The following is a 57,671-nucleotide window of genomic DNA, read 5'->3' as shown; positions in this document are numbered from 1 at the left end:
CGCTACACTCCGACCATCAACACCACCTATGCCGAGATGGCCGCGCACTACCAGACAGCGGTGCTACCGGCGCGCCGAGAAAGCCCAAGGACAAAGCGAAGGCCGAGGTCGCGGTGCAGATCGTCGAGCGCTGGATACTGGCTCGTCTACGCCACCACACCTTCTTCTCCCTGCCCGAACTAAACCGGGCCATTGCCGATCTGCTGCCTGCGCTCAACGATCGCCCCTTCCAGGGCCGGACCGTCAGTCGGCGGGATCTTTACGAGCAACTGGATGCCCCGGCCCTCAAGCCGCTGCCCGACGCCCCCTACGCGTATGCCGAGTGGTCCAGGGCCAAACCCGGCATCGACTACCACATCAGCGTCCACAAGCGGTTTTACAGCGTACCCCACGCCCTCGTGGGACAGACGCTGGACGTTCGCCTGACCGCCGAGACAGTGGAGGTCCTGCACAAGGGCAAGCGGGTTGCGGTGCATGCCCGCTACGGACCGTTACGCCACAGCACGCTGGTCGAACACATGCCCCGGTCCCACCGGGCTCACCGGGAGTGGTCACCGGGGCGCTTCCTGCACTGGGCCCAGGACATCGGGCCCTGCACGCGGCAGGTGGTGCAGGAGCAGCTGGAGAACCGGCCGCACCCCGAGCATGGTTACCGGGCCTGCCTGGGATTGCTCAATCTTGCCCGGCGCTACAGCAAGGCGCGATTGGAAAAAGCCTGTGAGCGTGCGCTGGCCATCCGCTCTCTGAGCTACCAGAGCATCGCCTCCATCCTCAAACAGGGGCTGGACCAGCAAGTGCTGGAAGGTGATGTCCACCTACAAAGTGACCTGCCGTTACACGACAACGTCCGCGGCGCCGACTACTACCACTGAATGCGAGGAGATAACCATGTTGATGCAACAGACCCGAGAACACCTGACTACATTACGACTCACCGGCATGCTCCAGGCGCTGGAGGAGCAGCTGGGCCAGCCCGCAATGGCGGAGCTGAGTTTTGAGGAGCGCCTGGGTATCCTGGTGGATCGCGAGATCCTGTATCGGGAGAACCGGCGCCTTGGGCGACTGCTCAGTGGCGCCAAGCTGCGGGTAAGCGCCTGTGTGGAGGACATCGATTACCGCCATGCCCGGGGGCTGGAGAAATCCCGCATGGCCTCACTGATCTCGCTGGACTGGATACGGCAGTCCCTGAACCTCTGCCTCACCGGTCCCACCGGCTGCGGCAAGACCTGGCTGGCCTGTGCGATGGGCAACGAGGCTTGCCGGCGAGGCTTCTCCGTCCGCTACCTGCGCCTGCCGAGGCTGTTTGAGATGCTGCGTATTGCCCACGGCGACGGCTCTTACTCGAAGCTGATGAACCAGTTGTTGAAGACTGACCTGCTCATCCTTGATGACTGGGGCATCCAGAAGATCAGCGCTGCCCAGCGCAACGACTTGATGGAGGTGATCGAGGACCGTCACGGTCGACGCTCAACCCTGATCGCCAGCCAGCTGCCGATCGAGCACTGGCACGAATACATCGGCGAGGCGACGATCGCCGACGCGGTACTGGACCGCCTGCTGCACGGTGCTCACCGGCTGAGCCTGACCGGCGACTCGATGCGCAGGAGCCAGGCATAATTGACGGAACGTGACCGCTCAGTGTAAAAGTACTCCCGCCAGCGAGCATTGGTGTGCAAGTCGGTCACGATGCCCGGAACGGGCGGTCACGTTCGCCGGAATACGCAGCTGACTCACCCCGGTCATTCATGCAAAATGTTTCGCGGCCATTTGATGATTCACGGCTCCGCACACGGCATCCCGCTCAGGGTTTAACGTGACACAGTTGGTCCGATCCCAGTTGCGCGTGTCCCGGCCACGCCAGCGGTTGGGATGGCGTGCCTTGGCCAGCTGGTAAACAGCGTGCCGAGCAGCCAGCACTGCAATGTCCTTGCCTGTGTGCCGCTCGTTCGGCGTGACGTAGCTGATCCCGCTATGGCGGTGTTCGTGGTTGTACCAACGCACAAAGTCGGCGGCCCATTGGCGCGCCTCACCGAGGTCATTGAACCCGCGTCTTGGGAATTCGGGCCGGTACTTCACCGTTTTGAACGCGGCTTCGGCAAAGGCGTTGTCGTCACTAACACGAGGGCGCAAATAGGACGGGTTGATACCAAGCCAGTTGAGCATGGCCAGCACCGTTGTCGCCTTCAGGGTGGAGCCGTTGTCGCCATGCAGCACCAGTTTGTTGCGCTGCCTGGCCACGCCTTCGGTCAACGCAGCGCGCTTCACAACGCGTGCTGCATGGTCGGCGTCGTCGGNACCGTTGTCGCCTTCAGGGTGGAGCCGTTGTCGCCATGCAGCACCAGTTTGTTGCGCTGCCTGGCCACGCCTTCGGTCAACGCAGCGCGCTTCACAACGCGTGCTGCATGGTCGGCGTCGTCGGTGTCGTGCACTTCCCAGCCAACGATCTTGCGGCTGAACACGTCGAGGATCAGGTACAGGTAGAACCACTGGCCGATAACACGTGTTGGCAGGAACGTCATATCCCAGCACCAGAGCTCGTTCGGCGCCGTTGCCACATGCGTTGTAGGAGGCCGCAGCTTTGCCGGCTCCTTGGCGCGGCCGCGATGCTTAAGCTGGTCGGCGTCGCGCAGAACACGGTAAAAACTCGATTCGCTGGCGATATATTCGCCGCGATCGGCCAACATGGGAACGATACGCGTCGGCGGCACGTCCGCGTACTCCGGCTGATTCGCGATCTCGAGGATAGCGGCTCGTTCGCCATCGCTCAGCCGCGACGCCGGTATAGGACGCTGGGCTGTCGGTCTGGCATCACCACGCGTCAGTGCTTCCGGGCCAGACCAACGCTGCAACGTCCGCCGATCCACACCGATTACCTCGCAGATGGCCGACAGACGAGCACCTTGCTCGCGCGCCTCTTCAGCCGCGCTCAGAATTACTTTGCGATCTTCCAGGGATGTCATTCGTCCCCGCTCTCGTGGAAGATCGCTTCGAGCTTTTTTGACAGCACCAGCAGCGCCGCTGTCTCGGCCAGCGCTTTGTTCTTGCGATCGAGATCTCGCTGCAGCTTGCGGATATCTTGCCGGGCCTTGCGATCCGCACGGCCTGTGCTCTGTGCACCTGTGATATCCGACAGCGATTCGCTGGCCTGCGCTCGCCACTGCTCGAGCTCTGCGGGATATATGCCGTTCTCACGGCACCAGGTGCTGCGGCCCGCCTCATCCAGGCTGGCAGTATGAATAACGGCCTCCAGGCGCGCTGGACCGGTCCACAGGCGATCATGTGAATCACTCAGCGCCTCAGCACCCCATCGGGATAGCGTATCTGCACGCACACCGATTGCACGGGACACAACGTCTAGCGGTGCACTCTCAGGCGGCAGCAAACGTGCCACCGCTTTGGCCTTGAAGGCCGATGAATATCTTGCCATTGGTCAACTCCTCGCCCTCCATATTGTACCTATGGGTGGGGCAACAATGTTGACACAGAGGGGTGACCTGGCAGCGCACGATCTTCTACCTCAGCAGGACGACGGGAGATCATGACGTCTTCGCTGACGTGCGCCCATGCTTTGGCCTGCGCCCTGGCTCTCGGTACACGCAATGCCCGCCCAGTTCGCAGGCAGCTCACCAGTTCTCGCTTGAGAGCACCGCGCCCCTGAATGTAGAGAGACTGATATATGCTTTCGTGAGAGATGCGCATGGATTCGTCATCCGGGAAGTCAATCTGCAGCCGATGGGAAATCTGTTTAGGCGACCAGCCATTGACCCATTTACGGTCACCGCGATGAGGTTTATTTCGACCCTTGAACGGTGCCTGTCGAGGTCCATCAATCTCACGGCCATCAGCGTCCTGAACCTTACCCTCCAAACGCGCTTGTACGTAATGACGCAGTCGCGGGTTTGTCACCAGTTTCGCAGGCGTGGGTCTCTTGGCAACCAGTTCGGCCTTCCACTGCGCTACTGAAGCGCGATATTCGAGCCGGCCGCCACGAGTTGCTGCGTTACGGGTTAGCTCCCGTGAAATTGTCGATGGACTTCGTCCAAGACGGCGAGCAATCTCACGCACGCTAGCACTTTGCGCCCGGAGTAGCCCGATCTCTTCTCGCTCAGAGAACGACAAGTACCTTCCGGAAATAGGGTTAGACATAAACAATGGCATTCCGCCGCGATGACGAAACCAGCGTGTGCCTACCGCTGACGATACGCCAACATTCTCTGCTGTCTTTTCGCTTGTAAGCCCGGTTGCGATCTATTCCCAAAACAGCCGTTCGGTCTCACAGCGAAGTGACGGCGCACCTGGCGAGCGCATCGTCCCTCGTCCCGTCAACTTCTGCATCCACCGTGCAGGTCGTCCTATAAACAACTCCTTGATCAAAGGTGTTGCGACGACCGGTTGAATCCACGCAGTTTCGCAGCGGCGATTACCAGCGCTTCCTGAAGCTGAACGCTTTGATTTGCTCCATGAGCGCCGTCGGTCACTGCGGCGACAATGCCGCCTGTGAAGGCTTCTTCGGTGTACTCAAGTGTGAGCGTGTAAACCGGAGCAAGTACCGGACAAGGGATATCGCCAAATCGGATTTGTTCGATTACATTGGGCGCTTTCATAATCCGCGGAAGCGACGGAGAGTGGCCAAGCGTGATCTTGAGTATTCAGCCGTTTTAGAACCGTCCGTGGAAGTGGGGTAGAACCCAGGCCATACCCCAGTGGTAGGATGTCACCTTGACCTAGACGGCGGTGATGATCCGTGCCAGATCGCGTATCACCACCCCAGGGGAAGCAGACTCCCCAGCCTGCGCACAATGATTTGGCTCTGGCCTGCCGCCACTTCCAGGCGTATCTTATCCGGAGGATTCGAGCGAGTTGGCGACACGGTGGCATCGCCCCCACAGGGCCTGGTAGTCGCAGGAACGTAGTACTGGCGTTTTCCTGACGCGCACTCGCCACTTGTGAACCAAATAGGCGTTGATAACCGGCCCGGATACCTCCATTCGTCTGACAAGGTGATTCTCTCTGGCCGCGCAAGCCCAATCTTATTGGATACAGGAAACCAATTTGTCTTTGGCAGGAGCTTTCGATTACAGATGACGGATTTATATAAACGAATTGAAATGCATCTTGGGACTCTGGTTGAAATTTCAATCAGAACTGAATCCAGGGCGATCGCACATTTAATCATGGAAGAAGCATTTACAGAAATTGCCACAATACATCGTCTTATGAGTTTTCATCTATCATCCAGTGACGTCTCACGACTCAATCGTTCAGCGGCTCTGTATCCCCTGCGAGTAGATCCAAGAACTATAGAAGTCATACGCAGATCTTGTGAAATGTCTCAAGCATCGGATGGACGCTTTGATATCACGGTTGCACCGATGTTGGTAAATTCTGGCTGCTTACCCGCGCCAGTTGCGGCTTGTGTACCCCACGCAGACGCCAATTGGGAAGATATCGAGTTTGTAGCTGAAGATCAGATCTACTTTCGAAAACCACTTTGGGTTGATCTCGGGGGTATAGGGAAGGGGTATGCCGTCGATGCAGCCTTTGAAAAATGCGAGCGCAACAAGGTCACAGAATGTTCTATAAATGCTGGAGGTGATGTAAGGCTGAACGGTGTAAAGGATACCTCTATTGTATTGAACGTCCCAGGGCATGACCCGACAATGGTTCCGGTATTGGAATTGGCCCGTGGGAGTGTTGCCAGCAGTTGCGGATGGTCTGCTGCGGTCTTGAATGAAGCGTTTGATTCAGGGCCTCATTTTGACGGGGTGAGCCGGTTAAGCATTGACCCCAGACGTTTTACGGCGGTCCTTGCTGAGAGTTGTTTAATGGCAGATGCTTTGACGAAAGTAGTTCTTGCGCTGGGGGAGGACGCTCGGCCGTTATTGTCGCGGTGCAATGCAACGGCACTTTTCTATGACCCTGAAACAGGCTGGAAACAAATCGCCGGTTCCCGTGATGAGAGCCCGGGGCTGTAAACTAAAGAGGATGTCTCTGATCAGCAGGCTTCCGAAGTTCCCGTGCAGCAGATGGCCCGCGACGGCAAGGTCACTTACATTGGCAGGCGTCGTCGCCATGCCGTGGGTCAGGGCAAGAATTTTCAGCAAACGCCGATATATTTTGCTAGCTTACTGGGAGCCTGGTCTGTATGCAATCTCAAAATCGTATGCGGTCGCCGCTGTCACAGTGCCATGCGTAGCGCATCCGTCACCAGCCCGACCCTTATCCGCAAATGAGTGCTCCAACCCACCACCTGCCGGCTAAATTGATCGATAAACACCGCCAGGCACGGCCAGTTTTCCGGATAGATGTATCTGCAACCAACAAAGGCAACCAAATAAGCTTGACGCCCCACGGTGAATTGTATACAACTAGTGCCGTGGGTGAGTGTCGAGGTTGGGATCAGCTGCTTTTGGTCGAAATGCACTCCGGTAGGCCGACACAGCGAAATGTGTTCGATCGCGATACGTGAATATTCAAATAAGTAAAACCATGGGGGAAATTTATGAAGACAGTGCAAAGTCTATCCAAGTCCAAGTTTGCTTTAACGTTATTAGCTTTGGCTCTTTTGCCGGGCCATCTTGTGGCGCAAACGTCCAAGAACAGCGAGCCGGGAGCTTTCGTCCTTGAAGAAACTATAGTAACGGCACGCCGGCGTGATGAGGGTTTGCTTGAGGTGCCGGTTACTATTTCTGCAATGGGCGCAGCTGATATCGAGGCACGGTCTATCAAAACGTTGGATGATTTAGCTTTCGCCACACCAAGTATGTATGCGACCAGTCACGTAGGGGGCGGTTCTGGCCGTAACTCACGAGCTGGTCGTTCAGTTGTATTCCGTGGGTTGTCAGTCGCGCAAGGTCAGGTGTTTATCGATGGTGCGCCGTTGACATCATCTGCGTCACCACTTCTGGGTGATATTGAGCGTATAGAAGTGTTGCGCGGTCCGCAGAGTGTTTACTTCGGCCGCGCAACTTTTTCCGGTGCTATTAACTATGTGAGCAAAGATCCTTCGACTGAAGGTTTCGAGGGCCGTATCAGCGCCGAGGCCTCGCAGTATGACTCCAGCGATTTGATGCTGTCGGTCGAGGGCCCGCTCTGGGATGACATGTTGTCTGGCAGGCTGTCACTCCGCCAATTCAATGAAGGGGGACACTACACAAGCTTTGCAAATACTGGCTCCACGATGGGCGACCGAGGTACGAATGCAGTTTCGGCGCAGGTATTGTTTCGCCCGTCGGGCAGCTTGACAGTGAAGGCATACCTCACTTACTCGGAGGATGATGATGGACCTGGGGCACACGCCGCCATAAAGTACCCAGAGATGAATTGTAATCTGGGGGGTGTCGGGAAAGGGTTTTGGTACTGCGGAGAAGTTCCGAAGGCAAACCAGCTACCCCGACATACGATTTCAGGTAATCACCACATGGGGCTCCAAGAGCGTGAGTCAATTAACGAAAACCGCCCCGGCTTTGTCCAGTTAAACGATCCAACAATGAGGGACTCGTTTGGCTTTTCGCGTGAAGCGTATCAGGGCACGTTGAGAGCGGACTACTCTTTTGATAACGGGTATGAGCTGTCCTATATTGGTGCGGCTTACGATGAAAAAAACATGTCGATTCTCGATCTTACCTTCAGGGGAGTTGATCAGAACGGGAGCCCCTTGCCCAATCCGTTTTTCGGTGTGATTCCGGGTGCTCCAGAAACAGTAATATGGGCTCTGGGTAGTGCGGGGGCTGAGGAGAATTATTTTCACGAGTTACGTGTAACTTCCCCCCAGGATAAGGATTTAAGGTGGGCCGCCGGCATCAGTTATCTCGATTTTGAGCGTAGCGGCGGTGCGGTTGCGGGCTGGACTATGTTTGGTGACCTCAACGTTTCGACCGTTACGAACTCTTCTGCTGAAACTCCGGCTCTATTTGGGGGGATTTACTACAATCTTACGAACGATGTCACGCTCACTGTCGAAGGTCGCTACCAGAGGGATACAATAATCCAGCAACCACTTTCTGACGCAAACGGACGACCGGTAACGGTGCCCGAGTTAAAGGAAACGTGGGAGACGTTTTCTCCGCGACTGTCAGTTGATTGGAGTTTTGGCGAAAATTCCATGGTATACGTGCTCTGGTCTCGAGCATACACACCGGGCGGATTTAACACGGGTTTGCTAAACGTCGATGCGGAGCAACTAAAGCAGTTCGAGGGCGCGAAAATTGCCTACGACGAAGAGCAGCTTGACAATTATGAACTTGGCTTGAAGTCGCGCTTCTTTGGCGGGAGGGCCCAAACCATCATTACTCTGTATAAAATGGATTGGAGTGATGGCAAGGTGACCAATACCCTACCTTTCACGACACCGGAGGGGACACTAAATCTGACTAGCGCGGTACAGAACCTGGGTCAGGTGGATCTGCAGGGGATAGAGTTCGAGGGGCAGTACGCGTTTTCGCCCAACCTGACACTGTCCGCTATGTTTGCCTACAACGATACGGAAATTAATGACTACATTTGTACTGATTGTCGACGTATCAATGGGTCAACAGACGCCAGCGGGAATACGCTCAAGCACGCGCCAAAAGTCAACTATTCACTCTCCGCCGACTACCACCGTGAGCTTGCAAGCGGTAAAGCCCTATTTGGACGCATAGACTACGGGTATCGGGATAGTTACTACGTTACTGACGGTAACGTTGCAGAAATTGGAGACACCCATATTATTAACGGGAAGATCGGTCTTGACCTCAATGACAATTTGACAATCGAAGTATTCGCAAAAAACCTTTTGAATGATCGAACGTTGTCAAGTGCGTCTATGGGAAGTGATGCATTCTTCGGTATCGCTGTGGACTCGGAAATGCGCATAGCTTTGCCGAAGCAAAGGGTCTTTGGTGTTAAAGCAAACTACCAGTTCTAATTTTGGACTGAGGTTACGCAAGGGCCCTGTCGATTTTTGGGGCCCAATTAATAAGAACTGCGGCCAGAGCAAGTGTTGTTTTTAATTGATTGTGTGGAATTTTCGTATAGTTCCCCGGTTTATAAGGCGACGCCTTCGCGACACATGGCCATGCGCACAAGTCGTAAAGGAGATGGGTATAATGAAGATAGCAATTACCAAACGTGATTTGCTTCGAGCGAGTAGCGGTGCTGCATTGCTTGCAGCTACAGGTAAGTCGCTCGCGCGCCGGCCAGGTCAGCGCACGGAAGGCTGGGATCTTATTGTGGTTGGCGGAGGCAACGCCGGCATGCCCGCGGCAATTTTTGCAGCAGAACGTGGTGCGAAAGTATTGGTAATAGAGGCCGCTAGCGCTCTCGGGGGGACTTTGTACCTGTCATCCGGACAGATGAGTGCTGCAGGAACAAAGCTCCAGCAAGCGAAAGGGATCGAAGATAGTCCCGAGCTTCATTACGCAGACATAATGCGCATAAGTAAAAGTACAGCAAATCCAGCCCTGGCAAGATTGGCTACCGATAACGCCGGGAGAACGTTTGACTGGCTGATGGAAAATGGTTTTGAAGTTCATCCACAGCATCCTGTGGAGGGTACAACTCACGAGCCCTATAGCGTCGCCCGCTATGCATGGGGTAAAGAGGGCGGTCGTTCGATTCTTAAAGTGCTTAACCAGGAGCTCGCACCGCATTTGGAGTCGGGGCTAGTTACTACACTATTGGAAACTCGAGCGACTGATTTGATCACGGACGACAAGGACAACGTGCTTGGAGTTAAAACAAGTAGCGCAGATGGTAGTCAGGATCATTATGGCGACAACGTTGTCCTGACCGCTGGGGGCTATGCATCAAACGATCGATTGTTTGAGGAACTCGAGGGCACGTCTCGAGCTTGTGTTTGTTCATATCCCAATAGTCAGGGAGCGGGCATTGGCCTGGGGCTTAGCGTAGGGGGGTACTTGAGGGGTGCAGAAAACCATTTGCCATTGTTTGGTGGCGTTTTTGCCAGTGACGATTATCCAAGCCCCCTAATAGGGACGCATAGACCGCTGCCACCGCATACAATGCCTTGGGGTATCTATGTTAACGCCCAGGGTCGTCGTTTTATGGCCGAAGATGTACCCAGCCATGATGCCCACGAGGTTGCCTTGGGCGAGCAATCGAATGAGCGGTGCTGGTTGGTCTTTGATGATGAGATGATCAACAAGATGGAGTCGTTCATAGGGCGCTGGACTCGAGAAGACGCCATGAAGGCGTTCGACTCCGGCCAAGCGTTTTTCTTCAAGGCGGAATCACCTGCTGAACTGGCCAGGAAGGCAAACATTAACATTGATGGGCTTAGCGAGACAATCGAGGAATACAACGCTGGGCGGGAGCACGGAAATGACAGGTATGGGAGAAAGCACATGCCGCTGCCCTTGCAGAAAGCACCTTTCTACGCAATTCAATTGCAGGGATGGTTGCTCACCTCGTTTGCGGGACTTGCAGTGAACGAGGATCTTCAAGTTATTCGCAAGGATGGATCGGGAATCCCTAACCTCTATGCCGCTGGCGAACTGCTTGGCACCGGAAACCTGTCCGGAAAGGCCTATTGCGGTGGAATGCTGGTCACTCCCGCGCTAACGTTTGGACGGCTGTTGGGTCAGAAAATATTAAAGTTCGCCTGACAAATTATTGGTGAATATGGTGCCTATGAAAATCGAGGGTATGCAAGAAACTCCTAGCAAAAAATGTTGCTTTTTCTAACATCGTGATTGAGCTTCGACGACTCAAACACTTTCTTGCTGTAGCGGAGCACGGGCAGGTTCGAAGAGCCTCCAAAGCTTTATTTATGAGTCAGTCCGCATTGACCAGGAGCTTACAAAGTCTCGAAGATGATCTGGGAGCGAAGGTTATCGTTCGCTCACCAACCGGCGTTACACTTACACCACTAGGATGCATGCTCCAAAAGCATGCCAAACAGGTGTTGAGAGCAGCTGTTGTCGCAGAATCGGATCTGCGCAGCTTCGCGGGAATTGGCGATGCTAGCGAAGTAAAGTTGGGTGTCAGCAGCCACTTTGTTGGAAACATTGTTCCCATGGCGCTTGCAGATGCAGTGCACCATAGCTCTGATTTTAGGGCGTATGTATACGAAGCATTTTACTACGATCTTGTCCCTCGGCTGCGAATGGGGGAACTTGATTTACTGATTAGTGTGATCCCGGATGACGCCGATCTTTCCGGGCTGACTACCGAAGTATTGATGCAGGATAAAACCTCTTTGTCTGTGTACATGCGGACGGAACATCAATTGTCCAAAAACGATCGGCCTTTAGGATCTTGGCTGATGAAAGCAGACTGGATTGGTATGGAAAATCCAATGTACTCAACATTCACTAATCAGTATTTTTTGGATCGTGGTCTGACGTCTCCACAGCATAAAATAAAGACTGATTCACAGACACTAGTTCTTGAGCTGCTCTTGAGCAACGATTTTGTTGCCATTCTAACGGACTCCATTGCGGCGCCGCTGGTAAAGGCGGGGCGGCTTAGGCGGGTTTTTGCGTCAACGGCGAATGTTTTCTCCTCCGCAGGGCTTGTAGCTCTCGAGCATGGCGTGGAATCTACGCAGATTTTATTGCTGAAAGAGAAGTGTCGAATGGTTAGCCAGATATTCTACAAAGACTATCCTGCAGGAGGGGTAGATATCGGAGCTAAGCATGAGCGCGATTTGGACGAGCGCTAGACTACCTGGGATTCGCAGTTGGTTCATGTTCGACTGCTAAGCTCGCTCCAAATTCATTTCCCGAAAGGATTTACGCCAGGTCATGCAGTTTAACGTTACGCCCACGAAGCGCGGTCAACTTAAAGATGTCCAAAAATGGTCGGTATACGTCATTTCAACCGGTTTATGGTTGTCCGGCGTAGTTTGGCTTTTCTTTCACTATTTTGTGCGAGTTGTAGATCAGTTTGGATTCGAAACTCCCCATCCACAACAAAGCATCTACATGCTGGTACACGCCTTCTTTGCCCTGCCATCCATTTGGGTGTTTGGATTCCTTTGGCACATACATGTGAAGCCGGGCTGGAGACGAAAAGTAAGGCGTGTAACAGGCGGTATTGTTTTTAGTATATATATATGGTTAGCGGTTACCGGCTATGTACTCTACTACATCGGGAATGCAGCTTTGCGCGACTGGATCTCCCTCGCACATTGGACGGTCGGAGTCATGTCAATATCGTTATTTCTGCTTCATTCGCATTATAAAAGAAGAGCATAAGTGAAATTATGCTCGCAACTTTCGCGGGATGTCCAAAGGGTGCACGTAATGACGGAAATGCTTCGGAGTGTGCAGATTCTGGAGTTTACCCACATGCCAGTCGGGCTGGTATTCCCTTATGAAATCATCAAGATCAGACGGGATATATGCGCTTGAGTATGAAATGTTGAGCAACTTCAAGCACGAGCTACCTCAAAACGGTTGCGGAGGTTCTCTAGATGCACGCCCGAATTGGCGCGATTTATGCCTCGTATTGCAAGCTGTCGTTAAACGGAGAATTTAATGTCGTCCAAAGCTTTAGCGGGTGTTCGTATTCTTGATCTCACCCACATGCTTTCCGGTCCCTACGCCGGCATGATCCTGGCCGACCTCGGTGCGGAGACCATCAAGGTGGAGCCGCTCGCAGGGGAGGGTACTCGCAAGCTACTAGCCAATGATCCCAAAAACTCCTTGGGCGGGATGGGCGCTTACTTCATCACCCTCAACCGGAACAAGAAAAGCGTCGCAATCGATCTCAAGAGCGAGACGGGCCTGCAGCTGTTTTATGAATTGGTGGCGCAGTCCGACGTCGTCCTCAGTAACTTTGGCGCCGGTGTTCCCGAGCGTCTGAAAATCGACTATAACACCCTGAGTGCGATCAATCCGCGCATCATCACCTGCACCGTATCCGGTTTCGGCTCCGACGGCCCAAACTACCAGCGCCCGGCTTTCGACCAGGTTGCCCAAGCCACCGGAGGTGGCATGTCGATCACCGGCCCCGACCGCGAGCACCCGGTGCGGGCAGGCATTCCCATCGGCGATCTTGGCGGTGGCATGTTCGGGGTGATTGGGCTGCTGGCGGCCCTCTACGAACGCGAGCGCAGCGGTCGCGGCCAGCACGTCGATATTTCCATGCTGGACTGCCAGGTATCCATGCTCAATTACATGGCCACCATGTATTTTCTATCGGGGGAAGATCCCTACCCGATCGGTAATTCTCACTTCGTGCACGTGCCCTACGACACATTCACCTGTTCCGATGGCTTTATCGTTATCGCCGTGATTACCGACAATTTCTGGCATAACCTGAAAACCGTGGTCGACATCCCGGAGTTCAGCGATCCGAAATATGACGGTCAGCCGGGCAGGTTTGCTGACCGCGAATTCATCAATGCCCGACTGAACTCGGTATTGGCAACCAACTGCTGCGAGTATTGGATTGCGCAGTTAGAGGCAAAGCGCATACCCTGTGCCCCGGTAAACAGTTTCAGCGCAGCCCTGTCTGACCCGCAGGTATTGCACCGCAAGATGGTGGTGGAGCTCAGGCACCCCGATGGCAGCAGCACCCGCGGTCCCGGCAATCCGGTCAAGCTGTCCCGCACCGGCGAGGAGTCCTACGCCGCGGCTCCGTTATTGGGGCAGCACACCAGTGAGGTGCTCTCCGGGCTGCTGGGAATGGCTGCTAGCGAAATCGAGAGCATGCGCGCACAGGGAGTCATTGCCTGATGGCCGAGATAGTCATTGTCAACGATGTGGGCCCGCGTGATGGTCTGCAGAACCAGCCGCAAGCGCTGGACCCGCAGCAGCGCCTGCAATTGATCACGGCCATCCGCGCCTCGGGGCTGGATCATATCGAGGTCGGCAGCTTCGTGTCGCCGAAAGCCGTGCCGGTGATGGCCGGCGCTGACGCTGTGGTAGCGGGCCTGCAGGGTCTCGCCAGCGGCAACTACAGCGCTCTCATCCCCAACCTGCGCGGCTACGAGCTGGCCCGTGACGCGGGGGTGAAGACCGTGGTAATGGTGCTCTACGGCAGCGACGGCATGGCGCGGAAGAACGTCAACATGAGCCGCGAGGAAGCGGACGCGGTGGCTGCGAGGATTATCGAGCAAGCCACTGCGGACGGCGTTGCGGTCATCGCCACCATCGGCGTGGCCTTCGAGTGCCCCTTCGACGGCCCGGTCGATCCGGGGCTGGTGGCGGATGTGGGGGCCCGGTTCCTGCAGTTGGGGGTGGATCGCTTTGTCCTGGCGGATACGATTGGCGCGGCCAATCCGCAACAGGTGCGCGACCTCACCCGCACCCTGGTGGATCGCCACGGTGCGCAACGCCTGGGCTGCCACTTCCATGACACTCGCGCCCTGGGGCTGGCCAACGTCTACGCCGCGGTTGAGTCGGGAATCCGCTATTTCGATGCTTCCATTGCCGGCCTCGGCGGCTGTCCATTTGCCCCCGGCGCCGGCGGCAACGTCGCCACCGAAGATGTCGTGATGTTGCTGCAGCAGCTGGGTTTCGCCACCGGCATTGATCTCCAGCAACTGCTGGCGGCTTCCGACCTGGCGCAAACCCTGACCGGCACTGCCCCCGGCGGGCGCGCCAAGGCCTGGCTCAAACCCTGGCTAGCCAAACAACACCAATAACCTATTAGGAGAACTCCATGAGTTATCGTCTGGGCGTGGATGTCGGTGGCACCTTCACCGACCTGCTGCTGATCAACGAGGACACGGGCGCAACCCATACCGCCAAAGTGCCCTCGACGCCGGAGGATTCCTCCATTGGGGTGCTGAACGGTATTGCCCGTATCTGCGAGGAGAGCGGCATCGACCCGACCGCGATTCACCGGGTGATGCACGGCACCACTGTGGCCACCAATGCGGTACTCACCGGGCGCGGTGCCACGGTCGGCCTGGTGACGACCGCCGGTTACGAGGATACCCTGCAGGTGGCTCGCTCCTACTGCCCCGGCGGCCTTGGCGGCTGGGTCAGCTATATCAAGACGCCGCTGCTGGCGCCGCTGGAGCTGACCATTGGCGCCCACGAGCGGATTGGCGCCGATGGCAGTATTGTCACGGGTCTGGACGAGGAGCGGCTGCGCGAGGATCTCAAGGCCCTGCACGCCCGCGGCGGCATCCAGGCCCTGACCATCTGTTTTATCAACGCCTACATCAACGGCGAGCACGAGCGCAGGGCCCGGGATATAGCCAGCGAGATTTTCGGCAGCACGCCGGTGTCGATCTCCAGCGAGGTAGTGCCCGAAATGCAGGAGTACGAGCGTACCGAGACCACCGTGGTGAACTCCTATGTGCGCCCGGAAGTGGCCACCTATGTACGCAACCTGCAGGCCGCCCTGGAGGAGCGCATGGGTGGCAACACCCAGCTCGCGATCCTGCGCTCGGACGGCGGCCTGGCCTCGGCGCGGGCCGCCGAGGAATCACCGGTGAATCTGCTGATGTCCGGCCCCGCCGGCGGCGTTGCCGGCGCGATCTACTTCTGCAGCCGCGCCGGCTTCGACAACATCCTCACCTTCGACATGGGTGGCACCTCCACCGACGTCGCCCTGATCCAGAATTCGAAAGCGCGGGTGCGTCGCGAAACCTATGTCGGCGATGTGCGGGTACGAGCGCCCTCGGTGGACGTGCGTACGGTCGGCGCCGGCGGTGGCTCCATCGCCTTTGTGCCGGAGCTGACCAAGGCCCTTCGGGTGGGGCCGGAATCTGCCGGCGCGGTGCCGGGCCCGGCCTGTTACATGAAGGGCGGCACGGAACCGACCGTCTGCGATGCCAACGTGGTTCTCGGTTACCTGCCCTCGGACGTGCAGTTGGGTGGAAAAATGCAGATCAACCGCGAGGCCTCCGAGGCGGCGGTGCAGAAGGTGGCGGATGCCATGGGCATTCCGCTGATGGAGGCGGCGGAAGGGATCGTGCGCATCGTCAACGAATCCATGTTCGGGGCCCTGCGACTGGTGTCGGTGGAGCAGGGCTACGATCCGCGCGACTTCGCTCTGGTGGGTTTTGGCGGTGCCGGCCCGCTACACGCCAATGCCCTGGGCATGCTCACCAACGCCTGGCCGGTGATCATCCCGCCGGGCCCGGGGGTGCTCTGCGCTTACGGTGATGCCACTACCCAGGTGCAAGACGAGGCCGCCCGCACCTACTTGATGATGGCGGGCGACCTCACCAACGAAAAGCTGCTGGCGGATCTGAAGGAACTGCAGGCGCGGGCGGGGGAGTCCCTGGTCGCCGACGGCATTGCCGCGGAAACTCACGAAGTCACTTTCCAGGCGGACCTGCGCTACATGGGCCAGGCCTTCCAGATCACGATAGACTTTACCGAGGCGGAACTGCGGGAGAAGGGCGTGGCCCTGCTGACCGACGCCTTCGACGCCGAACACGAGCAGTTGTTTACCTTCAAGCTCGGCGACGGCCACGAAGTGCTGATGATTCGCGCCGTTGCCAAGGCCCGCTCAGCGGCGATTGCCGAGTTGCAGACTCGCGCTGCCGGCACCACCCTGGAGCAGTGCCGGATCCACGAAACCCGTTTCTTCCACGACGGCGGCTGGCACGACTGCAGCATCTATGATCGCGGGAAATTGCATGAGGGCCTGGTGGTGCCAGGCCCTGCTATTGTCAGCGAGATGGATTCCACCACCGTGATCCTGCCCGGTTACGATGCCCGGGTCGATGCAGTGGGCAACCTGTTGATCAATCCGCTAGCCTGAGGGGGAACGAACATGAGTGCGAGAATTATCCAGAGCAACGACCAGCCCCTGCAGACTATGGAAGTGGATGGCGTCACGGTCGACATTATTGAGAACGCCCTGCGCAACGCTCGCGAAGAGATGGATGCGGTGCTGTTCCGCACCGCCATGTCGCCGGGCATCCGCGAGCAGGGTGACTGCTTCCCGATGATTGCCAACCGCGAAGGCAAAATGGTGGTGGGCCAGTTCGGTTCCTTTATCGGGCCGTTCCTGCAGGCGTACGACGCGGATATCGAGGAAGGGGACATCATCCTCACCAACGACCCGTACATGTGCAACGCCGCAGTGTCGCACCTGCCGGACTGGGTGGTGCTGGTGCCAGTGTTCAAGGACGGCCGCCATATCGCCTGGTCCGCCATGTTCGGGCATATGTCCGACAACGGCGGCATGGTGCCGGGCTCCATACCCATCGAGGCGACCTCCATCTTCCAGGAAGGCATCCGCATTCCGCCGATCAAGCTGTACAAGAAGGGCGTGCTGCAGGAGGATATCCTCGAGTTGATCCTGCACAACGTGCGCACCCCGCAGTGGAACCGCTTTGACCTCAACGCCCTGGTGGCGGCCTGCAATACCGCGGCCCGCCGCTGCGTGGAGCTGGCCCAGCGCTTTGGTGACGATGTGCTGTTTTCCACCATGGATGTGATGCTGCAGCGCAACCATGCCGCGATGAAGCACATCATCGAAATGTTTATCCCGGAAGAGCCGCGGGAATTCGAGGACTACCTCTGCGACGACGGCATGGGCATGGGTCCCTACCGGATCAAGTGCCGCATGTGGCGCGAAGGCTCGACGGCGATATTCGATTTCGAGGGCACCGACCCGCAGGCCCAGAGCTCGGTGAACTTTTTTCTCAACGAGGACATGTTCAAGATGTTCTTCGGCTCCTTCACCATCAACGTGGTGGACCCGCAGATCGTGTTCAACGACGGCTTCTACGATCTGGTGGACGTGCGCATTCCTGCCGGCACCCTGCTGAAGCCGAAGTTCCCCGCGGCCCTGTCCGGCCGCACCCACGCCCTGGGGCGGATCTTCGACCTGCTCGGGGCGCTGCTGGGCATGGGTGCGCCGGAGCAGATGCTCAACGCCGCCGGTTTCTCCGACTCACCGCATCTGTTCTATTCCGGCTACAAGGACGACGGCGAGTGGTTCCAGCTGTTCCAGATCGGCTTCGGTGGTATTCCCGGGCGGCCCGTGGGCGACGGCCCGGACGGGCACTCCCTGTGGCCGGGCTTCACCAACGTGCCCAATGAATTTATCGAGAGCTATTTCCCGCTGCGCATTGAGCAGTATGCCACCATCCCCGACTCCGGCGGTGCCGGCCTGCACCGGGGGGGTAACGGTCTCAGCGTGGCCTACCGCTTCCTGGCCGACGGAGAGGTCGGTATCCACGACGATCGTTGGCTGACCTACCCCTGGGGTGTGCTGGGGGGCGAGACCGGCATGCGCTCCACCAAGCGCATCGTCCGTGTCGATGGCAGCGAGGAGTGGCTCCCGGCCAAGAAAGAGGGTGTGAAGGTCAAGAAGGGTGATCTGCTGTACTTCAACACCTGGGGTGGTGGCGGTTGGGGTGACCCCTACAAGCGTGACCCGGAGCTGGTGCGTCGGGATGTCCAGCGCCGGTTGGTGACCGCGGAGGGTGCGAAGCGCTACGGCGTCGTTTTTGCGGTCGATGGCAGTATCGATACTGCGGCCACGGAGGCCCTGCGCGCGCAGCGCGTCGCCGCCCGCGGCGCCGACATACCCCTGTTCAACCGCGGCGGCAGCATTGAGGAGCTGCGCGCCCGCTGCGAGCAGGAAACAAACCTGCCGGCACCGGTGGCGCCGACCTTCTCCGCCGCACGCTAGCAGATTTCAGCTTACCCTGTGCGGGTATTGTCCCCACAGGGGTGGTCTGCGTCTTCCTGCTGCTGGCGCCCGTCCTGTCGGCCCAGCCCGCTGACCGACTGCTGCACAACGCCCGCATCTACACCCTCAATCCGGAGCAGCCCTGGGCGGACACCATCGCCATTGCTGGCGACACTATCGTCTACGTCGGCGATTACGCCGGTGCCCGGCCCCATCTCGCCGCCGCTACCCGACAGACCGATCTCGATGGCGGGGACTACCTCCTGCGGCAGCACAAACCAGCGCAGATGTTCGTGGGCGGGTGACAGCTTCAGGTTGGCGGCCATTGCCGTGCGATCCTGCCGCATTAATTCCTGCTCCGCCAGTTCAAGCTGTGCCAGCAGTGACAGCGGCGCCTGACTTGTCGCCACCGCTGCCGGACGCTGCAGCCAGCTCTGATCCGCGAGAGGATCCGGACGCGCCGTCGCCTGGCCCTGAAAACGCCAGACACCGTGCGCGGTATCCACCTGATAGCAGGACAGCAATCGCCAACCGTGTTCCGCCACCAGTTCCAGCGCCCGCAGCAGGTATTCGAACTCCTCCTCATCGATGAAGTAATTGAAGTTCAGCCGCACCCAGCCCGGCCGCAGCAGGCTGGCGCCGGAACTGATAGCGGCTTCCAGCTGCTTGCTGTAGGCCATGTCGAGACCGAGCAGGGCGTGGGCGTAGGGCCCTGCGCAGGAACAGCCACCGCGGGCTTGAATGCCAAACAGGTCATTCAGCAGCGCCACCACGAAGCCGTAGTGCAGGTCGCGTTCCCCGTGGCGGAAGCGCAGGGAGAAAATGGGCAGGCGCGGAGCTTCATGACTGCCCAGCACCTCGATATTGGGGCAGGCCCGCAGCCGTTCCATGGCGCGCTCGGCCAGCGCCGACTCGCGGGCCTGGATGGTGTCGGTGCCCACTGCCTGTTGCAGGGAAAATACCAGGCCGGCGCGAATGGATTCCACGATGGCCGGCGTACCCCCTTCCTCGCGTCGCTCAATGTCACGGCTGTAGACGTGGTCTTCCGGCGTCACATAAATCACCGTGCCGCCTCCCACCATGGCCGGCACCCGATTGCCCAACAGCGCGCTCTTCGCCACCAGAATGCCGGGGGTGCCCGGACCACCGACAAATTTGTGCGGGGACAGGAACACGGCGTCCAGCGGATATTCGCCGTTCATGTCGATGGCCACATAGGGGCCCGCCGCGGCGTAGTCCCAGAACGCGAGGGCGCCGTGCGCCCGCAGCAGACGGGTTACGGCCGCCACATCGCTTTTGATCCCGGTGACATTGGAGGCGGCGGAGAAGCTGCCGATCAGCAGGGAGCGGTGCGCGTGCCGCTGCAGGGCGGATGCCAGCGCTTCGAGGTCTATGCAGCCCTGCGCGTCGAGGGGGATAACCTCCAGCTCGGCGATGCTCTCCCGCCAGGGCAGTTCGTTGGAGTGGTGTTCATAGGGGCCGATAAAGACCACCGGCCGTTCCTCTGCAGGCAGATGCGCCGACAGCTGGCAGCGGGCATCCAGCTCCGCCGGCAGGCGCAGGTTCATCGCATCGATCAGCTTGTTGATGGCAGCGGTGGCCCCGGAGCCGCAAAAGATCACCTTGTCCTCGCTGCCGCCATTGACCGCCCTGCGAACCTGGGCACGGGCCGCTTCCCGCAGGTTCGAAGTGTGGGCGCCGGTAAAGGAAGTCTCTGTATGCGTGTTGGCGTAGTAGGGCAGCACCTGCGCGCGGATGTAGTCCTCGACGAAGTCCAGGCTGCGGCCGGAAGCGGTGTAATCCGCATACACCAGCGGCTTGTCACCGAAAGGCGTGGCGATGGGCCGGCGTTGGCCAATGACGGCCTTGCGGATCCGCTCAAGCAATGGGCTCATGGGCAGTGCTCCTGAATTGATTTTCTGGTGAACCATGCAGTGAAGTCTAGCGCGAGGCAGATGAAACATTGTGCCTATTTGTGTTTTAATCGCGAACATTAACGGATTGATATTTCATTTTAATCTTGAATACCGGAACGTCGTCCCTTTGTCTGGCGCTGGAGGCATCCATGCTCGATTCAACCGACAAACATCTTCTGCGCCTGCTGCAGGTGGATGCCGCACTTTCGGTGGCGGATCTCGCGGAGCGGGTGAGCATCTCCAAATCCGCCTGCTGGCGCCGCCTGCAGAAGCTGGAACAGGGCGGGATCATCCGCCAGCGGGTCACTCTGCTCGATGCCGCCAGGATCGGGCTTGGGCTAACAGTGTTCATCACCCTTCGCACCAACCAGCACAACGAGGCCTGGGCCCAGCGTTTCCGCGAGGTGGTGCAGGGCGTGGAGGGCGTGCTCGAGGTATATCGTCTGGGCGGGCAGTTGGACTATCTGCTGAAGGCGGTCGTCGCCGACATGCCGGACTACGACCGGCTCTACCAGCAACTGATCGGCGCCGATCTGTTCGACGTGTCCGCCAGCTTTGTGATGGAAGAGATCAAGGCAACGACGGTGTTGCCGCTGCAGGATTGAACGGGAGGACCGGCGCGGCGGTAACCCGCGCCGGCCGCGGGGGTCAGGCGAAGTTCTGGTTCACGAACTCCCAGTTCACCAGCGCCCAGAACGCCTCCAGGTATTTGGGGCGGGCATTGCGGTAGTCGATGTAGTAGGCGTGCTCCCACACGTCCACGGTCAGCAGCGGTGTCACCGCGCTGTCGGTCAGCGGAGTCTCCGCATTGCTGGTGTTGACGATGGCGACGCTGCCGTCGCCTTTCTTGACCAGCCAGGTCCAGCCGGAGCCAAAGTTGCCGACGGCGGATTCGCTGAATTCCTTTTTGAAGTCGGCAAAAGAGCCGAAGGCCTTGTCAATCGCAGCGGCTACGGCACCGGTGGCTTCACCGCCGCCGTTGGGGCTCAGGCATTCCCAGTAGAAACTGTGGTTCCAGACCTGGGCGGCATTGTTGAACACGCCGCCGGAGGAGGTCTTGATGATGTCCTCCAGCGATTTGCCTTCGAATTCGGTGCCGGGAACCATGCCATTCAGTTTCTCGACGTAGGTGTTGTGGTGCTTGCCGTAGTGATAGTCGATGGTTTCTTCGGAGATATGCGGCGCCAAAGCATCGCGGGGGTAGGGAAGGGCGGGGAGTTCAAAAGTCATTGTAGGCCTCCAGCAATTTCAGGATGGTTGTGTGGGGTATCGTCCAGACTAATGTTTTGCGACAGGGGCCGATTGTTGCGGCGTCCTGCGCTGTTATTAGAGGAGGTCCAGCGAGGACCTGCAGTATAACTCATTGTGCGCGATCACAGTAATGGACTAAGGTTGTGGCTACGGATTGAAACAAGGGCGCGCCACTGCGGCGGCGCCCACAGCGAGGTAAATCTGTCATGTTGGGTTCCATTCTACTCTTTCTGGTCCTGGTAATCGTTGTGCTTTGGTACCGCCCATCGTTGGTGGCCGGCTCTGTAATCGTGGGGGTAGGCACGCTGTTGCTGACCGAGCTGCACGGGGGAATGTGGCTGGTGCTTTTATTGGTGCTGGGGGTGATTGCCGTGCTCAACGTGGAGGAGTGGCGCCGCCGCTACCTGGTTGCGCCGGTCTACGCCATGCTGCGCGAGGCCATGCCACCGATGAGCAGCACCGAGCGCGAAGCGCTGGAAGCGGGCACTACCTGGTGGGAAAAGGATCTGTTCAGCGGTAAGCCGGACTGGCATCGTTTCGCGGCCATTCAGCCGCCGAAGCTGTCAGAGAAGGAGCAGGCGTTCATCGACAACGAGACCAATGAACTGTGCAGCATGATCGACGAATGGGATGTACACCAGCGCCAGGATCTGTCGCCGGAGGTGTGGGATTTCCTGCGCCAGAAGGGGTTCTTCGGCCTGATTATCCCCGAGTCCTTTGGCGGACGGGATTTCAGCCCCTACGCCCAGAGCCGCATCATGAGCAAGCTCGCCAGCCGCTCCATTACTGCGGCAGTCACCGCAATGGTGCCCAACTCGTTGGGCCCCGGTGAACTGTTGGTCAAGTACGGCACCGAGGAGCAGAAGCAGCACTGGCTACCGGGCCTGGCGGACGGCTCGGAACTGCCCTGTTTCGGCCTGACCGGTCCCGAGGTGGGTTCGGATGCGGGGGCTATCCCGGATATCGGGCTGGTGTGCAAGGGCGAATTCGAAGGCGAGGAAGTGGTCGGTCTGCGGCTCAATTTCCACAAGCGCTGGATTACCCTGGCCCCGGTGGCCACGGTCGTGGGGCTGGCATTCCAGTTGCGCGATCCCGAGGGTTTGCTGGGGGACCCGGAGAAGGTGGAATACGGTATCACCTGTGCCCTGCTGCCAGCCGACCACCCCGGGGTGGAAATCGGGCGCCGCCACAACCCCGGCGCGCCGTTCATGAACGGGCCGATCATGGGCGACGACGTGTTTATCCCGGTGAGCTGGATCATCGGCGGGCCGGAGATGGCGGGCAAGGGTTGGCGCATGCTGATTGAATGCCTGGGTGCCGGCCGCGGCGTGTCCCTGCCGGCGCTGTCCACCGCCAGCGGCGAAATGTGCTACCTGATGGTGGGTGCCTACGCGCGCATCCGTCGCCAGTTCAACATGGAAGTGGGCAAATTCGAGGGCGTGCAGGAAGCGACCGCCGAAATCGCCGCGGGCGCCTACACGCTGGAGGCCATGCGCCAGATGGTCACTCGTGGTCTCGAGGATGGTACGCCCTCGGTGATGACCGCCATGGCCAAGTATCACGCCACCGAGATGATGCGGACACTGGTGAACCACGGCATGGACGTGGTCGGCGGCCGCGGCATCCAGCTCGGCCCGCGCAATTTTCTCGGCGCGGCTTATCACGCGGTGCCAGTGGCAATCACCGTCGAGGGCGCCAATATCCTCACTCGTTCGCTGATGATCTTTGGCCAGGGCGCCATGCGCTGCCACCCCTATCTGTTCGACGAGATGCAGACCCTGGAGGCGGAGGAGACCCACCAGGGGGAGCGCGAGTTCGAGCCGCTGTTCATGCAGCACCTCGGCCATATCAGCAGTAACCTGGCACGGCTGGTAGTGTTGGGGATCAGCGGCGCCTACTTCAGCCCGGTACCCTCGGGTGCGGATGACTTCAGCCGCCGCTGGTATCAGCGCATCAATCACCTGAGCGCGGCGTTGGCTACCTGTGCCGATGTCGCCCTGGGCATCCTCGGCGGCGATCTCAAGCGTCGCGAGTTGCTGTCGGCGCGCCTGGGGGATGTCCACAGCCAGCTGTTCATCTCCAGCAGCATCTTGAAATTCCACGCCACCCAGCCCCGCAGCGAGGAGGGAGATGCCCACGCAGCCTACGCCCTGCAGCATTCGCTGCACGCAGCCCAGGAAGCACTGATTGCCTACTGCGCCAATTTCCAGCCGCGCCCCCTGGGGCTGCTCATGCGGGCCCTGTGCCTGCCCCTGGGGCGGGTTTTCCGGGCACCGGATGACCACCAGATCCGCGAACTGGGAGCACTCGTCATGGAGCCCAACGCTGTGCGCGCAATGCTGGCACAGCATGTCTACGTTAGTCAGGATCCGGAGGATGCGGTTGGCCGGGTGGAGACCACGTACCAGATGCTGTTGCAAGTGGATAAACCCTTCCAGGCCCTGCAGCGGGCCTGGAGCAAGGATGAGCTCGGCGCCGAGACCCTGGACGAGGCGCTGCAGGCGGCCGTGGACAAGCAGATCATTCGTGCCGAGGATGTGGAGCCTCTGCGTGAGTACGATGCCCGCCGCCTGGACTGCGTGCTGACCGACCACTTCGAGACCCTGCTGTGACCGAGGTGCGGGTCTGGGCGTGACCGGCAAACATCCCCAGACGATCACGATCGGCGGCGCCTCGGGCTACTGGGGCGACGCCGCCCTGGCGACACCGCAGCTGCTGGCGGTGGAGGGCCTGGACTATCTCGTCTACGACTATCTGGCTGAGGTCACCATGTCCATCCTGGCCCGCGCCAGGGTGGCGGACCCCGACCAGGGCTACGCCACCGACTTTGTCAGCGCCGCCATGGAGCCCCATTTGCAGCGGATCGCGGAGCGCGGGTGATTGCCAACGCCGGCGGGGTCAACCCCCAGGCCTGCGCGGAGGCGCTGCGCAAACTGATTGCCGCCGAGGGCCTGGATCTGGTGGTGGCGACGGTGCTGGGGGATGACCTGACGCCGTGTACGCAGGAATTTGCCGCACGCAACGGTGAGCGCGCGATCCGGGAAATGTTTTCCGGCGAACCCTTTCCGGAGCCTGCCCGGGTGGCGAGCGCCAATGCCTATCTCGGCGCCTTTCCCATCGCCGAGGCGCTCGACCGCGGCGCCGATATCGTTATCACCGGCCGCTGCGTCGACAGTGCTGTCACCCTCGGCGCCTGTATCCACGCCTTTGCGTGGCAGCCGGATGACTTCGACTGCCTGGCCCAGGGCAGCCTGGCCGGACACATCCTGGAGTGCGGCACCCAGGCCACCGGTGGCAATTTCACCGATTGGGAAACGCTGGCAGAAACGCTCGCCAGTGCCGGCTACCCGCTGGCAAGCATCGCCGCCGACGGCACCTTTGAGGTGAGCAAGCCCGCCGCTACCGGTGGCGCGGTGACCGTCGGCACTGTGGCGGAGCAGATGCTGTATGAGATCGGGGATCCCCAGGCTTATCTGTTGCCGGATGTCAGCTGCGACTTTTCGGGGGTGACCCTGGAGCAGGTAGCGGTAGATCGGGTGCGCGTCACGGGCGCGCGCGGGCACGGCGCGCCGGAGAGCTACAAGGTCTGCGTCACCTGGGCCGACGGCTTTCGCGCCGGCCACATCTGGACCATGGTCAGGCGCGATGCCCGGCGCAAGGCGGAGCTGTTTGCCGAGGGCGTGTTCGCCCGCACCCGTGAGCTGCTGCGCGAGCAGGGGCTGCCGGATCTCTCCGAGACCAGCGTCGAGATCAGCGGTACAGAATCGCATTTTGGCGCGGCCGCCGCGGTCAGCGATGCGCGGGAAGTGGATATCAAGATTGCAGTGAAGCACCCCAGTGCCCGCGGCGTCGCTTTGTTCCTCAAGGAAATGACAGGTATTGCCCTGGCAGCGCCGCCGGGGCTGTGCAGTTTTGCCGGCACGCGGGCCAGGCCCTCGCCCGTGGTGCGCCTGTTCTCTTTCCTGTTGCCGAAAGCCGAATTGGCGCTGACGGTGGCAGTGGACGGGGCGTCGGCAACTTTCACTGAAGCGCAGGTCCGCCCACCCGAGCCTCTGGTGCCGCCGCAGTTACCGGCTGCGTCGCAGGATGATGCTGCGCTGGTGGAGGTGCCGCTGGAGCAGCTGGCCTTCGGACGCAGTGGCGACAAGGGGAACCAGGCCAATATCGGCATTATCGCGCGTCGGCCAGAGTATCTGCCCTGGCTTGCCGCGGCGCTGACCGAGACGCGGGTAGCAGATTTTTTTGCCCATTTCCTGCGGCCCGGGCAGCGGCGGCCGGTAGAGCGTTTTTATCTGCCCGGCAGCCACGCCCTGAATTTTCTGCTGCACGATGTGCTGGCTGGTGGTGGTGTCGCCAGCCTGCGCACGGACCCGCAGGGCAAGGGCTATGCACAGCTGCTGCTGACTGTGTTGGTGCCGGTGCCGGCAGTTCTGCTGTAGACCGCACCGTGCGCACATAACACACAAGGGACCATTTTATTCATGACTGATGCTGTGCCCGTTTTTGAATCCAAGATTGTGCCTGGCAGTGAACGCTACGAAAACAATCAGCGCCAGCAGAGTGAACTGATCGAGCGCATGCGCGCCGCACTGGCGCGCACTGCGGAGCGGTCCAACGCGTCCCAACCCCGCTTCGACAAGCGCGGGCAAATACTGCCCAGGGAGCGGCTGGCGCGCCTGCTGGATCCCGGTAGCCCATTTCTGGAGATCGGCAATATGGCCGGTTTCCTGGTAGACAACGACGATCCTGAGCAGTCGGTGCCCGGCGCCGCGTATATCTGCGGCATCGGCTACATCAATGGCACCCGCTGCATGGTCACAGTCGACGACTCCGGTATCAATGCGGGCGCCATGACCACAACCTCCACTCGCAAGGCAACCCGGGTCATGGACATCGCCCTGCAGCAGAAGCTGCCCTTCGTGCACCTGGTGGAAAGCGCCGGCGCCAACCTGCTGGAATACCGGGTGGAGATGTGGATGGAGGGCGGCGGGGTATTCGCCCGGCTGGCGCGGCTCAGCGCCGCGGGTCTGCCGGTGGTGACGGTGCTGCACGGCGCGTCCGCCGCCGGCGGGGCCTACATGCCCGGCCTTAGCGATTACGTGATTGGCGTCAAGGGCAACGGCAAGGCCTACCTGGCGGGTCCGGCGCTGCTGAAGGCGGCCACCGGCGAAGTGGCAGAGGACGAGCCCCTGGGTGGTGCCGGCATGCACGCCACGGTGTCAGGCCTGGTGGAATATTTGGCCGAGGATGATGCCCACGGTCTCGCACTATGCCGCCAGGTGATCGCCAGCCTGGGCTGGAACCGGCACTGCCCGCAGCCGCCTCCCCGGGACTTTGCGGAACCGCTGTACAGTACGGAGGATCTGCCCGGTATCGTGCCCGTGGATTATCGCCAGCCCTACGACGCGCGCGAAGTGGTGGCGCGGCTGGTGGATGGGTCTGCATTTTTGCAGTTCAAGCCCGACTATGGCCCGGCAACGCTCTGCCTGCAGGCGGCTGTTTACGGCATGCCGGTTGGCATTATCGCCAACAACGGTCCTATTGATCCCAACGCTGCCACCAAGGTGGCCCAGTTCATCCAGCTCTGCGACCAGTCCGACACGTCGCTGCTGTTCCTGCAGAACATCACCGGCTACATGGTGGGCACAGACTACGAACAGGCCGGCATGATCAAGCATGGCAGCAAAATGATCCAGGCGGTTACCAACGCGCGGGTGCCGCGCATCACCCTGATGATCGGCGCCAGTTTTGGCGCCGGCAATTACGGCATGTGCGGCCAGGGTTACGACCCCGATTTCCTGTTCAGCTGGCCCAATACCCAGATCGGGGTAATGGGTGGCGAACAGGCGGCCAGAACCATGACCGAGGTGTTTCGGGCCGGCGCCGCGCGCAAGGGCGTGGCCGTGGATGAGGCGCGAATCGCCGCCCAGGAGGCCAGGGTGATTGCCCATTACGATCGCCAGTCCAGTGCCTTCTATACCTCGGGCCGCATGCTGGACGATGGCCTGATTGATCCTCGCGACAGTCGCAAGGTACTGGGCATGGCCCTGCAGACCTGCTGGGAGGCGCGCCAGCGCCGGGTGTTCCCCAATACCTTCGGCGTGGGGGAGGATGTAGCGATGGATACTTCCAGCGTGCTCTATTGGGCACAAGTGCGCAGCTGCAGCGAGGCAGGGGAGTAAGCGCAATGGCACAGTTTGATAGCGTTCTGGTGGCCAACCGGGGCGAGATTGCGGTGCGGGTTATTCGCTCCGCACAGGCCCAAGGTTACCGTACCATCGCCGTGTACTCCGCCGCCGACGCGGGCGCTCCCCATGTGTTGCTGGCGGATGCAGCGGTGCTGATCGGTCCGGCGCCGGCCAAGCAGTCCTACCTCGACCCCGAACGCATTCTGCAGGCTGCTATGGCCACCAGGGCAGGGGCGATTCATCCCGGATATGGCTTCCTCTCCGAGAACGCGGCCTTTGCCCGCGCCTGTGAGGATACCGGCATGGTCTTTATCGGCCCTTCCGCCGGCGCTATTGAACTCATGGGCAACAAGGCCGCGGCCAAGCGCCTGATGCTGGCGGCCGGTGTGCCCTGTATTCCCGGTTACCAGGGTCAGGACCAGTCCGATGAAACGCTGCTTGCCGCGGCCCAGGAGATTGGGGCGCCGTTGATGGTGAAAGCGGCTGCCGGAGGTGGCGGTCGCGGCATGCGCCTGGTGGCAGACCTGGCCAATCTGCCCGCGGCCCTCGCGGCCGCCCGCTCGGAAGCAGAAAATGCCTTTGGCTCTGGCGAGCTGATTCTGGAGTGGGCGCTGCTGCGGCCCAGGCACGTCGAAATTCAGGTTTTCAGCGACAGTCTGGGCAACCATGTTCATCTGGGTGAGCGCGACTGCTCGGTCCAGCGTCGGCACCAGAAAGTGCTGGAGGAATCGCCCTGTCCGGTACTGACCCCCGAACTACGCGGTGCCATGGGTGACGCGGCGGTCAATGCGGCGCGCAGTATCGACTATTGCGGCGCGGGTACCGTGGAGTTTCTGCTGGACAGCGCAGGCGAATTCTATTTTCTGGAGATGAACACCCGCCTGCAGGTGGAGCATCCGGTTACCGAGATGGTCACCGGGCTGGATCTGGTCGCCCTGCAATTGCAGATTGCCCAGGGCTACCCGCTGCCTGTTGCGCAGGCGGACGTCACCCTGACCGGCCATGCCATCGAGGCGCGCCTGTACGCGGAAGATACGGTCAATGACTTCCTGCCCGCAGCGGGCACAATTCAACGCTGGCAGCCTCCGGTGGGAGACGGCATCCGCGTGGATCACGGCCTCGCCGCGGGGCAGGAAGTGTCGCCGTTCTATGACCCCATGCTGGCCAAGATCATCGCCTGGGGGGAGGATCGCGCCGCCGCCTGCCGGCGCCTGCACCGCGCCCTGCAGACTACGGTGCTGTTCGGTCCCGCCAGTAACCGGCAGTTCCTGCTGGATGTCGTTGCCAACCCCCGGTTCCAGGCTGGCGCCGCCACTACTGCCTTTATTGCTGAAGAGTTTGCGCAGGGGGTGCAGGCGCCGGCCCCCGAGTTGGCGCAGCTCTGCTGCGCCGCGGTGTTGCAGTATCGCGATGGGGTGGCCGCATCGGAGAGAGCGCGCGTTTTTCCCGAGATATCGCTGCGCGGTTGGTCCGGCCTGCGCCACATCAGCGTGCATTACCGCTACCAGATTGCAGAGGAAGAGGATGTTGACGTCTACGTGCAGCAGGTCGGTACCGCTGACTATGTCTGCACTGTAGCGGCGAGCGAACACCCGTTGCGCTGGCTGAATGACGACTGCAGGGGCACTGCAAAGGTGTTGATCGACGGCGTGACCCACCGCCTTTGTTACACCTTGACCGGCCGCGGCGTGGTAAGCCTGCAACTCGGTGGCGCCGCCTGTGAACTTGTGAACCAGCTCGCCTTTACCCGCGGCGACGAGGCGGCGGTCGGCAGCGGCATTGTCAAGGCGCCGATGCATGGCAATGTGCTCCAGGTGCTGGTTGCTCCCGGCGACCGCGTCGTCAAGGGGCAGGAACTGCTGGTGATCGAGGCCATGAAAATGGAGCACCGCCTGCTGGCCCAGGTCAGCGGCGAGGTCAGCGCGGTGCATGTGCAGGCGGGGGTACAGGCAGCAGCGGGGGCGACGGTTCTGGAGATCAGCGAATCCTGAGCTGAACCTTGTACTCGTCATCTTCAGCGGCAACAATAACCCCATGTTCGATCTCATCTCACAGCGCCTGTTCGCAATGCCGCCCCGGGAGACCTTGTATCACTACACGACCCTGAGTGGCCTGCTGGGTATCGTCGACAGTGCCGAGCTGCGCTGTAGCGACATCCGCTACATGAACGACTCAACCGAGCTGCGCCATACCCTGGATCTTCTGGGCGAGCAGGTAACCCAGCGCATCGTCGCCGGGGTGGACAACCCGGCCTTGCTCACCACTTTCCTCGACTGGCTCACCTACCGTGTGGTGAGCGGCCCCATGCTGTTCTGCGCCTCTTTCCGCGGCAATGGCAATCTGCTCAGCCAGTGGCGCGGCTACAGCGTTCACGGCAAGGGCGTGAGCCTCGGCTTCGCACCGGAACACATCCTCGATTGCGCCCGGCGCCAGCATTTTGAAGTGGGGCACTGCGTTTACGCGCCCTCGCAGCAGGAAAAGATGATCAATGAAATCATCGATGCGGTGGAAGCACTGGCCGAAGAGAGTGATGAAACCGATGAGACCGCAAGCCAGAACCGGCAGTGGGTGCGTCGCTTTCAGACAATCGAGGGTGACCTGCTGCGTATTGCCGCTGTGCTCAAGCACCCGGCTTTCGAGGAGGAGCAGGAGTGGCGCATTGTGTCACCGATGATCGGTGATACAGCTTCCGGCAAGGTGCAATTTCGTGAGGGTAACTCCATGCTGATTCCCTGGTTCCCTCTCGATCTGCGGGATGAGCAGGGCCGGTTGGCGATTGAGCACGCCTTCCTCGGCCCTACCGGCAATATCGACCTGTCAATGAACTCACTGGCCCTGTACCTGCAGGGCCGCGGCGCGTCGCCCCGCCGCGACATCACTTACTGCGATATCCCCTATCGCAAACGCTGAGTCTCCCCGGATGATGGAGGCGACTATTCAGCGGGACGTTCCCGATACCACTGGCTCATGTCGTCGTACAGTTCGCCTTTGAGCAGATACAGCGGTGCCGGGTGGTAGATCCTGATGTCGTGAATGGGATCGGTAATGATCTTGGTGGCCCACACCAGGCCCGATTGCACCCCCTTCAGGAAAAACAGATGCACGGTGCGAAACACTACCGCGCCGACCCCGGTGAAGAACCAGAGAATCGCGGTGTTATGCAGGAAACCCTTGCTCACCTGGTGGTCTGTGAGCAGGCCCAGAAGACTCGGGCTGATCCAGAGCAGGGCGGGCAGGGCGACCCAGATCGACAGTAGTACCACTTTGCGCTGCAGGTTGTAGCCCACCTTGACGCTCTCCTTGTACTCGTGGCTGGCCTGGTTGATCTCGTCCCAGGTCTTGGGTTCGAAGAAGAAGTGGCCGACCTGGCGCAACACCATGGCCAGCAGCCAGCCAATCATCACCGCCACCACGGGGTCGACCAGAAGCAGCAGATAGCTGGCGATAAAACAGCAGGCACTGAGCAGATGCAGCGACTGGTTGACCCGGTTGTGGTGGTAGTAGCGGTGGTCGTCCCAGCGCTGCTGGTGGAGTTCTTCAGCAAAGGTCATGACAATATCTCCGGTGGTGACGCAGTGTCTTGGGTGGATTGGGAGTGTTCCCCGGCAGTATCCCGTTGCAGCAGGGCCTGCCCCATCTGGACCCGGCTGCCGGTCTCGGTGTCGGGGCAAAACAGGTGGTTGCCGGTGGCAAACAGGATGATGGTGGAGCCATGCTGGAAATAACCCAGTTCATCGCCCTTGCGCACGCTTGCCTTACAGTTGATTCGCTGCGGTCCGCGGTAATGCAAGTCCAGTGCTGTGTCCAGGCAGTGCAGTTTGATGCTCGCGACGAGAATGGCAGCTACGGGTACCAGACAGACAGCGCTGTCCGGGCGCTCTGTCTGCAGCGGCAGTACCGCCCGCTCATTTTTGCAGTAGAGCCTTGCAACGCGTTTCAATGCGATCGGGTTCACATTCCAGGTATCCCCGGCAATGTAGGTGACCTGTTCCAGCGTGCAGTTCACCGGTGCATGGAAGCGGTGATACATGCTGGATTTGAGCCTCAGGGTAACGAAAACCCCGTCCCGATATTGTTCCTGCAGTTCACGGTCCGGGATGAGATCCGCCAGTTCGTAGGGAAAGCCCTTGGCCTGGAACAGGGTCGTGCCCATGATCCTGCCGCGGGCGCCGACAATGGCATCGCAGGGGCTGGTGACAATATCCGGGTGCGTATCCACAGTGCGCGCACCGGGTTTTAGCTCGCGAGTGAAGCAGGCCTGCAGACTGGTGAAGCGCCGCGTCTTCGCCTCTTCGAGGTTGAGGTCATCCGCAAACAGGCGCCACAGGGCTATTGCCACGCGTGTCAGCAGCGGGCTTTCGATACGGCTGAACCAGCCCATGAACTGTGTCGCCAGCCGCCGTGGGATGCGGTTGGTGAGGAGAAAGTTGAGCTGCTCTTGCTGGCTCAGTTGGCGGATCAGCTGGTTCACTGCTCAGGCCACCGAACGCTGCTTGATGGAGCCCGCGCGCAACGGCAGGTCAAGATTGCGCAGGTACTCATCCATGATTGCACCACCTTCGTATTCCGCGGCACGAGCCCTGGCGCCGGTACGCATTGCCGCGTGCCGGTCCGGTTGCTGGAAGTGAGCCACGATACGGGCGGCAAACTCGATCTCGTCCGCAGCCAGGTATCCGCTAACCCCCGGCTGGATAATGTCTGCAGGGCCCTTGGTGGCATAGGCCACCGCGGGCATACCGTGGGCAAACGCCTCCAGCAGCACGTTGCCGAAAGTGTCAAAACGCGAAGGGAACACGAACAGGTCCAGACCCTGGTACAGTTGGGCGAGTCGAGTTTGATCGGTCCAGCCCAGAAACACGGCGTCCGGCAACTGCTGTCGCAGTGCTTCTTCCTCCGGGCCGGAGCCCGCTATTACCAGTCGCAGATCCGGCAGTGCCTGCCGCGCCCTGGCGAGAATCTGCGGCAGATCCCCCAGGCCCTTTTCCTGGCTGAGACGGCAGGCAATAAACAGTACCGGAGTTTCTGCGGTGGCGTCGGGGAACAACTTTCGCTTCTCCACCGGCAGGATGTCCGTAGCGGCCTCGGGCGCCTGATGCGCAGTGAGAAATACCCGTGTCGGCTCCAGTTCCATCTCATGACCTGTCAGCCAGCGTTTGTGCTCTGTGTTCAGCACAAAAACGCCGTCGAACTGCTGGTAGAGCAGTCGCAGCAGGCGCCGTATGCGATCGCGCTCGTGAGGCGTGGCGTCAGTCGTCGCCTTGATGTACTCAAGCCAGTCGGTGTGCATGAAAAAGTAGCAGCGTACATTGAACATGTACTTGAGAAACAACGCGACCAGGACCATGGGGCCTTCGGTAGAGCAGACGACGCGATCATAGCCACCTTCGTAGAACGCACGGCCAATCTGCAGCAGGTCGGGAATTCTTAGCTGCTGGCCACCGGTGTCGGGCAGGGTGTAACTCGCCAGCGGCTTGAACACCAGCAGGTGAGGCTCCGGCGCCCGCTCGGGGTCGCAGACCAGCAGGTCGATCGGCAGGTCTCTCTGCTGAATCTGCCGTAGCTTGCCGGTCAGGGAGCTGGACACGCCATTCCTGTCAAACAGGGTATCGGTGAGGTGCAGGGCCCGACAATTATGGCTGTTGCTGCCAAGGTGCTGGGCAAAATTGTTGAGAAACTGTCGATTCTGGTAGAGCAAACGCGTACTGGCCACGGTAGCGCCCGCCAGAACCGCCGAGATCATCAGCGGAAATGAAATGCTGTCCAGCAGTTCCGTGACCTTGCGCCCGCTGGTATGGCGATGTGGATTGTCGCCACCGAATACCAGAGCGCTCAGTTGAGCTGGAATCTCGAAATTGCGGGTCAGCTCTTCGGTGGAAAAACGCAGGGCCTTGTTGTCGGACGTCACCAGCCCGGACTTCTCAACTTTCGCTATCAGCAGACGATTCAGATCGGTAAAAAGTTCGCCGATAGACTGGTTTACTGTCGCCACGAACTGTTCAGGCGTTCCCTGCTTGCTGGCGGCGATCCGCTGCAGATGGGTGAGGCAGAAGCGGTATTTTTTGGCGACCTTCCACTTCAGCATGCGGTTGGGCTTCTTGCCCTGGAGGGCGTCGTGAACAAACTCGAAAAACTTGCGGGCGTGCTTCTTTTTCTGCAGTTCCAGCATAGTATTGCTGATTGCCAGACAGGCAAGCTTGTCGCGGGTTTCACCGCGGTGTAGAAGAATCCGCAGCAAGCCGGGATCCTGAATGCGTGTGGCTACCTGGGAAAAGTAATCCAGCAGCGCGATATTGAGTTTCTGGTTTTCGCCGACGTGGCCATATGGCGCAATGCGCCCTTTGCGAATGGCTTCCAGCGCCAGCGCAGACGGCTTCTCCCGGAGCAGGCGGTATTGCAGGTCAGGTACTTCCAGAAAGGAGCCACACTGTCCGGCAAAAATTCCCATGTGGTCATCCGATCCACCGGTCAGCACCTTTGGGCGTTGCGGATCCACACCGAAATCGTCGGGGTTCAGCCGGTGCTTGCGGCCCCACGCCTGCATTTTCTCCGGGGTGATGCCACGGGCCCAGTTGAGTGTCAGCGTCGACTGCCAGAGGTCGCGCTGCCCGTTCAGGACCTCGACCCGCTGGAACAGGAGCGCCAGCAGTTCGAACACGGCGGGATCGACCTTTCCGGTGTGGGCATACAAAAACAGTGGGTGCGGCAGAATCACCGGCAGATCATGCTCCGCAGCGTAGCGCAGAAACTGATAGATATCGCGTCGGTGGCGATTGAGAATTTCTTCCTGTGCTGGGCTGAAGCCATAGGTCAGTACATGCACAAACAGGTCACGATCGGGAAAGTGACAGGTGAATTCGGCACCCACCAGCACATCCTCTCCCTTTTCCAGTAGCTGCCAGCAGGATCGCGCATTGTTGTGATTGGTTACGGTAACAACATCACTGCCGTGCTGGCGCAGGCATTGCACCAGCTTTTTGCTCTCCAGCCAGGTCTCGGGCAATCGCAGTATCCGTCCCCAGAGCTCATCCGGTTGGTCGCTGTTGAGGTCGTGGCAGTGCAGGTCGATGCGGAGCCGATTTTCCTCAGCAAAACGTGTCTCCTCCTGCTCCAGAAAGCTGTTGAATCCGCTTGCGAGTGATGGCCGGAAATCAGCCTGGCGGGCGCGATCAAAATGGGTGACAGTCATGGCGTTCTCCCGGTGATGGCGTCGATACTGTCGGTCGCTGCGGATGAGCGACCGGCCGCTGGCTGCAGACCGAATCTGGCGCGCAGCATTTCCATTGCCAACTGGCGCTGGATTGTGTGATGGGTGAGTTGCTCTGTCTGCCACCACCAGCCGTCCATGGCCATTTGCCGGGCCGCGTCAAGAAATCGTTGCATGACCGCCGCAAAGTCGTCGTCTGAATAGTTGAGACTCATGATCAGGCGGCCACTGCCGACCCAGGAAAGCTCCAGGCCCTGATCGCGCAGGTAGAACTGAAACATCCAGTTGTAACGGGAGGGGATTGTATAGAGCACAGTCCAGATGCTATGCATGTTGACTAACCGAACAGGGAGCTGGGCGGCGGCGAGCTGGTCATTCAGCTGCTTTGCTCTCTCGTTCCACAGTGCATCCGCGTCCCGGTAAAGGGACTGGTAATACGACTCATCCAGACGCTGCAGGAAAACGTTCATGGCGGCCATGACATAGGGATGAGAGTTGAAGGTGCCGCGGGCAAAGGCAATATTCGCCGGCTGCTCTTGCTTGAAACGTTTCATCAGCTGCTGGCTGCCGCACAGTACACCCACGGGCAGGCCACCACCCAGGGTCTTGCCGTAGGTCACCATGTCGGCCTGGATGCCGAAGTATTCCTGCGCGCCGCGGTGGGCAAGTCGGAAGCCGGTGAAGACTTCATCGAAGATCAGCACGATCCCACGCCGCGTGCACACCTCGCGCACTTGCTCCAGCCAGCGGGTGTAGCTGGTGCGGTCAAAATGTGCGCTGCGGCTGCTGCTAACCAGGGTGGCATCACCGGCTGCATCCGCGTTGGGATGCAGGGCCTGCAGCGGGTTGATCAGGACGCAGGCGATGTCCCGGCGGGTTTCCAGCACGCTGAGAGTGCGCGCGCTGAGGTCGCGCAATGTGTAGACGTCGCCGGTCTTGCGCTGGTTGCCCACACCCGGTTGCACGCCGTCCCACCAGCCGTGGTAGGCGCCACACAGGCGGACCAGGTGTGAACGTCCGGTGTGATAGCGGGCAAGACGCACCGCCTGCATCACCGCCTCGGTGCCGGACATGTGGAAGGATACTTCATCCAGGCCGGAAATGGTCTGCAGCCGTTTCACGTTGTCCTTGATTACCGGGTGGTAGGGGCCGAGTACCGGTCCCAGCGGCCCGGCAATACGCATGGCCTCTGCAAGGCATTCCTTGTAGAAATCGTAGCCGAAAACGTTTACGCCGTAGGATCCCGACAGGTCGTAGCGCCAGTTGCCGTCGATATCGCGCAGGCGAACCCCGTCGCTGCCGTCGACAATGGAGCCCTGGCGCAGGGCTTTGGCCAGACCATCCCGGTAGGGGAAGGGCACGCGGTAGGCGCTGGTGAAGTCTACATCGGAAATACCGGTGTCCAGCGTTGCACCGAACTCGAGGCTTTTGGGGCAGCGGGTGTGCAGATGTCGCAATAGCCTGGCGAATCCCGTCCGTCGCTGGTCAGCAACATCGTGTGGCGCGCCATCACTGCTGAAGTAGTGCTCCGGTCCAAAACTGTAATAGGGTACCAGGCGGGCTATCCGGCGCGACCATTTGGCGTGGCCGCGCAGGGAGGGATGTTTGGCCAGCGACAGACGCAGCCTGCTCCAGAGCAGGTAGCTGAAAACCAGTGCCGCTGGTACAAGCAGGAGATAGGTTTCGATACTGTTGGGCATGAGCTTCCCGCGCCATGGCAACTGCGCATGACGCAGTTACCGTTGGTTTGGTCCACAATGCGCTGCTTTGATTGCAGTGGTCTTACAGTTTCGGGAAGCTTTTGTTGCAGTGGAAGAGGCCTGCGCAAGGCGCAGGCCCTGGCGATCAGTTCTTGCTGGCAGCCAGCGCCTGTTCAATATCGGCGATGATGTCGTCGATGTGCTCGATGCCCACCGAGATGCGCACCATGTCTTCACTGACACCCGCCGCGGCGAGTTCCTCGGGGTTCAGCTGGCGATGGGTGGTGCTGGCTGGATGGCAGGCCAGGGACTTGGCGTCGCCGATATTGACCAGGCGCAATATCAGTTGCAGCGCATCGATAAAGCGCCCGCCTGCCGCATGACCACCGTCAATACCAAAGCTGAGAATGCCCGAGGCCTTGCCACCGCAAATCTTCTTGCAGGCCTCCCGGAAGGGGCTGTCCTCGAGGCCGGCGTAGTTTACCCAGCGCACCTGCGGGTGTTGCTGCAGGTACTGCGCAACTTTTTCCGCGTTGCTGCAGTGGCGCTCCATGCGCAGGTCCAGGGTTTCCAGGCCTTGCATCAGCAGGAAGGCGCTGTGCGGCGACAGTGCAGCACCGGTGTTGCGCAGGGGTACCACCCGGCAACGGCCGATAAAGGCAGCGGGACCCATGGCTTCGGTATAGACCACGCCGTGGTAGGAGGGGTCCGGTGTGTTCATGATGGCAAAGCGCTCAGGCTGGGCGGCCCAGTCAAACTTGCCGGAGTCAACTATGGCGCCGCCGATGGTGGTGCCGTGACCACCTATGTATTTGGTCAGAGAGTGCACTACGATATCGGCGCCGTGGTCAAACGCCCGGCACAGCAGCGGGGTGGCGACGGTGTTGTCGACAATCAGGGGTACACCGGCGGCATGGGCAATTTCTGCCCAGCGCTCGATATCCACGACGTTACCGGCCGGGTTGCCAATGGATTCACAGAACAGGGCACGGGTGTTCTCGTCTATCAGTGACGCGACGCGCTCGAAGTCGTCCGCCCTGGCGAAGCGGGTCTCGATGCCCTGACGCGGGAAAGTATGGGCGAAGAGGTTATAAGTGCCGCCATACAATTGCGAGGTGCTGACGATGTTGGTGCCCACCTCGGCGATGGCCTCGATGGCATAGCGGATCGCCGCCATGCCCGAGGCTACGGCCAGGGCGCCGATCCCGCCTTCCAGTGCGGTCAGCCGCGCTTCCAGCACCGCATTGGTCGGGTTCATGATGCGGCTGTAGATATTCCCCGGCACCTTGAGGTCGAACAGGTCAGCGCCATGCTGGGTGTCATTGAAGGTATAGGAGGTGGTCTGGTAGATCGGCGTCGTCGCGGCGTTGGTCGCCGGATCGCCATCGTAGCCGGCGTGCAGGGCAAGAGTTGCTGGTTTCATGGTGTTGGTCCATTCTGGTTGTAGTCGTTCAGCGCGGGAGCGTACCAGACCCCGCGGGGATGGCAAGGTGGGGCCGCCAGGGTCGGGTCGGGCGGGGCCGCCCAGGCCGCGTAGGTGGGACGGGCCGCGCGGGTGAGGCCGCCCAGGCCGCGGCCCTGCCACCCACGGTGCGAACGTGTAAACTACAAACGGGTTTTCTAGCCACCAGCTTCCGGGGGACATCGGGTTGGCAACGGACGACAGCGGGCAAGGTGCGCCGCCAGAGCAGCCAGGAAAGATGCGGCCGCAGGCCGGCGGCCGCGGGCTGAGCTCGGAGGAAGCGCGGGAGCGTCTGCAGGCCTGCGGCCGCAACCAGTTGCCGGAGCCCCCGCTGCCCGGCTTGCATGTCATTTTTCTGCGTCAGTTCCGCAGCCCTTTCATCTATATTCTGCTGGTGGCGGCCCTCGTCTCCTGGGCGCTCAGCCAGATGGCCAATGCGGTATTTATCATGGCCGTGCTGCTGTTGAATGCGGTGATCGGCACCGTGCAGGAGTTTTCCGCCCAGCGCTCGGCGGCGGCGTTGCGCAATATGGTGCGCGGTGTCGCCCACGTTATCCGCGACGGCGTTGCGGGACGGATTGATGTCGAGGAACTGGTGCCGGGGGATCTGGTTTTGCTGTCTTCCGGTGACAAGGTGCCCGCGGATGTCCTCCTTGACAGCAGTGACAGCCTGAGCGTGGACGAGTCCATGTTGACCGGAGAATCCCTGGCAACCACGAAGAATGCCCACGCGCAGGTGGCCGACGATGCATCGCTGGCGGAACGTTTCAACCAGTGTTTTGCCGGCAGTACCGTCACCCACGGTCGCGCCCAGGGCGTGGTTACCGCAACCGGGCTGGAGACGGAGCTCGGTCATATTGCGGACCATGTCCTGGGTCGTGAGTCCGCCGATCCGCCGCTGCTGATCCGCATCCGGCTGTTCACTTATCAGATGGCCGGGGCGATCGGCATCGCTATCCTGTTGCTGGTGACGCTGATGCTGTTGCGGGGCGGCTATGGCGCCGAGGGCATTATCCTGATGGCCATTGGCCTGGCGGTGTCGGCGATTCCCGAGGGCTTGCCGGCGGCGCTGACCGTGGCGCTGGCCATCGGCATGCGCCGCATGGCGGCCAACAAAGTGATCATTCGCAAGCTGGTGGCGGTCGAGGCCCTCGGCTCCTGCACCTTCATCTGCTCCGACAAGACCGGCACCCTGACGGTGAACGAGCTGACCGTGCGCCAGGCCGTGCTGCCGGATGGAGCCACTTTTGAGGTTACCGGGGAGGGCGTTGCCCCGGGTGGCGCGGTGTTGGGCGATGATCCAGAGCTGCTGCGAGATCTGTGCATTACCGGCCTGTTGGCCAACGAGAGCCACCTCGATTATTCCGGCGGCGAGTGGGTGTCCAATGGCGATATTGTCGACGTCGCCTTTCTGATCCTGGCTAAGAAGTTGGGTTTTTCGCTGAGCGAGATTCGCTCCGAGCGTGCCCAGCTGGAGTTGATTCCCTATGAGTCCGAACGCGCTCTTAGCGGCAGCCTCAACGTAGGCGACGAGCATCCGCTGGTCCTGCACGTCAAGGGTAGCCCGGAAAAACTCCTTGGCCTCTGCACCCGTATGCGCACCCGCGACGGGGATGTGCCGGTGGACAGGGCCCGGATTGAGGGCCAGATTGAGCAGCTTGCGGGGAAAGGGTACCGCCTGATAGCTCTGGCGCGGCGCCGGGCGGAGGAGCGTGACGCGCTTGATCAGCTGGGGGAAATGACCTTCCTGGGCCTGGTGGCGATGATTGATCCGGTGCGTCCCGAGGCGCGGGAAGCCATTCGCCGCTGCCGCAGGGGCGGGATCGAAGTGGCCATGGTGACCGGCGATCATCCCGCGACCGCCGGGGCGATCGCGCGGGAACTGGAACTGGAGGGCGGCAGCGATGGGGTAGTGACCGGCAGCATGATCAAACAGGCCACGGCTCAGGGAGAGGCCGAACTGGATGCGCTGATCCTGCCCGCAAGGGTGTTTGCGCGGATAGAGCCCACGCAGAAGGAGCAGATCGTCGACAGCCTGATGCGCAATGGCCATTTCGTGGCAGTGACCGGAGATGGTGTCAACGACGCACCCGCCATGCGTCGGGCCAATGCCGGCGTGGCCATGGGTAAACGCGGCACCGACGTTGCCCGGGAAACTGCGGACCTGATCATCGCCGACGACAATTTTGCCTCCATCGTTGCCGGCATCGAGCAGGGGCGTATCGTCTACAACAATATCCGCAAGGTTATTGCCCTGTTGACCGCCACCGGGTTTTCGGCCCTGCTGCTGTTTTTCCTGACCGTCTTTGCCGGCCTGCCCATGCCGCTGATTGCGGTACAGTTGCTGTGGCTCAACCTGGTGGCCAATGGCCTGCAGGATGTCGCCCTGGCTTTTGAGCCGGCAGAGGGGCATGAACTGGAACAGCCACCGCGCAGCCCGCGGGAGCCGGTATTCGAGAAACACATTATCCAGCATGTGCTGGTGAGTGGCACCACGATGGGTGTCCTCGCTTTTGCGACGTTTGCCTGGCTGATGCACGGTGGTAGCGACGTCGCCGACGCCCGCAACGCCACCCTGATGCTGATGGTGCTGTTCGGCAACATCCATGCACTCAGCAGTCGCTCGGAAACGCAGTCATTGTTCAGGATGCGCCTGCTGAGTAACCCCTTCCTGATCCTGGCTGTGCCCTTTGCCCAGGGCGTGCACATTGCCGCCATGTACCTGCCGGGCATCAGCGACGTGCTCGCTCTGAGCCCGGTAACGCTGGGGCAATGGCTGGTGCTGCTGGGGATTGCCCTGGTGTTGCTGTTGGTCGAGGAGGCGCACAAGTGGTATCTGCGGCGGCGCAGGGCTGCTGTCCACGCCACCGCTGGCCGCGCCAGTGCAGGCCGCGCCAGTGCAGGCCGTGCCAGTTGACTTGCTGTCTACGCTGGAGTCTATAGAGTTACAGGTATGAAATTGAGGGGATGCAAGCATGAAGCTGACAATCAACGGCAAGCTGAGGGAACTTGACGCGGAGCCGGATATGCCACTGCTGTGGGCGCTGCGGGATCTGCTGGGTCTTCGGGGCACCAAGTACGGCTGCGGCAAAGGGCTCTGCGGCGCCTGTACCGTGCATCTGGATGGTCAACCGCGGCGCAGCTGCCAGCTCACGGTAGCGGATGTGGCGAGCGGCAAGGTGACAACGATAGAAGGCCTGTCCGCGGATGGCTCCCATCCCCTGCAACAGGCCTGGCGTGAATTCAACGTGCCCCAGTGTGGTTACTGCCAGTCCGGCCAGTTGATGAGCGCCAGCGCCCTGCTGGCGAGCAACTCCAATCCATCGGACGAGGAAATCAGCAGCGCGATGGCGGGTAACCTGTGTCGCTGCGGCACCTATCCCCGGATTCGCAGCGCAATCAAGAGTACATTTACCGATGCTGCCGCCAGCGCGACAGGCGGAACCGGGGAGGGCGCGGCATGAGCACGTTCAGCGTAGTTTCCCGCCGCCGCTTCCTGCAGTTGACCGGTCTCACGGCCAGCGGCCTGGTGCTGGGCGCCGTTGCACCCCGCAATCTGGCTCTGGCCGGCATTCTCGATGAGGCCCAGGGTTCACAACTCAACGTGTTTGTCAGTGTGGCCACTGACGGCACTGTGGAGATAATCGCCCATCGCTCCGAGATGGGCACCGGCATTCGCACCGGCCTGCCGCAGGTGGTTGCTGATGAAATGGAGGCGGACTGGCAGCAGGTGAAGGTCATTCAGGCCCATGCGGATTCACGCTACGGCAGCCAGAACACCGACGGTTCCCGTTCGGTACGCGACTTCTACCACATCATGCGCCAGATGGGTGCCGCAGCCCGCACCCTGCTGGAACAGGCCGCCGCCGCCACCTGGCAGGTGCCGGTGGAAGAATGCACTGCGCGCAATCACGCGGTTCACCACAGCAGCGGCAGGAGTCTCGGCTTCGGCGCGCTGGCGGCAAAGGCCGCGGAGCTGCCGCTGCCGGCGCTGGAGAGCCTGCGCCTCAAGGACACCGCGAATTTCCGCTACATCGGCAAGGATGTGCCGATCGTCGATCTGCGGGATATGACCACCGGCAAAGCCACCTACGGGATCGACGTGCACGTGCCGGAGATGCTCTACGCCAGCATCGAAAGGACGCCCTGGTTGCAGGGTCGCATTGTGTCCTATGACTCCGCGGCGGCGTTGGAGGTGAAGGGCGTGCTGGATGTGGTCGAGCTGAAGGCCGTGGATGGCGCGCCGGGCTTCAACCCCATCGAAGGCGTTGCGGTACTGGCGACCAACAACCACAGTGCGCTCAAGGGGCGTGCGGCCCTCAAGGTGCGCTGGCGCGAGAGCGACCACAGCAGCCACAACGCCGAGGCCTATCTGGATGAGCTGGTAGCACGGGTCGAAGGTGGCGCGGGTGAGGTGGCGCGCCAGCGCGGCGATGTGGATGCCGCATTGGCGAGCGCAGCTTCGGTGGTTGAGGCGACTTACCGGACTCCCTACCTTGCCCACGCCTCCATGGAGCCGCCAGTGGCGACTGCGCGGGTAACCGATGAGCGCTGTGAAATCTGGGCCTGCACCCAGACGCCTCAGGCCACGCAACAGGCTGTTGCGAAAACACTGGAGCTGGATGTCTCCGCCGTTACCGTTCACGTGACTTTGCTGGGCGGCGGCTTCGGGCGCAAAGCCAAGCCCGACTTTTCGGTAGAGGCGGCCAGGCTGGCCGCCCACGTTGGCAAGCCGGTACAGGTGGTCTGGAGCCGCGAGGACGATATCCGTCACGATTATTTCCATGCCTGCAGCGCCCAGCACTTCAAGGGGGCGCTGGATGAAGACGGCAATGTCACTGCCTGGCTGGGACGGCAGGCCGCGCCGCCAATTGAGTCCACCTTTGACCGCAGTGTGCGTATCAATGGCGCCAATTGGCTGTCCCAAAGCTTTGCCAGTGTTCCCTTTGCTGTGCCCAACCTGCGCGTGGAAAGCCACGAGGCTCCCGCCCATGTGCGCATCGGCTGGCTGCGTTCGGTCTACAACATTCCCTACGCGTTTGGCGTGGGCAGTTTTGTGGATGAGCTGGCCCACGCCGCCGGCCGCGATCCTGCCGAGTTCTGGCTGGAACTGATCGGCGAGGACAGGTTGCTGGACTTCAAGGACGAGGGTTTCGAGTACAGCAACTATGGACGCTCGATCACTGAATATCCTTTTGCCACCGCGCGCACCAAGGGTGTGATCCGTGAACTGGTGGCATCGATCCCCTGGGGTGAAAAGTTACCGCAAGGGCAGGGCTGGGGACTCTCGGTGGCCAACAGTTTTCTCAGCAATGTTGCGGTCGCCAGCAAGGTGGACGTCAGGGACGGCCGCTTGCGGGTACTGGAGCTGCATGGCGTGATCGACGCCGGACGTGTGATCAACCCGGATCGGGTCCACGCGCAAATGGAGGGGGGAATGATCTTCGGCCTGAGCCTGGCGCTGAACGGTGAAATTACCTTTGCCGGCGGCGAAGCGCAGCAGTCCAACTTCCACGACTATCCCATCGCGCGCATGGACCAGGTCCCCGCCGTCATTCGCAGCCACATCGTCAGCAGCGAGACCGCACCGACCGGGGTCGGCGAACCGCCCACGCCGCCCACCGCACCCGCCATCGCCAATGCGGTATTTGCCGCGACTGGCAAGCGCATTCGGGAGCTTCCGCTGAGTAAGCATTTCGATGTCTGAGCGGCAGGCAATGCGGGGATCAATTTGCCGCCACCAGTAGCACCCCGATCAACATCAGCAGGGTGCCGGCAGCTCTGGACTTCGACAAGGGAACTTTTGGATATCCCAGCCACCCCTTTTGGTCCAGCACCAGGGACGTAACCACCTTGCCTGAAATAATGGCAAGCGCCAGCGTCAACGCCCCCAACCTGGGAGCCAGGAAAAGCGACATGGTGACAATGAATGCTCCGAAAATGCCGCCCAGCCACGCCCACCAGGGGGTGGCGGCAATAGCGCCCGGCCTGAACCAGGCTCGGCCCTGGGTGAGTACGATCCACCCCAGGGTAAGTGTGCCGAGCAGAAATGAAATGAATGCCGCCTGCACTGGCGATCCCAGGGCCGTGCGCAACTCGGCATTGATGCCGGCCTGGGAGGCGAGGGAGCAGCCGACCGCAACGCTGCCCGCCAGCAGAAGATACTTGCCTGGGCTTCTCATCAAGCGGGCTGCTTCCTGGCGACAAGAAGTACCCCTGCCACAATGAGCGCTGCCCCCAGCAGCCGGGACGCGGACAGTTCAATCCTCGGGTAGCCCAGCAAGCCGTTGTGGTCCAGCACCATGGACGCCAGCACCTGGCCGCAGATGATGCTGATGGCCAGCGTCAACGCACCCAATTTGGGTGCCAGATAAACCGACATGGCCACGTTGAAAGCGCCCAGCAGGCCTCCCAGCCATGCCCACCAGGGCAGGGCTGCCAGGGCGTCCGGTGTAAAACAGGGCGCGCCGAGCAGAAGTGCAATCACTCCCAGCAGCAGCGTGCCGGTGAGGAAGGAGATGAACGCGGCCTGAATGGGTGAGTGCAGGGCCAGGCGCAGCTGCGAGTTTATCCCGGCCTGCGAGGCACCGCAGGCGCCGACCGCCAGGCAACAGGTTAGCAGGAAGAGTGTGCTGAAAGTGATCACTATGGGCTACCTGATTGGCCGCAGTGCGCTCAGCTTGGCAAACATCGACGGTGGTGTGTCCGCGAGATACGAGAGTGTATCATCGGGCATGTTATCCGGTACACACGACAGCTCAGCGAGTGAAAAATCATGTCTATACTGAAACTGGGCCTGGTGCCCCAGATACTTATTGGCGTCGGACTGGGTGCCCTGCTGGGGTGGCTGGCACCGGCGCAGGCGGCGCCGCTGGGTCTGTTGGGGGACCTGTTTGTCGGCATGCTGAAGGCGGTGGCGCCGCTGCTGGTGATGCTGCTGGTGATGTCCGCCATCGCCAACAAACATGAGAGCGGCAGCGACGGCCGCAAGTCTCTGTTGACCCTGGCCCTGTACCTGCTGGGCACGGTCAGCGCCGCGGTAGTTGCTGTGGTGATGAGCCAGCTGTTCCCGCAGACGATTGCGCTGAGCGAGGGCGCCACGGGTAGCCCACCGCTGGCGGTGACCGCGGTGCTGGCCGATGTCCTGTTCAAACTCATTGATAACCCGGTAAATGCCCTGCTCACGGGCAACTTCCTCGGCTGCCTGACCTGGGCCATTCTGCTGGGCCTGAGCTTTCGCAAGGCCAACGCCACGTTCAAGGAGCATCTGCAGACCTTGGCCACAGGTGTCGGTGATATTGTCGGCTACGTGATCCGTCTGGCACCGCTCGGTATTTTCGGACTGGTCTGCGCCACCGTGGCGACCACCGGGCTGTCGGCGCTGGCGGGTTACGCCAGCCTTGCCGGGCTGTTGGTTGCCTGCATGCTGGTGATGGCGCTGCTGGTAAACCCGCTGTTGGTGTTCCTGTTAACCCAGCGCAACCCCTACCCCATCGTCTTCAAGTGCCTGGAGGAATCCGGCGTCACCGCGTTTTTCACCCGCAGCTCCGCGGCCAATATTCCGGTCAACCTCAACCTGGCGAAAAAAATCGGCATCAGCGAAGAACTCTATGCGGTGACGATTCCGATCGGTGCCACCGTCAATATGGCCGGCGCCGCCATTACCATCACGGTGCTCAGCCTGGCAGCCGCCAATACCCTGGGCATTGAAGTGTCCTTCGCCACGGCGCTGCTGCTCTGTGTCATCGCTGCGCTGGCCGCCTGCGGCGCCAGCGGGGTGCCCTCCGGCAGCCTGCTGCTGGTGCCGCTGGCGTGTTCCCTGTTCGGCATTCCGCTGGACGTAGCGATGCAGGTCGTCGCGGTAGGCTTTGTGATCAGCGTCATTCAGGACTCGGCGGAAACGGCGCTCAACTCCAGCACCGATGTAATCTACACCTACGCCGTGGACCAGGTGCACCTGCCAGAAAAAGAAAGACAGGAGGCCACCGCATGAAATTGCAGCAGTATCAGGTGGACGCTTTTGCCAGCCGTGTTTTCGAGGGCAATCCGGCCGCGGTGTGCCCGCTGGAATCCTGGCTCGACGACGCGTTGTTACAGGCCATAGCGACAGAGAACAACCTGTCGGAGACCGCGTACCTGGTGCCCGCAGGGGATGGTTTTGAGCTGCGCTGGTTTACCCCAGCAACCGAGGTGGACCTCTGCGGTCACGCTACCCTGGCGGCGGCGCATGTGCTCTATACCGAACTGGGCTACTGCGCCGACTCTGTCAGCTTCGGCACCCGCAGCGGCGAGTTGAGTGTGCGTCGGGAGGGTGAGCTATACGTGCTGGATTTCCCCGCGATTGTCGCGCAGCCCTGCACGTTGCCTGCGGGCCTGGTCGAGGCCCTGGGGCGGCAACCGGCAGAGGTGCTGGCAGCGGACGATCTGGTGGCGGTATTCGCCAGCGAGGCCGAGGTGCTGGCATTGGAGCCGGATCAGGCCCTGCTCGCCAGACTGGACTACCGTGGTGTTATCGTTACCGCACCCGGGGACAAGCACGACTTTGTCAGCCGGTTTTTTGCACCCAGGGTGGGTGTGCCGGAAGATCCCGTGACCGGTTCCGCGCATTGCAAGTTGGCGCCCTACTGGGCACAGCGCCTGGGCAAGAACCGGATGAGCGCACGCCAGGTTTCCAGGCGTGGCGGCGATCTGGAGGTAGAACTGCGCGGCGACCGCGTGCTGATGGCGGGCCGCGCGGTACTGTTCATGGTGGCGGATATTCATGGTCTATAGCCAGCCCCGCGCTATTCGCTGTAGGAGCCCGCTCCGCGGGCGATAGGGAAATCGCGCACAGAGTGCGCTCCCACATTCCTACATTCCCGCACAGCCACCCTGTGGGAGCCCGCTCCGCGGGCGCTCAGAAATTCTTGCGCAGGGTGACGCCCCAGGTTGCCGGTTCATTGAAGTAGGCGATCAGGCGCCCGTCCTGCGCCACGCCGTCGGAGATGGTGTTGGTGTAGTCCTCGTCCAGGACGTTGCGGCCCCAGACGGTGATCTCTGCGTCCCACTGCTCGAGGATCAACCCGGCCCGCAGGTTGAGCAGTTCATAGGAGTCGGCGAGCTTGGCCGGGTCATTGTTGACGTCGGTCATGCGCTCATCGGTAAAGATGTATTCGCCAAAGACATAGCCGGTGAGGCCATCACCCAGCGGGAATTCCTGCCTGCCCGAGGCGACTACCACGTTCTCCGGATTGCCGGACAGCAGGCCGCCGCTGCGGTCGCAGGAGCCGTCACCGTTGGCCCTGGGGTCCGGCAGGTTGGTGTGCCAGGGGGTGCTGATCCAGCAGTCCCCGGCAGCGAAGTCCTCGTACTCACCGTCGTTGTAGGCGTAGGCGAGGGTGAGGCCAAGGCCGTCCAGCGGCTGCCAGATGATGTCAATTTCGCCGCCCTGGGTTTTGGCCACGCCGGCATTTTGCAGGGCGAACCCCGTGCCCTGGAAGGAGATGGTCTGCAGGTCTTCGGTGTCCGTGCGGTGCAGGGCCATATTCACCCGCAGGGCCTGTTCCGGGAATTCCGCCTTCATGCCGACTTCGAAAGATTCAGAGGTCTCGGCGTCAAACGCCACTGGCAGAATCGCCGCGATGCGGTCCGTGTTGACGCCGCCCGCCTTGTAGCCGGTACCATAGGACGCGTACAACATGAGGTCATCACTGGCGAACCAGCTCAGTTTGACCGTGCCGGTGAACTGGTCGTCATCAATGGTCTCGTTGACATCCGCGCGCGGCGCCAGCGGCGGGAACAGCCAGAAACCCCAACCCGGAGAGGCGAAGTCGAGGACTGCGGAGGCGTCCTCGGTGAACACGTTCACCATATCCTTGTCCTCCTTGGTCCAGCGGCCGCCGGCGGTAAGGACGAGATCGTCGCTCAAGTTGTAATCGAACTGGCCGAACAGGGCCCAGGTACTGTGATCCTGGCTGGCGACATTGCGGGAACCGGTGCCGGCGGGAAAGGCTACCGCGGGCACACCTACCAGGCCGCCGGTGTCGGCGCCGACCATGGTGTCGACGACCGCGTCCAGATCCTGCTCGAAATAGTAGGCTCCGACAACCCAGGTGAAGTTCTCCGTCTCGTCGCTGAGGCGAAGTTCCTGCGAGAACTGCTCCTGCTCGGCGTCGTTGCTGCGGATCAGGGCGTCGATGTCATAGAAGTCGACGTCTGCATTGTCGTAGGACTCGAAAGTGCGGAAAGCGGTGATGCTGGTGACCAGGAAATTCTCGGCCCGCCAGTCCACTTGCACGGAAATGCCCTGGTCCTCATTCCGTGATACCGGCAGGAAGCTGGCCGCCACTGCGCCGCGGAAAAAGTCGTCCTGGTCGATCACGGTACCACCGAGGTTCAGCACCCGCTGGTCTGATCCGGTCTTGACCGGCGCGCCTGGCGCCAGACCCTGTGCCACCAGATTGTTCTTGTAGTTGCCGGCGGCGCAGCAAATCTCGTCGACTTCGGAGCGGTCGGCGATAACCAGCACCGAGAGCAGGTCGCTGGGCGTATACATTGCCTGCAGGCGAACACCCCAGCGGTCGCGGTCGTCAATCAGGTCCTCCCCCAGGCCTATGACATCCACATAGCCGTCGCGCTCCTGGTAAAAACCGGTCACGCGGAAGGCCAGTTCGTTGTCAATGGCAGAGAAGGACCTGGCGCCCTGCAGGGCCAGCAGGCCGAGGTCACCGGCCTGGGCTTCCAGATAACCCGTGCCTTCATGATCGGGCTTGACGCTGTTCATCGACACTGCACCGGAGGGTGTGTTGCGTCCGAACAGGGTGCCCTGGGGGCCGCGCAGCACCTCCACCGAGCCCAGGTCCACGAGGTTGTTGATCATGGAACTCTGGCGCGCGCGGTAGACACCGTCCACGTACAGGCCAACGGATGATTCCAGGCCGAAGTTCTGGCCGCTGGTAAACACGCCGCGGATACTGAAGTTGGACGTGGTGGAGGTCTGGGTCTTGCTGACGATCAGGGCCGGATCATTGTTGGCCAGCTCGAACATGTCGCGCACGCCGGTTTTCTGCAGCATTTCATTGGTGAACGCCGTGACCGCAATGGGCACGTCCTGCAGGCTCTGCTCGCGTTTCTGGGCGGTGACGATAACTTCTTCGAGTACCTGAGCCTGGGCCAGCGTGCTGCCAGCGATGGCCGCTGCGACAGCTGCGGCAACAACGGTGGGGCGGAAACGGAGCTTGATCATGGCGTACAACCTTGGGCAATTATTGTCCCGCCAATCTAACATCTCTGGCACTGAGGTGAGCACTTCCGCCGGCACCGGATTCTGTTAAAAAGTGGCATTGACGCGGATCACCTCCAGCGCTTCAGGCCCAGTGCCGGGTCACATAACTAGCCGCCGTAGCACTGTTTGACCGCGTCTGCGCCCTGCTCGCGGATTGCCTGGTACTTGTCCCAGAAGGCGGCATCAATGCCACGCAGGTAGGCATTGGTATCGTCCCGGCGGTAACGGGTCAGGTGGCTCGGGCCGCCGTTGTAGACTGCGTAAGTGGCTCGGGCCAGGTCCTCGATGTCGCCCCGCGCCTCGTGTTCCTTGCGCTTGAGCGCATAGTCGACCAGATAGTGAGCGAGGATCTCGTTGCCGGCGCGGGCGTTGTAGCCGACGTTGTTTTGCAATGCGTCCAGGTCATAAATTTTGCGCCAGACGTGCTGGTTGATCTGCATCAGGCCTACCGAACCGGCAGAGGACTGGATTGGCGAGATCTCGCCCTTGTTCTCAACATACTGGCGCCAGCAGGACTCCTGCCAGGCGGTGGCCCGCACCAGGTTCCCGTAGAGTGCGAAGTAGTCGTCAGCCACCTTGCCACGCTTGCGCTCCGCGGCAATGCTTTCGTCGAGCAACTGCTCCATGGCCCGCAGGTAGCGATCCAGGTCATTCTGCTCTGGAATCCAGCCGGTCAGCAGTTTCACCAGCGACGGGCTCACAGCCGCCGCCTCGGCGGGCGCTATCAGCCAGGCAAAAGGGCCGGCCTCGCCGGTACCCTCCGGGGGTTGCAGTTCCAGCTCCGGTTCCAGCCCCAGCAGTTGCCGCAACTGCGGATCTACCCGGGAGTCGTAGGCCAGTTGTTCCTCGGTGACTGTCGGTACCAGCATGCGCGCCATGCGCCGCAGAGTGTTTTTATCCAGGGACAGGCCCAGGTGCGGGGCCGCGGCGTCCAGTGCCTGCAGGGCATCGGCGGCGCCGATGAAGGTCGCGAGTTCCAGACTGCGGGCTGCGGGCAGGTTCAGGGCGTTGCTTTTCAGCAGCGGCGCCAGACGTGCCCAGGTGGAGAGAAACAGGCCGCGCACAGGATCCTCAGCCCGGGACTCGGCGGCAAGGGCATCCCGCAGTTGGTGTCTCGTCTCCAGCAGGATTTCCGCCAGAGTCGCACGCAGCTCGGGTTCTGCGGGCGTTGCCAGATCCTTGATCAGCCAGGTGGCGAAGGCATCCCAGGATTGCCAGGCCGCGTCCCAGGCGGCCAGCTCGTCCGGCGTCAGCGCCGCCTCTGGCGCGGGGACCCAATCCGGCGGGGGTGTGGGTGCCTCCACGGAAAAGGTCACGGTCAAAGCGTCCGGCCCGGCGTAAGCGGATTGCAGATTCAATGAATCGGCGTTGAGCCCCGGTTCCGTTTGCCCGGCTGGCAGCGCATCCCGTAGCAGGGCGCGCAAGTCGCTAACGGTGGGTCCGAAATCGATGCTGACGGCGCCGAGGCGCGGGTGGACCTGGTTCTTGACCCAGTTCCAGGCTACCCCGGACATCTTCCGCTGCCCATCGTCGCCGCTGAGAATATTCGAGTCGGTAACCCGGAACGTGACCTGGCCACTGCCCGGCGCCACCAGGGCCTCCTTGAACGTCTCAATGCTGCCGTTCCATGCAACTGGCATCAGACAGCGCCCCGCCACCGGGGTGCCCACGCGGGCGCGTACCCGGGTGGTCAACCGCAGCAGACCGTCAGCGGCGCCTGACACCTGTGGATCGCTCAGGGTCAAGTGGTTGCAGTCCAGGTTGTCGCGGAATAGCTCTGCCCGACCTTCCGGACCCTGGAAAACCTGGCGCGACAGGGCGTCGCTGACGACCGCGTAGTCGAGGCTGACGGGCAGTGCAATGGGCGCAGCCAGTACCGGCAGCGGGAGCAGCGCCGTCAGTGCCCAGCACAAGGGCGCGGCGATGCGATAACGACTAATGAAGCGTGGCATGTCAGCTCCCGATGAGCGGACGGAACAGGCAATAATAATACCCAAGAGCGGGTGCGGAGAACAGCGCCATGCCGCGGGTCGACTGCGGGAAAATGCAAGCTTAGGCTTGCTGGCCAACGCTGTCCTAGAACAGCCAGCCGGGCCGGAGCAGCATCACCATGCCCAATCCCAGCATCACCAGCCCGCTCAGCAATTTCAGCTGCCTGCCGCCACGGTCGGACAGCTTGCGGTTGCCGAGGGCAATGACTGCCAGAGTGACCATGAGGGCGTCGTCGGCAATGTAGCCAAGTATGTAGAGGCCGATATACCCATAGTAGGCGCCTGAAGGTAGCTCCTGCTGAGTCAGGATTGCGGTGTAGAGTGCCGGAAACCCGGCGGTGCAGAGGAGTTCGATAAAGTTGACGACCACGGCCAGCAGGGCGACGGCGGGGAGAGAGAGCAGCAGGGTATCGCTGTTGAGCACGCTGCGCATGCGTCGGTACAGGCCGGGCTTGGCAGCCGCCGGAATCGACAGGGACGGGCCCACACCGGGTCTGACAGCGTCCTTGATGTTGACGCTGGCGATCAGCAGAGCGAGCCCGGCCAGTCCGTAGCGCAGCCAGGCGGTCAAACCAATCAGCAGGAACAGATTCAGCCAGGCCGCCATGAACAGGTAGTACACCACACCGCTGGCAAGCACGAAGGTGCCGGCCACCAGAGCCATGCGCCGGCGGGACTGCAGGCGCACGAGCATGGACAGGAGAAACAGCAGAACCCACATCGCACAGGGGTTGAAGCCGTCCAGCAGGCCTATCGCGAGGGTGAACAGCGGCAGACCGAGGCCGGCCACACTGAGGGGGCCGAAGAGCTCACTCTGGACCGTCGGCGCGGGTGCATCCCCCGCCACCAGCGCAGCCAACTGCGGGGCAGAACTCTCGGCATCGGCGAAACCGACGAGAACGCGCCCGTCGAAAACGAAGGTGGGGACACCGGGCGGCCAGCTGCCACTCGCCCGCGCGTGGCGATAGAGATCATCGCGGGCCTGCGGGTCCTCGTCCACCGCGCGATAGCGGATTTCGAGCCATGGATGTCGCGCGGCAAACTCCGGCAGGTAGGCTTTGGCATTGGCGCAGTGAGGGCAGCCGGTGCGGACAAAAACTTCCAGTACCGGCGCCTGGGTGGGGCTGGTAGCGTCAGACTTCGCAGATGCCGCGACCGGTGGCCCGACAAGGACCAGCCATGCCAGCAGTAGAGGGAGCACTCGAAGCATACACCGCGGCACCGACGATATAGCGATATAGGGGGTCAGGTCACCCATTGTAGCAAACCCTGTTTGCTAGAATGCGTGACCTGACCCCCCTCGTGACCCCCCTCGCTCCAGGCCGGCGATGATGGCGTCCACATCAACGCTGTCACCTGCCAGTTTCTGCACGATCTGCTTCAATTGGAAGAGGGACACCCGACCCCTGTCCCGGGCCAGTTCGCGTGCGACCTCGTCCAGGCCCACGGCGCCATCGGAGGCTTCCTGCAGGGCGAGGTGCAGCCGGTGCATGAACACCGCCGCCCGGGCGGTCACCGGCCCGGAGGAGCGCTTTACGAACAGAGTGTCGGCCTTGCGTCCCCAGGTTTCCTTCCAGTCCAGGACCTGCTGGTAGCGCAGGTCACTGACCGCGCCCGAACGCCACAGAATGTTGGCGGCGTAATATTCGGCGAGCCCCTCGACAATCCAGTCCGCGTCCTTGCCGCCATTGATACCGGCCGCCACGTGTATCAGTTCGTGGATCATGCTGCTGGTGCGATTGCCGCTGATCAGCGGGCGGTCGCTGTGCATGAACAGCGAGCGGGTACCCGAGAGGCCGCCCCGCCACATGGGCTTGCCGGCAGTGACTACCAGCAGATGCTCCGGGAAACCGGGGAACACGGCCTTGACGTCAGGAATTGTCCAGGCCAGGAACGCCAGAGTGTCCTGCAGGCGCTCGCCCTGGCCTGCCGGTGCGGCAACCCGCACATCCACCCCGTCGATACTATCCTGCCGGCTGCTGATATTGCCGAGAATAAGCCAGCCTTTCGGTCGCGGCAGGCGCCGCCCGGGGTCGACAATCTGGTAGTGATTGCTGCTTTTGCTGGTGTTGGCGTAGGGCGCGGCAGAGGACCAGTTCTCCGGCAGCTCGAACTGGAGCTCGGCGCTGGCAGTGAGCCCCTTGGCCACGGTGGCGGTGATCGGAGGGATGAGCTTGTCACTGCGCAGGATCGCCCAGTCATCGGTCAGCAGGGAGTCGTAGCGGCCGCTGGATTTTTTCTCGCTGATCACGAACTCGTAGTGCAGGCTGGCGTCCGGGCCCTGCGGTTCCCAGGTGGCGGTGTCGCCCGCCAGAGTCAGGCCGGCGTCGCTGTGCAGGGCCAGGTGCCGGTCCGGGTTCAGATGCAGCATCAGTTTCCGGGGCAGGCGTTCACCGCGCAGGCGGATTTCCACCCTGGCGACCTCGCTGTCGGGGCTGACCGCGGCGTGGTAGAGCAGTTCGTAGTCAGCGGCGCGCGCGGAGGCAGCGGTCACCACCAGCAACAGCGCAAGCAGCAATGGGCTATACAGACGGGTGGCCATGGTTAACCTGAATGATGGGGTTGATGCCAAGGATACCAGTGCCTTGGGGGCAAACCTATACCGGTGGCAATCATGCCCGCTAGCTCGTACTATCTGGAGAGTGGCCTCAGTGCCGCGCACTACAACAAACAGCAGGGGATGGGAACCATGAGCGAGCAAACGACTTTCGATATCAATCAGGTCATTGCCCAGGCGAAGGCAGTGATCACCAATCCTGTGGGCTACTTCCAGACCATGCCCAAGACCGGCGGCTACGGCAACCCGGTGATCTTTGTGGCGGTCATGGGCGCAGTGATGGGGCTCATCACCGCGGTCCTTTCATTTTTTGGTTCGGCCGCCGGGATGCTGGCGGCGGGTCTGGGCGCGATCATCGTGATGCCGATCTTTGCCGTGCTGGGCGCGTTTATCGGTGCCGCCATCCTCTATGTGATCTGGAAGCTGATGGGTTCAACCGAGAGCTATGAAACCGCGTTTCGCTGTCAGGCCTCCGCCGCGGCCATCTATCCCATTTCCGCGCTGCTGGCGATTGTGCCCTATATCGGCAGCATCGTGATGATAGCCTGGGGTGCCTTTTTGATGATCGAGGCGAGCGTGTCGGTGCATGGCCGCGAGCGCAAGACCGCCCAGATCGTCTTTGGCATTCTGGCTGCGCTGTTGATCCTGTCGAACATAGCCAGCGAGCGCGCCGCGCGGGAGATGGAGGACCGCATGGAGCGCATGGGCAGCCAGTTCCAGGGTGTCGAGGACATGTCCCCGGAGGAGGCGGGTCGCAAGATGGGTGAGTTCTTCAAGGGTCTGGAGGAGGGCGCGAACAAAGCGCCCGCCAACCAGGGCGACTAATCGCGCTCGCGCTCGCGCACGCGCTGTAGCTGGGAGCAGAGATCCCGGGCCCCCTCCAGTACCCGCGCCGTGGGCCGCTGGATCAGGTCCGGGTCGACCACCAGCAGGCCTCCGTCCAGTGCCCGCAGGCCAGGGTAGCGGTGCCAGTCATCCAGCCACTCGGGATGCGCGCTACCCATGCCGCCGGCGACTATCACGTCGGGGTTGCGTACCAGCACTGATTCCAGGTTGATCCGCGGCGCCAGGGTGGCGACATCGGCAAAGACGTTGTCACCGCCGCACAGGGCGATGATCTGGCTGATGAGGTGCTCGCCGTTGATCGTCTGCAGCGGTTGGTGCCAGATCTGGTAAAACACCGAAACCCGTTCGGCGTTGCGATAGCGCTGCGCCAGCTCGACAAATCCCTGTTCCAGCCGCACCGCCTCGGCCTCGCTGCTGGCTTCGGTGCCGGCCAGCTCGCCCAGCAAACGGATGCTGGCGGGAATGTCGGCCAGCTCACGCAGCTCGCTCACATATATCGGAATACCCAGCCGCTCCAGCTTTTCCAGGGCTCCGGCGCCGTTGCCCGAGCCCCACATCAGGATCAGATCCGGCCGGGCGGCGACAATCTGCTCCAGGCTGAAGGCGTTGAATGAGCCGACCTGCGGTAAACTGCGGGCCGCTTGCGGAAAGTTGCTGTAGCTGACTACCCCGACCAGCCGGTCCCCGGCACCAGCGCTGTACAGGTTCTCGACGATGTGCGGTGCGAGCGCGACAATGCGCTGGGCCGGCGCCGGCAGGGTAACCGTTCGGCCGCTGAAGTCCACCACGCTGACAGGCTCGGCCCGGGCAGCGCTGGAAAGTGCTAGCAGCAGGCAGAGCCGGATGAGCGGGCGCGGCGTCACAGGCCTATGACCAGAGGCTGACGCCCGTTGGGGTGTTGTTGCACCAGTACTTCGGCGTGGAACAAATCGCGGAACAGGGCGGGGGTGAGCACTTCCGCGGGTGACCCGGTGGCGACCTGCCGGCCCCGGTCCAGCACCACCAGCCGGCGGCCCACGGTGGCCGCCAGGTTCACATCGTGTACCACCAGCAGCACCGCGCAACCCCGGCTCGCAATCGCGGCAATCGCGGACGCCAGTTGCTGCTGGTGGGACAGGTCCAGGGCCGCAGTCGGTTCGTCCAGCAGCAGCAGTTTCCCGGCCATGTCGCCGCTGTCCCAGATCTGGGCGAACACCCGCGCCAGTTGCACGCGCTGGCGCTCGCCACCGGAGAGTTGGGTGTAGAGGCGATCCCGCAGCCCCAGGGTGTCGGTCGCTATCAGGGCAGCGCGCGCGATCTCCCGGTCGGCCCGGGCGCCGGTTGCGTGTGGGGTGCGCCCCAGCAGCACCACTTCTTCCACCGTGTAGGGAAAGTTCAGCAGCGACAGTTGAGGCAGGAACGCGAGATGCTGCGCCAGTTCACCCCGCTGCCAGGCGGCCAGAGGCCGGCCCCCGAATTCGAGGGTGCCGGTGCTGGCGGGGAAATCCCCGGCGAGCAGGCGCAGCAGGCTGGATTTGCCGGCGCCGTTGGGTCCGATCAGGACCACTACCTCGCCCGCGGACAATTGCAGGCGGATGTCAGTCAGTACCGTTTCGCCCCAGGGTGCGGCACTGACGCTGTCCAGCGCCAGCACGCTCATGTCTGCATCCCGTACTGGTGTCGTTGGCGCAGCAGGGAAATGAAGAAGGGCACGCCGATCAGCGCGGTGATAATGCCCACCGGCAGTTCCGTGGGTGCCAGCACCACCCGCGACAGGGTGTCAGCGACTACCAGCAGGGTGGCGCCGGCAAGGGCTGAAGCGGGTAGCAAGTAGCGGTGGTCGGGGCCTATCCACAGGCGCACCACGTGAGGTACCACCAGGCCGACAAAGGCGATGGTGCCGACCAGAGCCACCGAGGTGCCGACGCCGACCGCAACCCAGCCGATCAGGGCCAGCTTGGTGCGGTTCACATCAATGCCCAGGTGGCGCGCTTCCGATTCCCCCAGCAGCAGAGTGTTCAGCGCCGGTGCGTAGCGGGGCAGGGCCAGCAGCACAGCGCCGCTGACCAGGCTCGCCAGTGCCAGTCGCGGCAGGCTGGCACCGTCCAGGCCGCCCATTTTCCACAGGCTGATCTGACGCAGGCGCTCGTTGTCGGTAAAGAACTCCAGCAGGCTGCCAACGGCTCCAGCCAGTGCGGTGATAGCAATCCCGGCCAGCAACATCGTCGCCACCGAGGTGCCGTTCTCTGAATTGGCCAGGCGATACACCAGCAGCACCGCGAGTACGCCGCCGATGAACGCGCCGACGGACACCAGGGTCAGGCCGACAAAGCCCTGCAGCAGTCCGCCTCCCAGCACGATCAGCAGCGAGGCACCGAGTGACGCCCCGGCGGTGACACCGATCAGCGATGGATCCGCCAGCGGGTTGCGAAACAGACCCTGCATCGCCGCCCCGCTCATCGCCAGAGTCGCGCCCATGACCGCGGCCAGCAGCACCCGAGGCAGGCGAATCTGCTGCACGATTATTGCCGCCTGGCCGCCCTCCGCACCTGCCAGCAGGGCCTGTAGTGCCTGCGCCGGTGCCAGGCTGATCGCGCCGTTGGCCAGCCCCGTCAGCATTGCCAGGGGCAACAGGAACGCCAGCACCACCAGCAGTTTGCGGGCGCGGTGCCGGCGCTGGGAGATGCTAGTATTTAAACACATAAATATCGAAACATAGTTTATACTGCTTCATATCCACCCCATGACGAGGAGTT

The 57,671-nt window shown here is 61.3% G+C and carries 37 protein-coding genes and 5 pseudogenes; 23 read left to right on the top strand and 19 right to left on the bottom strand.

The annotated features are described in order from the left end of the window. Positions 1 to 113 precede the first annotated feature (113 nt). Both Q6D67_RS18150 and istB read left to right on the top strand, forming a co-directional pair. Positions 114 to 872 (top strand): hypothetical protein, encoded by a 759-nt coding sequence (locus Q6D67_RS18150; protein ID WP_304707082.1) that lies wholly within the window; start codon positions 114 to 116, stop codon positions 870 to 872. A gap of 16 nt (positions 873 to 888) precedes the next feature. After that, positions 889 to 1,617, top strand: coding sequence for an IS21-like element helper ATPase IstB (istB, locus tag Q6D67_RS18145; protein ID WP_304707081.1), 729 nt, complete (start codon positions 889 to 891; stop codon positions 1,615 to 1,617). A gap of 126 nt (positions 1,618 to 1,743) precedes the next feature. On the opposite strand, the pseudogene Q6D67_RS18140 reads toward istB, so the two are convergent. From Q6D67_RS18140 to Q6D67_RS18130, 3 pseudogenes are all read right to left on the bottom strand, one after another. Further along, a pseudogene (locus tag Q6D67_RS18140) lies at positions 1,744 to 2,187 on the bottom strand (integrase core domain-containing protein); the annotation flags it as partial. A gap of 122 nt (positions 2,188 to 2,309) precedes the next feature. Further along, positions 2,310 to 3,427: pseudogene (locus tag Q6D67_RS18135) on the bottom strand (DDE-type integrase/transposase/recombinase); the annotation flags it as partial. Between the two features lie 62 nt (positions 3,428 to 3,489). Next, positions 3,490 to 4,158: pseudogene (locus Q6D67_RS18130) on the bottom strand (transposase); the annotation flags it as partial. Positions 4,159 to 4,400: 242 nt separating this feature from the next. Here Q6D67_RS18130 and Q6D67_RS18125 point away from each other — a divergent pair. The 9 genes and pseudogenes from Q6D67_RS18125 to Q6D67_RS18080 form a co-directional block, all read left to right on the top strand. Next, positions 4,401 to 4,685: pseudogene (locus tag Q6D67_RS18125) on the top strand (IS3 family transposase); the annotation flags it as partial. A 396-nt stretch (positions 4,686 to 5,081) separates the two neighbouring features. Beyond that, positions 5,082 to 5,975, top strand: a complete 894-nt coding sequence (locus Q6D67_RS18120; protein WP_304707080.1) for an FAD:protein FMN transferase — start codon at positions 5,082 to 5,084, stop codon at positions 5,973 to 5,975. A gap of 527 nt (positions 5,976 to 6,502) precedes the next feature. After that, positions 6,503 to 8,908 carry a TonB-dependent receptor gene (locus Q6D67_RS18110; RefSeq protein WP_304707079.1) on the top strand — a complete coding sequence of 802 codons (2,406 nt, stop codon included), beginning with the start codon at positions 6,503 to 6,505 and terminating at the stop codon, positions 8,906 to 8,908. Positions 8,909 to 9,089: 181 nt separating this feature from the next. After that, positions 9,090 to 10,607 (top strand): FAD-dependent oxidoreductase, encoded by a 1,518-nt coding sequence (locus Q6D67_RS18105; protein WP_304707078.1) that lies wholly within the window; start codon positions 9,090 to 9,092, stop codon positions 10,605 to 10,607. Between the two features lie 83 nt (positions 10,608 to 10,690). After that, on the top strand, positions 10,691 to 11,665 hold the full coding sequence (locus Q6D67_RS18100; RefSeq protein ID WP_304707077.1) for a LysR family transcriptional regulator: 975 nt from the start codon (positions 10,691 to 10,693) through the stop codon (positions 11,663 to 11,665). A gap of 817 nt (positions 11,666 to 12,482) precedes the next feature. Continuing rightward, entirely contained in the window at positions 12,483 to 13,685 is a 1,203-nt protein-coding gene (locus Q6D67_RS18095; protein WP_304707076.1) for a CaiB/BaiF CoA-transferase family protein, read from the top strand. After that, on the top strand, positions 13,685 to 14,596 hold the full coding sequence (locus tag Q6D67_RS18090; protein WP_304707075.1) for a hydroxymethylglutaryl-CoA lyase: 912 nt from the start codon (positions 13,685 to 13,687) through the stop codon (positions 14,594 to 14,596). The genes Q6D67_RS18095 and Q6D67_RS18090 overlap by 1 nt, the downstream gene beginning before the upstream one ends. Positions 14,597 to 14,613: 17 nt before the next feature. Next, entirely contained in the window at positions 14,614 to 16,674 is a 2,061-nt protein-coding gene (locus Q6D67_RS18085) for a hydantoinase/oxoprolinase family protein (RefSeq protein WP_304707074.1), read from the top strand. A 12-nt stretch (positions 16,675 to 16,686) separates the two neighbouring features. Beyond that, complete coding sequence (locus Q6D67_RS18080; protein ID WP_304707073.1) at positions 16,687 to 18,558, top strand: hydantoinase B/oxoprolinase family protein; 1,872 nt, start codon at positions 16,687 to 16,689, stop codon at positions 18,556 to 18,558. Positions 18,559 to 18,569: 11 nt separating this feature from the next. On the opposite strand, the gene Q6D67_RS18075 is transcribed toward Q6D67_RS18080, so the two are convergent. Beyond that, the gene (locus Q6D67_RS18075) at positions 18,570 to 20,453 is read right to left on the bottom strand and encodes an aminotransferase class V-fold PLP-dependent enzyme (protein WP_304707072.1); all 1,884 of its coding nucleotides are present in this window, start codon (positions 20,451 to 20,453) and stop codon (positions 18,570 to 18,572) included. A 170-nt stretch (positions 20,454 to 20,623) separates the two neighbouring features. Between Q6D67_RS18075 and Q6D67_RS18070 the strand changes: the two genes are divergently transcribed. Next, on the top strand, positions 20,624 to 21,079 hold the full coding sequence (locus Q6D67_RS18070) for an Lrp/AsnC family transcriptional regulator (RefSeq protein WP_304707071.1): 456 nt from the start codon (positions 20,624 to 20,626) through the stop codon (positions 21,077 to 21,079). Between the two features lie 43 nt (positions 21,080 to 21,122). On the opposite strand, the gene sodB is transcribed toward Q6D67_RS18070, so the two are convergent. Then, complete coding sequence (gene sodB / locus Q6D67_RS18065) at positions 21,123 to 21,704, bottom strand: superoxide dismutase [Fe] (RefSeq protein WP_304707070.1); 582 nt, start codon at positions 21,702 to 21,704, stop codon at positions 21,123 to 21,125. Between the two features lie 227 nt (positions 21,705 to 21,931). On the opposite strand from sodB, the gene Q6D67_RS18060 reads away from it, so the two are divergent. From Q6D67_RS18060 to Q6D67_RS18035, 5 genes and pseudogenes are all read left to right on the top strand, one after another. Beyond that, positions 21,932 to 24,337 carry an acyl-CoA dehydrogenase gene (locus tag Q6D67_RS18060; protein ID WP_304707069.1) on the top strand — a complete coding sequence of 802 codons (2,406 nt, stop codon included), beginning with the start codon at positions 21,932 to 21,934 and terminating at the stop codon, positions 24,335 to 24,337. A 19-nt stretch (positions 24,338 to 24,356) separates the two neighbouring features. After that, positions 24,357 to 26,164 (top strand): annotated as a pseudogene (locus tag Q6D67_RS18050) (acyclic terpene utilization AtuA family protein). 42 nt (positions 26,165 to 26,206) lie between these two features. Beyond that, positions 26,207 to 27,907 (top strand): acyl-CoA carboxylase subunit beta, encoded by a 1,701-nt coding sequence (locus Q6D67_RS18045; RefSeq protein WP_304707066.1) that lies wholly within the window; start codon positions 26,207 to 26,209, stop codon positions 27,905 to 27,907. Between the two features lie 5 nt (positions 27,908 to 27,912). Beyond that, positions 27,913 to 29,904 carry a biotin carboxylase N-terminal domain-containing protein gene (locus Q6D67_RS18040; protein WP_304707065.1) on the top strand — a complete coding sequence of 664 codons (1,992 nt, stop codon included), beginning with the start codon at positions 27,913 to 27,915 and terminating at the stop codon, positions 29,902 to 29,904. A gap of 43 nt (positions 29,905 to 29,947) precedes the next feature. Beyond that, positions 29,948 to 30,823 (top strand): DUF2971 domain-containing protein, encoded by an 876-nt coding sequence (locus Q6D67_RS18035; protein ID WP_304707064.1) that lies wholly within the window; start codon positions 29,948 to 29,950, stop codon positions 30,821 to 30,823. Positions 30,824 to 30,846: 23 nt separating this feature from the next. Here the strand turns inward: Q6D67_RS18035 and Q6D67_RS18030 are convergent, their stop codons facing one another. The 5 genes from Q6D67_RS18030 to Q6D67_RS18010 all read right to left on the bottom strand — a co-directional run bounded on the left by Q6D67_RS18030 (position 30,847) and on the right by Q6D67_RS18010 (position 38,240). Next, positions 30,847 to 31,464 (bottom strand): hypothetical protein, encoded by a 618-nt coding sequence (locus Q6D67_RS18030; RefSeq protein ID WP_304707063.1) that lies wholly within the window; start codon positions 31,462 to 31,464, stop codon positions 30,847 to 30,849. Further along, on the bottom strand, positions 31,461 to 32,384 hold the full coding sequence (gene asd, locus Q6D67_RS18025; protein ID WP_304707062.1) for an archaetidylserine decarboxylase: 924 nt from the start codon (positions 32,382 to 32,384) through the stop codon (positions 31,461 to 31,463). Before asd ends, Q6D67_RS18030 begins: the two co-directional genes overlap by 4 nt. Positions 32,385 to 32,387: 3 nt before the next feature. Further along, complete coding sequence (locus tag Q6D67_RS18020) at positions 32,388 to 35,099, bottom strand: glycosyltransferase (RefSeq protein WP_304707061.1); 2,712 nt, start codon at positions 35,097 to 35,099, stop codon at positions 32,388 to 32,390. Continuing rightward, positions 35,096 to 36,817 (bottom strand): aminotransferase class III-fold pyridoxal phosphate-dependent enzyme, encoded by a 1,722-nt coding sequence (locus Q6D67_RS18015; RefSeq protein ID WP_304707060.1) that lies wholly within the window; start codon positions 36,815 to 36,817, stop codon positions 35,096 to 35,098. Before Q6D67_RS18015 ends, Q6D67_RS18020 begins: the two co-directional genes overlap by 4 nt. Before the next feature lie 145 nt (positions 36,818 to 36,962). After that, complete coding sequence (locus Q6D67_RS18010) at positions 36,963 to 38,240, bottom strand: O-acetylhomoserine aminocarboxypropyltransferase/cysteine synthase family protein (RefSeq protein WP_304707059.1); 1,278 nt, start codon at positions 38,238 to 38,240, stop codon at positions 36,963 to 36,965. A gap of 277 nt (positions 38,241 to 38,517) precedes the next feature. On the opposite strand from Q6D67_RS18010, the gene Q6D67_RS18005 reads away from it, so the two are divergent. Genes Q6D67_RS18005 through Q6D67_RS17995 form a run of 3 tightly spaced genes read left to right on the top strand, consistent with a single transcriptional unit; the run spans position 38,518 to position 43,986 of the window. Further along, a complete protein-coding gene (locus tag Q6D67_RS18005; protein WP_304707058.1) occupies positions 38,518 to 41,196 on the top strand; it encodes an HAD-IC family P-type ATPase in 2,679 nt (892 codons plus the stop codon). 58 nt (positions 41,197 to 41,254) lie between these two features. Then, a complete protein-coding gene (locus Q6D67_RS18000; RefSeq protein WP_304707057.1) occupies positions 41,255 to 41,743 on the top strand; it encodes a (2Fe-2S)-binding protein in 489 nt (162 codons plus the stop codon). Beyond that, a complete protein-coding gene (locus Q6D67_RS17995) occupies positions 41,740 to 43,986 on the top strand; it encodes a xanthine dehydrogenase family protein molybdopterin-binding subunit (RefSeq protein ID WP_304707056.1) in 2,247 nt (748 codons plus the stop codon). Before Q6D67_RS18000 ends, Q6D67_RS17995 begins: the two co-directional genes overlap by 4 nt. A gap of 19 nt (positions 43,987 to 44,005) precedes the next feature. Here the strand turns inward: Q6D67_RS17995 and Q6D67_RS17990 are convergent, their stop codons facing one another. After that, positions 44,006 to 44,461: a DMT family transporter gene (locus Q6D67_RS17990; RefSeq protein WP_304707083.1), complete on the bottom strand. Its 456-nt coding sequence runs from the start codon at positions 44,459 to 44,461 to the stop codon at positions 44,006 to 44,008. Beyond that, a complete protein-coding gene (locus tag Q6D67_RS17985) occupies positions 44,461 to 44,925 on the bottom strand; it encodes a DMT family transporter (protein ID WP_304707055.1) in 465 nt (154 codons plus the stop codon). Before Q6D67_RS17985 ends, Q6D67_RS17990 begins: the two co-directional genes overlap by 1 nt. Before the next feature lie 129 nt (positions 44,926 to 45,054). Here Q6D67_RS17985 and sstT point away from each other — a divergent pair, with 129 nt between their 5' ends. Both sstT and Q6D67_RS17975 read left to right on the top strand, forming a co-directional pair. After that, complete coding sequence (gene sstT, locus Q6D67_RS17980; RefSeq protein WP_304707054.1) at positions 45,055 to 46,272, top strand: serine/threonine transporter SstT; 1,218 nt, start codon at positions 45,055 to 45,057, stop codon at positions 46,270 to 46,272. Continuing rightward, complete coding sequence (locus Q6D67_RS17975; protein WP_304707053.1) at positions 46,269 to 47,051, top strand: PhzF family phenazine biosynthesis protein; 783 nt, start codon at positions 46,269 to 46,271, stop codon at positions 47,049 to 47,051. Before sstT ends, Q6D67_RS17975 begins: the two co-directional genes overlap by 4 nt. 124 nt (positions 47,052 to 47,175) lie before the next feature. On the opposite strand, the gene Q6D67_RS17970 is transcribed toward Q6D67_RS17975, so the two are convergent. The 4 genes from Q6D67_RS17970 to Q6D67_RS17955 all read right to left on the bottom strand — a co-directional run bounded on the left by Q6D67_RS17970 (position 47,176) and on the right by Q6D67_RS17955 (position 54,075). Beyond that, positions 47,176 to 49,503: a TonB-dependent receptor gene (locus Q6D67_RS17970; RefSeq protein ID WP_304707052.1), complete on the bottom strand. Its 2,328-nt coding sequence runs from the start codon at positions 49,501 to 49,503 to the stop codon at positions 47,176 to 47,178. 146 nt (positions 49,504 to 49,649) lie between these two features. Beyond that, positions 49,650 to 51,494, bottom strand: a complete 1,845-nt coding sequence (locus tag Q6D67_RS17965; RefSeq protein ID WP_304707051.1) for a transglycosylase SLT domain-containing protein — start codon at positions 51,492 to 51,494, stop codon at positions 49,650 to 49,652. Positions 51,495 to 51,618: 124 nt separating this feature from the next. Beyond that, positions 51,619 to 52,743 (bottom strand): glutaredoxin domain-containing protein, encoded by a 1,125-nt coding sequence (locus Q6D67_RS17960; RefSeq protein ID WP_304707050.1) that lies wholly within the window; start codon positions 52,741 to 52,743, stop codon positions 51,619 to 51,621. Between the two features lie 66 nt (positions 52,744 to 52,809). Next, complete coding sequence (locus Q6D67_RS17955) at positions 52,810 to 54,075, bottom strand: hypothetical protein (RefSeq protein ID WP_304707049.1); 1,266 nt, start codon at positions 54,073 to 54,075, stop codon at positions 52,810 to 52,812. A 72-nt stretch (positions 54,076 to 54,147) separates the two neighbouring features. Between Q6D67_RS17955 and Q6D67_RS17950 the strand changes: the two genes are divergently transcribed. Continuing rightward, positions 54,148 to 54,915 carry a YIP1 family protein gene (locus tag Q6D67_RS17950; RefSeq protein WP_304707048.1) on the top strand — a complete coding sequence of 256 codons (768 nt, stop codon included), beginning with the start codon at positions 54,148 to 54,150 and terminating at the stop codon, positions 54,913 to 54,915. Here Q6D67_RS17950 and Q6D67_RS17945 read toward each other — a convergent pair. The 3 genes from Q6D67_RS17945 to Q6D67_RS17935 are packed head-to-tail and all read right to left on the bottom strand — an operon-like array spanning position 54,912 to position 57,618. Beyond that, positions 54,912 to 55,799 (bottom strand): cobalamin-binding protein, encoded by an 888-nt coding sequence (locus Q6D67_RS17945; protein ID WP_304707047.1) that lies wholly within the window; start codon positions 55,797 to 55,799, stop codon positions 54,912 to 54,914. The two genes, Q6D67_RS17950 and Q6D67_RS17945, sit on opposite strands and share 4 nt — an antisense overlap. Then, on the bottom strand, positions 55,796 to 56,575 hold the full coding sequence (locus Q6D67_RS17940; protein ID WP_304707046.1) for a heme ABC transporter ATP-binding protein: 780 nt from the start codon (positions 56,573 to 56,575) through the stop codon (positions 55,796 to 55,798). Before Q6D67_RS17940 ends, Q6D67_RS17945 begins: the two co-directional genes overlap by 4 nt. Next, positions 56,572 to 57,618: an iron ABC transporter permease gene (locus Q6D67_RS17935; RefSeq protein ID WP_304707045.1), complete on the bottom strand. Its 1,047-nt coding sequence runs from the start codon at positions 57,616 to 57,618 to the stop codon at positions 56,572 to 56,574. The genes Q6D67_RS17940 and Q6D67_RS17935 overlap by 4 nt, the downstream gene beginning before the upstream one ends. Between the last annotated feature and the right edge of the window lie 53 nt (positions 57,619 to 57,671).

This window comes from Haliea sp. E1-2-M8, assembly GCF_030649675.1.
Taxonomy (GTDB): domain Bacteria; phylum Pseudomonadota; class Gammaproteobacteria; order Pseudomonadales; family Halieaceae; genus Haliea.
This window is presented reverse-complemented; position numbering and strand designations above follow the sequence as displayed.

Excerpts from the sequence above, each read along its gene's own strand:
- istB (WP_304707081.1), top strand. The coding sequence starts at position 889 with ATGTTGATGCAACAGACCCGAGAACACCTGACTACATTACGACTCACC.
- Q6D67_RS18120 (WP_304707080.1), top strand. The coding sequence starts at position 5,082 with ATGACGGATTTATATAAACGAATTGAAATGCATCTTGGGACTCTGGTT.
- Q6D67_RS18110 (WP_304707079.1), top strand. The coding sequence starts at position 6,503 with ATGAAGACAGTGCAAAGTCTATCCAAGTCCAAGTTTGCTTTAACGTTA.
- Q6D67_RS18105 (WP_304707078.1), top strand. The coding sequence starts at position 9,090 with ATGAAGATAGCAATTACCAAACGTGATTTGCTTCGAGCGAGTAGCGGT.
- Q6D67_RS18095 (WP_304707076.1), top strand. The coding sequence starts at position 12,483 with ATGTCGTCCAAAGCTTTAGCGGGTGTTCGTATTCTTGATCTCACCCAC.
- Q6D67_RS18090 (WP_304707075.1), top strand. The coding sequence starts at position 13,685 with ATGGCCGAGATAGTCATTGTCAACGATGTGGGCCCGCGTGATGGTCTG.
- Q6D67_RS18085 (WP_304707074.1), top strand. The coding sequence starts at position 14,614 with ATGAGTTATCGTCTGGGCGTGGATGTCGGTGGCACCTTCACCGACCTG.
- Q6D67_RS18080 (WP_304707073.1), top strand. The coding sequence starts at position 16,687 with ATGAGTGCGAGAATTATCCAGAGCAACGACCAGCCCCTGCAGACTATG.
- Q6D67_RS18075 (WP_304707072.1), bottom strand. The coding sequence starts at position 20,453 with ATGAGCCCATTGCTTGAGCGGATCCGCAAGGCCGTCATTGGCCAACGC.
- Q6D67_RS18070 (WP_304707071.1), top strand. The coding sequence starts at position 20,624 with ATGCTCGATTCAACCGACAAACATCTTCTGCGCCTGCTGCAGGTGGAT.
- sodB (WP_304707070.1), bottom strand. The coding sequence starts at position 21,704 with ATGACTTTTGAACTCCCCGCCCTTCCCTACCCCCGCGATGCTTTGGCG.
- Q6D67_RS18060 (WP_304707069.1), top strand. The coding sequence starts at position 21,932 with ATGTTGGGTTCCATTCTACTCTTTCTGGTCCTGGTAATCGTTGTGCTT.
- Q6D67_RS18045 (WP_304707066.1), top strand. The coding sequence starts at position 26,207 with ATGACTGATGCTGTGCCCGTTTTTGAATCCAAGATTGTGCCTGGCAGT.
- Q6D67_RS18040 (WP_304707065.1), top strand. The coding sequence starts at position 27,913 with ATGGCACAGTTTGATAGCGTTCTGGTGGCCAACCGGGGCGAGATTGCG.
- Q6D67_RS18035 (WP_304707064.1), top strand. The coding sequence starts at position 29,948 with ATGTTCGATCTCATCTCACAGCGCCTGTTCGCAATGCCGCCCCGGGAG.
- Q6D67_RS18030 (WP_304707063.1), bottom strand. The coding sequence starts at position 31,464 with ATGACCTTTGCTGAAGAACTCCACCAGCAGCGCTGGGACGACCACCGC.
- Q6D67_RS18020 (WP_304707061.1), bottom strand. The coding sequence starts at position 35,099 with ATGACTGTCACCCATTTTGATCGCGCCCGCCAGGCTGATTTCCGGCCA.
- Q6D67_RS18015 (WP_304707060.1), bottom strand. The coding sequence starts at position 36,817 with ATGCCCAACAGTATCGAAACCTATCTCCTGCTTGTACCAGCGGCACTG.
- Q6D67_RS18010 (WP_304707059.1), bottom strand. The coding sequence starts at position 38,240 with ATGAAACCAGCAACTCTTGCCCTGCACGCCGGCTACGATGGCGATCCG.
- Q6D67_RS18005 (WP_304707058.1), top strand. The coding sequence starts at position 38,518 with ATGCGGCCGCAGGCCGGCGGCCGCGGGCTGAGCTCGGAGGAAGCGCGG.
- Q6D67_RS18000 (WP_304707057.1), top strand. The coding sequence starts at position 41,255 with ATGAAGCTGACAATCAACGGCAAGCTGAGGGAACTTGACGCGGAGCCG.
- Q6D67_RS17995 (WP_304707056.1), top strand. The coding sequence starts at position 41,740 with ATGAGCACGTTCAGCGTAGTTTCCCGCCGCCGCTTCCTGCAGTTGACC.
- Q6D67_RS17990 (WP_304707083.1), bottom strand. The coding sequence starts at position 44,461 with ATGAGAAGCCCAGGCAAGTATCTTCTGCTGGCGGGCAGCGTTGCGGTC.
- sstT (WP_304707054.1), top strand. The coding sequence starts at position 45,055 with ATGTCTATACTGAAACTGGGCCTGGTGCCCCAGATACTTATTGGCGTC.
- Q6D67_RS17975 (WP_304707053.1), top strand. The coding sequence starts at position 46,269 with ATGAAATTGCAGCAGTATCAGGTGGACGCTTTTGCCAGCCGTGTTTTC.
- Q6D67_RS17970 (WP_304707052.1), bottom strand. The coding sequence starts at position 49,503 with ATGATCAAGCTCCGTTTCCGCCCCACCGTTGTTGCCGCAGCTGTCGCA.
- Q6D67_RS17965 (WP_304707051.1), bottom strand. The coding sequence starts at position 51,494 with ATGCCACGCTTCATTAGTCGTTATCGCATCGCCGCGCCCTTGTGCTGG.
- Q6D67_RS17960 (WP_304707050.1), bottom strand. The coding sequence starts at position 52,743 with ATGCTTCGAGTGCTCCCTCTACTGCTGGCATGGCTGGTCCTTGTCGGG.
- Q6D67_RS17955 (WP_304707049.1), bottom strand. The coding sequence starts at position 54,075 with ATGGCCACCCGTCTGTATAGCCCATTGCTGCTTGCGCTGTTGCTGGTG.
- Q6D67_RS17950 (WP_304707048.1), top strand. The coding sequence starts at position 54,148 with ATGCCCGCTAGCTCGTACTATCTGGAGAGTGGCCTCAGTGCCGCGCAC.
- Q6D67_RS17940 (WP_304707046.1), bottom strand. The coding sequence starts at position 56,575 with ATGAGCGTGCTGGCGCTGGACAGCGTCAGTGCCGCACCCTGGGGCGAA.
- Q6D67_RS17935 (WP_304707045.1), bottom strand. The coding sequence starts at position 57,618 with ATGTGTTTAAATACTAGCATCTCCCAGCGCCGGCACCGCGCCCGCAAA.